The 57,671-nt window shown below is 37.6% G+C and carries 53 protein-coding genes and 1 pseudogene (2 of these 54 running past the window's edge); 11 read left to right on the top strand and 43 right to left on the bottom strand.

Going from position 1 to position 57,671, the window contains the following annotated elements:
• Together IGJ63_RS06410 and IGJ63_RS06405 are read left to right on the top strand one after the other, a co-directional pair.
• Positions 1-269, top strand: partial view of a beta-glucoside-specific PTS transporter subunit IIABC gene (locus tag IGJ63_RS06410; protein WP_438746116.1) — the 3' end only. The gene continues 1,612 nt to the left of window position 1, outside the view; 269 of the gene's 1,881 nt are visible here — the last part of the coding sequence; its start codon lies beyond the left edge, outside the window; the stop codon is at positions 267-269.
• Positions 269-1,679: pseudogene (locus IGJ63_RS06405) on the top strand (glycoside hydrolase family 1 protein). Before IGJ63_RS06410 ends, IGJ63_RS06405 begins: the two are co-directional and overlap by 1 nt.
• A gap of 330 nt (positions 1,680-2,009) precedes the next feature.
• On the opposite strand, the gene IGJ63_RS06400 reads toward IGJ63_RS06405, so the two are convergent.
• Both IGJ63_RS06400 and IGJ63_RS06395 read right to left on the bottom strand, forming a co-directional pair.
• A complete protein-coding gene (locus IGJ63_RS06400) occupies positions 2,010-2,990 on the bottom strand; it encodes a LacI family DNA-binding transcriptional regulator (protein WP_438746114.1) in 981 nt (326 codons plus the stop codon).
• Between the two features lie 18 nt (positions 2,991-3,008).
• Positions 3,009-4,469, bottom strand: a complete 1,461-nt coding sequence (locus IGJ63_RS06395; RefSeq protein ID WP_002390640.1) for a sucrose-6-phosphate hydrolase — start codon at positions 4,467-4,469, stop codon at positions 3,009-3,011.
• Between the two features lie 242 nt (positions 4,470-4,711).
• Between IGJ63_RS06395 and IGJ63_RS06390 the strand changes: the two genes are divergently transcribed.
• From IGJ63_RS06390 to IGJ63_RS06375, 4 genes are all read left to right on the top strand, one after another.
• The gene (locus IGJ63_RS06390; RefSeq protein WP_002404311.1) at positions 4,712-6,385 is read left to right on the top strand and encodes a glycoside hydrolase family 13 protein; all 1,674 of its coding nucleotides are present in this window, start codon (positions 4,712-4,714) and stop codon (positions 6,383-6,385) included.
• Between the two features lie 16 nt (positions 6,386-6,401).
• Complete coding sequence (locus IGJ63_RS06385; RefSeq protein ID WP_002360285.1) at positions 6,402-8,330, top strand: sucrose-specific PTS transporter subunit IIBC; 1,929 nt, start codon at positions 6,402-6,404, stop codon at positions 8,328-8,330.
• 272 nt (positions 8,331-8,602) lie between these two features.
• Complete coding sequence (locus IGJ63_RS06380; protein ID WP_002361841.1) at positions 8,603-9,484, top strand: helix-turn-helix domain-containing protein; 882 nt, start codon at positions 8,603-8,605, stop codon at positions 9,482-9,484.
• Positions 9,485-9,616: 132 nt separating this feature from the next.
• Positions 9,617-11,050, top strand: coding sequence for a cryptochrome/photolyase family protein (locus IGJ63_RS06375; RefSeq protein WP_002381905.1), 1,434 nt, complete (start codon positions 9,617-9,619; stop codon positions 11,048-11,050).
• A gap of 214 nt (positions 11,051-11,264) precedes the next feature.
• Here the strand turns inward: IGJ63_RS06375 and IGJ63_RS06370 are convergent, their stop codons facing one another.
• From IGJ63_RS06370 to IGJ63_RS06350, 5 genes are all read right to left on the bottom strand, one after another.
• Complete coding sequence (locus IGJ63_RS06370; RefSeq protein ID WP_010777647.1) at positions 11,265-12,701, bottom strand: catalase; 1,437 nt, start codon at positions 12,699-12,701, stop codon at positions 11,265-11,267.
• 301 nt (positions 12,702-13,002) lie between these two features.
• Positions 13,003-14,013: a hypothetical protein gene (locus IGJ63_RS06365; protein ID WP_142956411.1), complete on the bottom strand. Its 1,011-nt coding sequence runs from the start codon at positions 14,011-14,013 to the stop codon at positions 13,003-13,005.
• Positions 14,014-14,151: 138 nt separating this feature from the next.
• Positions 14,152-14,577, bottom strand: a complete 426-nt coding sequence (locus tag IGJ63_RS06360; protein WP_002410186.1) for an 8-oxo-dGTP diphosphatase — start codon at positions 14,575-14,577, stop codon at positions 14,152-14,154.
• Between the two features lie 88 nt (positions 14,578-14,665).
• The gene (locus IGJ63_RS06355) at positions 14,666-16,444 is read right to left on the bottom strand and encodes an ABC transporter ATP-binding protein (protein WP_002378276.1); all 1,779 of its coding nucleotides are present in this window, start codon (positions 16,442-16,444) and stop codon (positions 14,666-14,668) included.
• Positions 16,437-18,185: an ABC transporter ATP-binding protein gene (locus IGJ63_RS06350; RefSeq protein WP_438746110.1), complete on the bottom strand. Its 1,749-nt coding sequence runs from the start codon at positions 18,183-18,185 to the stop codon at positions 16,437-16,439. Before IGJ63_RS06350 ends, IGJ63_RS06355 begins: the two co-directional genes overlap by 8 nt.
• Positions 18,186-18,321: 136 nt before the next feature.
• Here IGJ63_RS06350 and IGJ63_RS06345 point away from each other — a divergent pair, with 136 nt between their 5' ends.
• A complete protein-coding gene (locus IGJ63_RS06345) occupies positions 18,322-19,140 on the top strand; it encodes a helix-turn-helix transcriptional regulator (protein WP_002357554.1) in 819 nt (272 codons plus the stop codon).
• Between the two features lie 54 nt (positions 19,141-19,194).
• Here IGJ63_RS06345 and IGJ63_RS06340 read toward each other — a convergent pair whose 3' ends face one another.
• Together IGJ63_RS06340 and IGJ63_RS06335 are read right to left on the bottom strand one after the other, a co-directional pair.
• On the bottom strand, positions 19,195-19,722 hold the full coding sequence (locus IGJ63_RS06340; protein ID WP_438746108.1) for a GNAT family N-acetyltransferase: 528 nt from the start codon (positions 19,720-19,722) through the stop codon (positions 19,195-19,197).
• A gap of 19 nt (positions 19,723-19,741) precedes the next feature.
• Positions 19,742-20,194, bottom strand: coding sequence for a GNAT family N-acetyltransferase (locus IGJ63_RS06335; RefSeq protein ID WP_438746626.1), 453 nt, complete (start codon positions 20,192-20,194; stop codon positions 19,742-19,744).
• A gap of 224 nt (positions 20,195-20,418) precedes the next feature.
• On the opposite strand from IGJ63_RS06335, the gene IGJ63_RS06330 reads away from it, so the two are divergent.
• Complete coding sequence (locus tag IGJ63_RS06330) at positions 20,419-21,027, top strand: NUDIX hydrolase N-terminal domain-containing protein (protein ID WP_002360295.1); 609 nt, start codon at positions 20,419-20,421, stop codon at positions 21,025-21,027.
• A gap of 47 nt (positions 21,028-21,074) precedes the next feature.
• On the opposite strand, the gene IGJ63_RS06325 is transcribed toward IGJ63_RS06330, so the two are convergent.
• The 4 genes from IGJ63_RS06325 to IGJ63_RS06310 all read right to left on the bottom strand — a co-directional run bounded on the left by IGJ63_RS06325 (position 21,075) and on the right by IGJ63_RS06310 (position 25,316).
• Positions 21,075-22,415: an NADH oxidase gene (locus IGJ63_RS06325; RefSeq protein WP_002361833.1), complete on the bottom strand. Its 1,341-nt coding sequence runs from the start codon at positions 22,413-22,415 to the stop codon at positions 21,075-21,077.
• A 297-nt stretch (positions 22,416-22,712) separates the two neighbouring features.
• A complete protein-coding gene (locus tag IGJ63_RS06320) occupies positions 22,713-23,156 on the bottom strand; it encodes a Fur family transcriptional regulator (RefSeq protein ID WP_002357560.1) in 444 nt (147 codons plus the stop codon).
• Between the two features lie 138 nt (positions 23,157-23,294).
• Entirely contained in the window at positions 23,295-24,227 is a 933-nt protein-coding gene (gene cysK, locus IGJ63_RS06315; protein WP_002360296.1) for a cysteine synthase A, read from the bottom strand.
• 228 nt (positions 24,228-24,455) lie between these two features.
• Complete coding sequence (locus IGJ63_RS06310) at positions 24,456-25,316, bottom strand: glucosaminidase domain-containing protein (protein WP_002357562.1); 861 nt, start codon at positions 25,314-25,316, stop codon at positions 24,456-24,458.
• 354 nt (positions 25,317-25,670) lie between these two features.
• On the opposite strand from IGJ63_RS06310, the gene IGJ63_RS06305 reads away from it, so the two are divergent.
• Entirely contained in the window at positions 25,671-26,861 is a 1,191-nt protein-coding gene (locus tag IGJ63_RS06305; RefSeq protein WP_104846084.1) for an MFS transporter, read from the top strand.
• A gap of 51 nt (positions 26,862-26,912) precedes the next feature.
• Here IGJ63_RS06305 and tkt read toward each other — a convergent pair whose 3' ends face one another.
• The gene (gene tkt / locus IGJ63_RS06300; protein WP_002360299.1) at positions 26,913-28,907 is read right to left on the bottom strand and encodes a transketolase; all 1,995 of its coding nucleotides are present in this window, start codon (positions 28,905-28,907) and stop codon (positions 26,913-26,915) included.
• A 71-nt stretch (positions 28,908-28,978) separates the two neighbouring features.
• Positions 28,979-29,221 (bottom strand): DUF896 family protein, encoded by a 243-nt coding sequence (locus IGJ63_RS06295; RefSeq protein ID WP_010820826.1) that lies wholly within the window; start codon positions 29,219-29,221, stop codon positions 28,979-28,981.
• A 150-nt stretch (positions 29,222-29,371) separates the two neighbouring features.
• Between IGJ63_RS06295 and lexA the strand changes: the two genes are divergently transcribed.
• Positions 29,372-29,992: a transcriptional repressor LexA gene (lexA, locus tag IGJ63_RS06290; protein ID WP_002357566.1), complete on the top strand. Its 621-nt coding sequence runs from the start codon at positions 29,372-29,374 to the stop codon at positions 29,990-29,992.
• Positions 29,993-30,005: 13 nt separating this feature from the next.
• Here lexA and queG read toward each other — a convergent pair whose 3' ends face one another.
• From queG to IGJ63_RS06175, 23 genes are all read right to left on the bottom strand, one after another.
• A complete protein-coding gene (queG, locus tag IGJ63_RS06285) occupies positions 30,006-31,175 on the bottom strand; it encodes a tRNA epoxyqueuosine(34) reductase QueG (RefSeq protein WP_002369389.1) in 1,170 nt (389 codons plus the stop codon).
• A gap of 23 nt (positions 31,176-31,198) precedes the next feature.
• Complete coding sequence (gene dfr, locus IGJ63_RS06280) at positions 31,199-31,693, bottom strand: trimethoprim-sensitive dihydrofolate reductase (protein WP_002360302.1); 495 nt, start codon at positions 31,691-31,693, stop codon at positions 31,199-31,201.
• A 17-nt stretch (positions 31,694-31,710) separates the two neighbouring features.
• Complete coding sequence (locus IGJ63_RS06275) at positions 31,711-32,658, bottom strand: thymidylate synthase (RefSeq protein WP_002357569.1); 948 nt, start codon at positions 32,656-32,658, stop codon at positions 31,711-31,713.
• A 17-nt stretch (positions 32,659-32,675) separates the two neighbouring features.
• Entirely contained in the window at positions 32,676-34,565 is a 1,890-nt protein-coding gene (locus IGJ63_RS06270; RefSeq protein ID WP_438746105.1) for an ABC-F family ATP-binding cassette domain-containing protein, read from the bottom strand.
• A 110-nt stretch (positions 34,566-34,675) separates the two neighbouring features.
• Entirely contained in the window at positions 34,676-36,730 is a 2,055-nt protein-coding gene (locus IGJ63_RS06265; protein ID WP_002357571.1) for a cation:proton antiporter, read from the bottom strand.
• A gap of 35 nt (positions 36,731-36,765) precedes the next feature.
• Positions 36,766-37,098, bottom strand: coding sequence for an ACP phosphodiesterase (locus IGJ63_RS06260; protein ID WP_002357572.1), 333 nt, complete (start codon positions 37,096-37,098; stop codon positions 36,766-36,768).
• A 77-nt stretch (positions 37,099-37,175) separates the two neighbouring features.
• Complete coding sequence (locus IGJ63_RS06255; RefSeq protein WP_002357573.1) at positions 37,176-37,652, bottom strand: hypothetical protein; 477 nt, start codon at positions 37,650-37,652, stop codon at positions 37,176-37,178.
• A gap of 11 nt (positions 37,653-37,663) precedes the next feature.
• On the bottom strand, positions 37,664-37,858 hold the full coding sequence (locus tag IGJ63_RS06250) for a hypothetical protein (protein ID WP_002357574.1): 195 nt from the start codon (positions 37,856-37,858) through the stop codon (positions 37,664-37,666).
• Positions 37,859-38,051: 193 nt separating this feature from the next.
• On the bottom strand, positions 38,052-38,900 hold the full coding sequence (locus IGJ63_RS06245) for a DegV family protein (protein ID WP_002382324.1): 849 nt from the start codon (positions 38,898-38,900) through the stop codon (positions 38,052-38,054).
• Between the two features lie 75 nt (positions 38,901-38,975).
• On the bottom strand, positions 38,976-40,148 hold the full coding sequence (locus IGJ63_RS06240) for an LCP family protein (RefSeq protein WP_081115664.1): 1,173 nt from the start codon (positions 40,146-40,148) through the stop codon (positions 38,976-38,978).
• A 143-nt stretch (positions 40,149-40,291) separates the two neighbouring features.
• Entirely contained in the window at positions 40,292-41,140 is an 849-nt protein-coding gene (pheA, locus tag IGJ63_RS06235) for a prephenate dehydratase (protein WP_081115663.1), read from the bottom strand.
• A 7-nt stretch (positions 41,141-41,147) separates the two neighbouring features.
• The gene (locus IGJ63_RS06230) at positions 41,148-41,654 is read right to left on the bottom strand and encodes a shikimate kinase (RefSeq protein ID WP_002360319.1); all 507 of its coding nucleotides are present in this window, start codon (positions 41,652-41,654) and stop codon (positions 41,148-41,150) included.
• 19 nt (positions 41,655-41,673) lie between these two features.
• The gene (gene aroA / locus IGJ63_RS06225) at positions 41,674-42,960 is read right to left on the bottom strand and encodes a 3-phosphoshikimate 1-carboxyvinyltransferase (protein ID WP_002374853.1); all 1,287 of its coding nucleotides are present in this window, start codon (positions 42,958-42,960) and stop codon (positions 41,674-41,676) included.
• Positions 42,961-42,966: 6 nt separating this feature from the next.
• Positions 42,967-44,061 carry a prephenate dehydrogenase gene (locus IGJ63_RS06220; protein WP_002366684.1) on the bottom strand — a complete coding sequence of 365 codons (1,095 nt, stop codon included), beginning with the start codon at positions 44,059-44,061 and terminating at the stop codon, positions 42,967-42,969.
• Positions 44,062-44,094: 33 nt separating this feature from the next.
• Positions 44,095-45,261, bottom strand: a complete 1,167-nt coding sequence (aroC, locus tag IGJ63_RS06215; protein WP_002357582.1) for a chorismate synthase — start codon at positions 45,259-45,261, stop codon at positions 44,095-44,097.
• A gap of 1 nt (position 45,262) precedes the next feature.
• Positions 45,263-46,339: a 3-dehydroquinate synthase gene (gene aroB, locus IGJ63_RS06210; RefSeq protein ID WP_438746102.1), complete on the bottom strand. Its 1,077-nt coding sequence runs from the start codon at positions 46,337-46,339 to the stop codon at positions 45,263-45,265.
• A gap of 22 nt (positions 46,340-46,361) precedes the next feature.
• Positions 46,362-47,387: a 3-deoxy-7-phosphoheptulonate synthase gene (gene aroF, locus IGJ63_RS06205; RefSeq protein ID WP_438746100.1), complete on the bottom strand. Its 1,026-nt coding sequence runs from the start codon at positions 47,385-47,387 to the stop codon at positions 46,362-46,364.
• Positions 47,388-47,423: 36 nt separating this feature from the next.
• Entirely contained in the window at positions 47,424-48,290 is an 867-nt protein-coding gene (gene aroE / locus IGJ63_RS06200; RefSeq protein ID WP_002363947.1) for a shikimate dehydrogenase, read from the bottom strand.
• A gap of 487 nt (positions 48,291-48,777) precedes the next feature.
• Complete coding sequence (locus IGJ63_RS06195; protein WP_002357586.1) at positions 48,778-49,233, bottom strand: hypothetical protein; 456 nt, start codon at positions 49,231-49,233, stop codon at positions 48,778-48,780.
• 89 nt (positions 49,234-49,322) lie between these two features.
• A complete protein-coding gene (locus tag IGJ63_RS06190) occupies positions 49,323-49,697 on the bottom strand; it encodes a thioesterase family protein (protein ID WP_081115661.1) in 375 nt (124 codons plus the stop codon).
• The gene (locus IGJ63_RS06185; protein ID WP_081115658.1) at positions 49,697-50,917 is read right to left on the bottom strand and encodes a CCA tRNA nucleotidyltransferase; all 1,221 of its coding nucleotides are present in this window, start codon (positions 50,915-50,917) and stop codon (positions 49,697-49,699) included. Before IGJ63_RS06185 ends, IGJ63_RS06190 begins: the two co-directional genes overlap by 1 nt.
• Entirely contained in the window at positions 50,914-51,693 is a 780-nt protein-coding gene (gene dapB / locus IGJ63_RS06180; protein ID WP_438746098.1) for a 4-hydroxy-tetrahydrodipicolinate reductase, read from the bottom strand. The genes IGJ63_RS06185 and dapB overlap by 4 nt, the downstream gene beginning before the upstream one ends.
• On the bottom strand, positions 51,686-52,036 hold the full coding sequence (locus IGJ63_RS06175; RefSeq protein ID WP_002363944.1) for a nucleotide pyrophosphohydrolase: 351 nt from the start codon (positions 52,034-52,036) through the stop codon (positions 51,686-51,688). The genes dapB and IGJ63_RS06175 overlap by 8 nt, the downstream gene beginning before the upstream one ends.
• Positions 52,037-52,159: 123 nt before the next feature.
• Between IGJ63_RS06175 and IGJ63_RS06170 the strand changes: the two genes are divergently transcribed.
• Complete coding sequence (locus IGJ63_RS06170) at positions 52,160-53,044, top strand: YitT family protein (protein WP_002357595.1); 885 nt, start codon at positions 52,160-52,162, stop codon at positions 53,042-53,044.
• 37 nt (positions 53,045-53,081) lie between these two features.
• On the opposite strand, the gene IGJ63_RS06165 is transcribed toward IGJ63_RS06170, so the two are convergent.
• The 5 genes from IGJ63_RS06165 to der form a co-directional block, all read right to left on the bottom strand.
• A complete protein-coding gene (locus IGJ63_RS06165; RefSeq protein ID WP_002360333.1) occupies positions 53,082-53,621 on the bottom strand; it encodes a ReoY family proteolytic degradation factor in 540 nt (179 codons plus the stop codon).
• A gap of 9 nt (positions 53,622-53,630) precedes the next feature.
• Positions 53,631-54,887, bottom strand: a complete 1,257-nt coding sequence (locus tag IGJ63_RS06160) for a tetratricopeptide repeat protein (RefSeq protein WP_002377424.1) — start codon at positions 54,885-54,887, stop codon at positions 53,631-53,633.
• Positions 54,888-54,896: 9 nt separating this feature from the next.
• The gene (locus IGJ63_RS06155) at positions 54,897-55,937 is read right to left on the bottom strand and encodes a hypothetical protein (protein WP_131750624.1); all 1,041 of its coding nucleotides are present in this window, start codon (positions 55,935-55,937) and stop codon (positions 54,897-54,899) included.
• A gap of 306 nt (positions 55,938-56,243) precedes the next feature.
• Positions 56,244-56,519 (bottom strand): HU family DNA-binding protein, encoded by a 276-nt coding sequence (locus IGJ63_RS06150; RefSeq protein ID WP_002357604.1) that lies wholly within the window; start codon positions 56,517-56,519, stop codon positions 56,244-56,246.
• A 247-nt stretch (positions 56,520-56,766) separates the two neighbouring features.
• Positions 56,767-57,671 carry the 3' portion of a ribosome biogenesis GTPase Der gene (gene der, locus IGJ63_RS06145; RefSeq protein WP_002357608.1) on the bottom strand. It continues 406 nt past the right edge of the window, so only the last 905 of its 1,311 coding nucleotides appear in the window; its start codon lies beyond the right edge, outside the window; it ends in the stop codon at positions 56,767-56,769.

Genomic DNA, 57,671 nt, shown 5'->3' with positions numbered 1-57,671 from the left:
GTGCTGAAATCCTCCTTCACATTGGAATCAATACCGTCGAATTAAAAGGGCGGGCATTTGAAACGTTCGTAAAAGTAGGAGAAAGAGTCAGGCTAGGACAAAAGCTGCTCTCTTTTGATAAACAAATCATCCAAGCTGCTGGTTATGATCCAACCGTCTTAGTCATCGTAACAAATACTGCGGAAATGGCTGTAATTGAGACAACCAAACAAACAGAGATTACACCACAAACAAATTTATTTTTCATGCAAGTAAAGGAGCAAAACTAATGGTTAAACAATTTAAGAACGATTTTTTATGGGGCGCTTCTTCCTCCGCTTTTCAAATTGAGGGCGCTTGGAATGAGGACGGCAAAGGCCTAACAGTCGCTTGATTACAATTCTTTTAAAAAGTCAGCTGTACAAGCAGATACGAAAGTCGCCAGCGATTTTTACCATCGTTTCAAAGAGGACATTGCGTTAATGAAAGAATTAGGCTTAAAAACCTATCGTTTTTCTCTTTCATGGGCACGAATCATTCCAACAGGTGATGGCGAAATCAATCAAGCCGGCATCGATTTTTATAATGCTGTCATTGATACACTTTTAGAAAACGATATTTTGCCGTTTGTCACACTTTATCATTTTGATTTACCTTTTGCGTTGGTGGAAAATTACAATGGTTGGGCGGATCGTCGCTGCGTTTCTGCATTTCAACGCTATGCGCAAGTCTGTTATCAAGCGTTTGGTGATCGAGTCAAAAATTGGCAAGTTACGAACGAACAAAACTTAATGATTCGTGTCGATGAACGAATGAATATGTACGATGTTGTACCAGAAAATACTGAAAAAATTCGTGCACAAATGGATTACCATATGTTTGTTGCCCATGCGCTAGCGACGAATGATTGTCACCAATTGGTCGCTGGGGGAAAAGTCGGTCCCTCTGTTTCCTCAACGATGACTTATCCTAGTTCCAATAAGCCTGAAGATGTTTGGGCAGCTCGTATGAATGATAACTTTAAAACGAATTACGCTCTAGAAATGTATTGTTTTGGCGAATACCCTGGTTACTATCAAGAGTATTTGACCAAATGCGACATTTATCCCGAAACACAGCCAGAAGATCAAGCAATTTTGAAAGCTGCTAAACCAGATTTTATCGCCCTTAATTATTATCGGACGTTAGTTGCTAGCTATTTACCGACAGATGAGCAACACCCATTGGGTACGAAAGAAAAGGACATTGATTTTGATCTATACGGTTATTTTAAAATCGAAAAAAATCAACATTTAAAAACCTCTAAGTATGGTGCCCAAATTGATCCAACTGGTCTACGTTTAGTTTTAAATGATTATTATCGTCAATACCGTTTGCCGTTAATCATTACAGAAAACGGCTTAGGCACACCAGATCACCTAACAGAGGACGGAAAAATTCATGATGATTATCGAATTGCGTATTTGCATGATCATATTGCTGCTTGTCATGCGGCTATTTCTGACGGTGTTGAGTTGTTTGGCTATTGCCCTTGGTCGGTCATGGATATTTTAAGTTCTCATCAAGGATTCAAAAAACGCTACGGTTTTATTTACGTCAATCGTGAAGACCATGAGTTAAAAGATTTACGACGCATTAAAAAAGATAGTTTTTATTGGTACCAATCAGTTATTAAAAATAATGGGTTATCAGGAGAATAGTGCCCAAAAAAGGATCATCCATTGCATAAGCGGGTGATCCTTTTGTTTTCAAGTTCTCTCATTCCGTGTTAGGCTTAAGTTAATAAACCCATTAAAGGTGGTGAGAGAGATGAATAATTACGATTTATGGAAATGGGCTGCCGGGAAACGAACCGAAAAAAATAAAAATGAAACCTATAGCGCCAAAAATTGATGGTATGTTTTACTAATGCTCGGTGTATTTGTAGGGATCATGTTGTTGTATTATTTAATCTCTGTGCTTTGGAATTAAGGGAAAATAGGCAAATGAGGAATTAAGAATAAAAAAAGACACCTGAAAAGGTGTCTTTTTTAACAGGATTCAGACAATGATAGCTGAATCGGAATAGGATAATTTTCCTCGAGTACAACATCAGGATCCTTCATTCTACGAAGCAGTAAGTCAATCATAACGTCACACATCTCGTCGATTGGCTGCACAATGGTTGATAGTTGTGGGGCAATTCTTTTGATTAATTTTGTCCCATCATAACCAATTACTTTTAATTCTTCAGGAATGGATATCTTCAATTTTTGAGCAATATTCATAACTGTAATTGCTGTCAAATCATCTGTACAAAAGATGCCGTCTACAGTTTTATTTTGAAGCAAACGTTCGATTTCTAGATTTTTTAATGTTGTAGAGGTTCCATTATCAATTTGTAGAATCGTTTTTTCTGCGCCATATTTTTCCATCGTTTGTTTATAACCAGCCAATCGATAATCGCTAGGTGCGCCTGTGTTATTAGCACCAGTAATAATTGCAATCTTTTGTGCACCACTTGCAAATAAGGCTTCAGTGGCTTTTTGGCCACCTTGAAAGTTTTGCGAAGAGACAATTGGAATGCCAGGTGCCAAGAAACGGTCAAAGGAAACAATAGGTAGTGAAACATTTTCATATTCGTTAATAGCTAAGTTATGGCTACCAGTGATTACACCGTCCACTTTATTTGCAGCGAGCATTCGTAAATAGGCGCGCTCTTTTTCTGGATCTTTTTCACTATCACATAAAATCACTTTATATCCTTGAACAAAGAGCTTTCTTTCCAGTGTTTCAATTAATTCACCAAAAAATGGATGACTAACAGAAGGGAAGACTAAACCAATCAGCTGCGTACTTTTTCCTTGGAGGCTTCTGGCTAATCCATTAGGTTGATAATTTAATTCTTCCATCGCTTGATGAACTTTATCAATTGTTTTTTGACTAAGATAACCATAATTATTAATCACGCGGCTCACCGTTGTCGGGCTCACCCCAGCAAGCTTTGCTACATCCGTTAATTTAACCACCATCAAAATTCACCATCATTCCTAATTATTCGTATTTTCCAGCTCATAAAAACAAGCTTTTGCCGTCTTGGATAGATGAAGATACCGTTGCGCTTTATCTGGAAAGAAGCGACCAGTCATCGTTTTTTCACCTTTATTTACATAGATTTCTGCAACAGAGCAATCAACAAAAATAGTTAACTGAACTGACTTATTTTTCCTAATTTTAGTTTCACGAATTGTGCCATACTTTTCAGCAAAAGATTGGCCAGCAAATGTTCGATCAAGGGTTATTTTACCATGAATCGTATCAATTGTAATTAAAAGTCCTTTTGAACCCGTTTCGTTCGCTAAAAGCCGAATAAAAGCAATCTCATTTTTGGGAATATCCACTTCTAATTCAAAAGAAGCAGTAGATAAGAAATGGCAGCCATTTGATAAAGTAGTAGCGGATTGACGAAGCATTTCTGTTTCAGAAACTGGATATTGAAATAGTTTCCCGTTGTGAATTGTGAGTTCTTTAACCAGACTTAAGCCATTTGCCCAACCCTCCACATCACTTGGGTAAGTGATTTCTGGCAACCCAATCCAACTGACCGCAAGTGCACGACCATCTGGCGCATTAAAGGCTTGAGTGGCGTAGACATCAAATCCTTCATCTAAATTTTCAAAAGGCCCAGCCTGAACTAAAGAAAGATTCTCCAAATCAAACGTTTCGGCCAATGTGTACATATTCGGATAGATATTCTGATAACTTTTTACAGATGGAGATAGACCTTGTGGGCAAAATAATAAGACAGGCTGGCCATCAATAAATACCAAATTGGGGCATTCAACCATGTAGCCTAATTCTTGGTCGGTGAACGTCAATTCGCCAAGTTGATGAAAATTGTGTACGTTTCGATCTTTAGAAAAATAGACCACAATTTTTCCTTGTCCATTTAAATCACTAGCACCAATTAATAAAACAAGTCCTTCTTGATAAGGAAATACCATCGGATCACGAAAATGGGAAGAATAATTGGGGTCAATAGGTAGGAATGGTGTTGATTCCTTTGTGATCGCACCTAAAGAATTCAGCCATGCAATATTTTGATATGCAAATCGTTGCCAAGCTTGATCACGAACATTTCCTGTATAAAATAAACATAGTTGGTTATCTATTGGTAAAGCTGAGCCTGAATAGACGCCATGAGAATCATATTCAGAGTCGGGATAAAGGGCAATTCCTTCATAATCCCAGTGAATTAAGTCGGAGGAAGTTAAGTGGGCCCAACTTTTTAGTCCGTGAACACTCCCGAAAGGAAACGCTTGATAAAATAAATGCCACTGGTTATTGAAATACGAAAAACCGTTGGGATCATTTAGTAGTCCTGTCTGTGGTTGAATATGATACTTAAAACGCCAACTAGATTGCGCGATAATAGAAGTTAGATTTTCGAGGTGAGCAGATGTCCAAGAAGAATAAGGCGCATAACGTAATTCATCCGTCCATTGGTTCATGATGCTTGACATAAGTAATGTCTCCTTTATTAGAAAATAGTAGTTAGTCTAATAGTATAAACAAATCAGAAAAAAGTCAAACGTATAACATATATAAATCTATTTAAATCAAAAGAATATTATAATTTACATTTATTTATGATAAACGTTTGACATATTACGCAAAAACGAGTATCATACAAAATGTAAAAACGGTTACAGAAAAAATTAACAGGACTAGTTTAAGAGTGAGGAGAACCAGAATGAACAGAAATTGGTGGCAAAAAGAAGTGGCCTATCAAATTTATCCACGTAGCTTTTCGGATAGTAATAATGACGGAATCGGTGATTTACAAGGCATTATTCAAAAACTGGATTACTTAGAAAATTTAGGAATTACGCTGATTTGGCTGAGTCCAATGTACCCGTCGCCAATGGCTGACAATGGATATGATATTTCAGACTATTATGGTATTTCTAGCGATTTTGGTACAATGGCAGACTTCGATGAACTCATTGAAGAAGCAAAAAAACGAAACATAAAAGTTATTTTAGATTTGGTGGTAAATCATACATCTGATGAACATGCTTGGTTTCAAGATGTTTTAAAAAATCCTCAAAGTCGTTTTCGAGACTTTTATATTATAAAAGAAGGACGAGAAGCACCTACAAATTGGCGGTCTAACTTCGGTGGTAGTGTTTGGGAAAAATTACCTGGGGAAGATGCCTACTACTTTCATGCCTTTCATAAAAAACAGCCGGATTTAAATTGGGAAAATCCTGAACTACGCAAAGAAATCTACCAAATGATTCGTTTTTGGTTAAACAAAGGAATTGCTGGTTTTCGTGTAGATGCGATTAATTTTATTAAGAAAGATTTGACTTGGACAAACTTACCTGCTGATGGGGCAGATCAATTAGCCAAAGTAACAAAAGCTAGTAGAAACATGCCAGGAATGAGTGACTTTCTGAACGAATTAAAAGAAAAAGCTTTTGCTGGCTTTGATATTGTCACAGTTGCCGAAGCGGCCGGCGTCAATTATCCAAATTTATCAGAATTTATTGGAGAAACAGGATATTTCGACATGATTTTTGACTTCAAATGGGCTGATTTGGATGTGAAATCAGGAAGCGAATGGTTTTATAGAATCGATTGGTCTTGGAATGATTTACGCACATTAATTTTCAAACAGCAAGAAGCCATGCAAGAGGCTGGTTGGAGTGCAAATTTTATTGAAAATCATGATCAACCTCGAGCGACAACGAAATATTTAAAAGAACAGGCTCAACAGCCAAATGCGGTTAAAACATTCGGCGCCATGTATTTCTTTTTAAGGGGCACGCCTTTTATTTACCAAGGACAAGAATTAGGAATGACCAATTTTGAAAGGGGTTCGATTGATGAATTCGATGATATTTCTAGCATTGATCAATACTATCGAGCAATAAAAGAAGGATTTACGCCCAAAGAAGCCTTGTCACTTGTCAATTTGCGTAGTCGAGACAATGCCCGCACGCCTTTTCCATGGAATGATTCTATGTATGGCGGTTTTTCAAGCGTCAAGCCTTGGTTAGGAATGGTGGATAATTATAAAGAAATCAATGCCGAAGCAGAAATAAAAAATAGTCAAAGTATTTTTCATTTCTATAAGCGGATGATTGCATTTCGTCAAAAGAGTCCCTATACAGACATCTTACTTTATGGAACATTTGAGGGTCTATCAAATCTTCCAGATAATGTTATTGCTTATAAACGCAAATTAAATGAAAAAACGATTTACGCCTTTTTTAATTTTGGTGAGGCGGTTCCAATCCCTCATTATTTAGTTAATGGCACAGTTATTTTTGATACACAGTCTGAAGAACGAGAGCAGTTAGTTCAGCAGGGAACATTATTAAAAAGCTATCAAGGACTATTGATTACTATAAATGAGTAGCTAGGAGGAGTATAACATGGCAGAAAATTATCAGCAGGCAGCCAAAGACATTATTCAATTAATCGGTATGGATAACATTATATCGGTCACCCATTGTCAAACGCGGTTACGTTTTATTTTGAAGGACCACGAACAAGTAGATGGTAAACAACTAGAAAAAATTGATTTAGTAAAAGGTGTCTTTTATAATGGCGGTCAATACCAAGTGATTTTAGGAACTGGTATTGTGACTAAAGTGTATGATGAAATAGAAAAACTTGGAATCAATGTTGTGTCAAAAGCAGAGCAAACAGCAATTTTAAAAAATAATGAAACGGGCATGCGCAAAACAATGCGCATTTTAAGTGAAATATTCATTCCAATTGTTCCAGTAATTGCAGCAACAGGATTGTTCCTAGGGTTAAAAGGTGTTATTTTTAACGATACTTTTTTACAATTATTCGGAGCAAGTGTAGCCAATATTCCTGAAAGCTTTCAACAAATTGTCTCTGTCATTACAGATACCGTCTTTGCCTTTTTGCCAGCTTTGATTGTTTGGTCTACCTTTAAAGCATTTAATGCGACACCTGTAATCGGGATTGTTATTGGTTTAATGATGGTATCACCCATTTTACCAAACGCTTATGCAGTTGCAACACCAGATTCTGGCGTGAAAGCTATTATGGCTTTTGGTTTTATCCCAGTTGTCGGTGCACAAGGATCCGTTTTAAGTGCAATTGCTGCTGGTATAATTGGCGCAAAGATTGAACTTTTTTTCCGAAAAAAGATGCCGAATATTCTCGATCAAATTTTTACACCTTTTATGACTATGTTAATTACTTTTTTAATCATGATTCTCGGAATTGGCCCAATTTTGCATACCGTTGAGTTAGGCATGGTAGATGTTGTCCAATGGTTGATTGGGTTGCCCTTAGGACTAGGTGGTTTCGTGATTGGTGCCTCATATCCTTTAATGGTTTTGATTGGTATTCATCATACACTAACTATGGTAGAAACATCATTATTAGCAAATACAGGATTTAATGCATTGATTACAATATGTGCCATGTATGGGTTTGCCAACGTTGGCAGTTGTTTAGCCTTTGCGAAAAAAGCGCAAGATAGCAAAGTGAAGTCGACAGCCATTGGTTCTATGTTGTCTCAATTATTTGGAGTTAGTGAGCCTGTGTTATTTGGATTACTTATTCGTTGGAACTTAAAACCGCTGCTATGTGTCTTGTTTACATCAGGTTTAGGCGGAGCAATTTTAGCTATTTTTCATATTCAATCAAATTCTTATGGATTAGCCGTTATTCCTTCTTTCTTAATGTATATCTATAGTGCACATCAATTAGTGATCTATTTATTAGTCGCACTTTTATCTGTCGGTGTATGTTATGCATTAACCAGTCTATTTGCAATTCCGCAAGAGGTTTTGATTTCAGATAAAGTAATCGAAGAGGAAGAACGCGAAGTCTTTGAAATGCAACACAATACCTTAGATGAACAACTTTTTTCTCCGGTAACTGGTTACGCCATGAATCTTACTGCTGTTAATGACCCGGTATTTTCAAGCGAGATGATGGGCAAAGGTTTAGCAATCATGCCAACAGCGAACAAGGTTTACGCGCCTGCAGATGGTTTATTAAACTTGGTTGCAGAAACTGGACACGCTTATGGTATCCAAACGGACGCAGGAGCTGAAGTATTAATTCATATAGGAATTGATACTGTCACATTGGGGCAGGAGGTCTTTCAGACACAAGTAACCCAAGGTCACCGTGTTAAAAAAGGAGATCTTTTAGGAACGTTCGATCGAAAAGCCATTAAAGAAGCTGGGCTTGACTCAACTGTCATGGTTATCATTACAAATACTTCAAGTTATTTAAGCGTAGAGCCAATGATGTCAGATCATAATGAAATTACGCCGGAACAAATCATTTTAAATCTAAATACACCTAACTAAACAAAAGAACAGCAAGAAGTAGTTATCACTTCTTGCTGTTCTTTTTCTTAAGAAAAAACCAATGATTTTCGGTTGTATTTGTCTATCCGTTTGTAGTATGATTGAGTCAGTTTTAAAGGAAACATGCCAAGTATGGAAGACCATACTTGACACGCATTGACTAATTAAACATGGGGAACGTTGCCATAAGTTGATGTTCCAGTCAATAATGCAAGTAAATCAAACATAGCATGTACCTCCTTTAATTGATAATCAAAGTATAACATTTTTTAATGAATTTACATAATAATACAAGTGGAGGTCTGTTCGTGAAGGTAGCAGGAGACAAAATAAAACAAGCGAGAAAACTTAAAAAAATCACACAATCAGAGCTGGCTAACGGCATCTGTACGCAAGCAACAATTAGTAATATTGAAAACCGTAATCTATGTGACAGTTTAGATATTTTCTCATCTATTTGCCTCCGATTAGATTTAGAAGTAGAAGAATGCATGATGATTTCTGAAGAAAAGAAAATTGAAAATCTACTAAACAAAGTCGAGGATTTATCTTTACGGTTATTTCACTTAGAGGCCTACAAATTATTACAAGAAGTGCCTGAAGGTCTTATCTTATCTAATAATGAACTAACGACTAAATTGTTATATTATAAGGGAATTACTTGTTTATTAGGAAAAAAAGATAAAGCAGAGGCCTTGTTTTACCTATATCGGGGCGCGGAAATTGACCGTAAAGTCAATATTTACAACATTTTAAGCCTGAATGCGCTAGGTACGCTATATGAACTGGAAAAAGATATGAGAAAAGCGCAAGTGTATTACGAAAAATCATTACAAGAATTGGAACAATTTAAATTAGAATGTTCCTTGGAGCGTTGTAGAATTTATTATAATTCTGCTAAATTCTACTCGGAAATGAAAGACTACCAAAAAAGTGTCACTTTAAGCGAAAAAGGGATTCAGATTTGTCGTGACAAACACTCCATTTATTTGCTAGATTATCTTTTATATGAAAAAGCCTTTAATAAACAAATGCTCGGGGAAGACACAGCCGATGACTATCGTCAAGCCTATTATTTTACACAATTTTTTGGTAATACAGAAGTCCTACAATATATTGAGAAAGATATGAAAGCTTTTAATATTTCCTATTAATTTAATCAAAAAGCCGATAAAAGCTGAAAATCCAGTTTTTATCGGCTTTTTGAAAAGTCTAGGCAAGTTGCTTTTAAAAATCAGCAGTCACGGTTACGATAAGCAAGACGAAGTATTTAGGAGGATTTAAAAATGAAAAGAGTGATGTGGTTTAGACGTGATTTACGATTACAGGATAATAAAGCATTAGCACACGCGTTACAAAATTCTGCAGCTGATGAATTGATTTTATTATTCCAAATGAATCCTCAACAATTTATTCAAGAAAGTGCTAATCATAACGCTTTTTTTGCAAGTTTAGCCTCGTTCAAAGAACGAATCGATCAAGAGGCACATTTACAAATCATGGTCGGCGAACCATTAGATTTATTTTCACGTTTGAAACGCAAATTACCCGATTGGCAGGCCATTTATTTTAATGAAGATACTTGTGGCTTTGGGGCAAAGCGGGACCAGCAAGCTATGCGCTTTTTTGAAGAAAATAATATTCAGTCTTTCTCTTTTCAAGATGCCTATTTGCATGGCTCTGAAGAAATTAAGAAGAACGATGGCAGCAAGTACCAAGTGTTTACGCCCTATTACAATAAATGGAAAGAGGCGCCTAAAGAAACACCGATTCCTGTTTCCTATACAGCTGAAAAAATTTTTAGTGCGTGTCTTTTTCCAGAAGAGGAAGCAGCTTATCGTGAACAGATTGCGAGGATTCCTTTAACACACTATAGTGTCGGCGAAGAAACAGCCAGAAGGCGCTTAAATACTTTTATTGATCAAAAACTTCAATCCTATGAAAATAAGCGTGATTTTCCTTATCAGGATCAAACGAGTCATCTGTCTACTTTTTTAAGAACGGGAGAACTTTCGATTCGCACCATTTGGCAAGAGCTTGCATCTGTGCCTTCTAGCTTAAGTAAAGAAACCTTCAAAAAAGAATTAGCTTGGCGCGACTTTTACAATATGATCTATAGTGCGTTTCCACAACAAAAAGAGGAAGCTATTCAAGAAAAATTTCGTTATATTCAATGGACAAATGACCCAGAAATGTTTGTCAAGTGGCAAAAAGGGGAGACGGGGTACCCTATAATTGATGCCGCAATGCGACAACTGAATCAAACTGGTTGGATGCACAATCGCTTAAGAATGATTACTGCCTCTTTTTTAGTTAAAAATTTACACATCGATTGGCGTTGGGGTGAAAAATACTTTCAAAAAATGTTGATTGATTATGATGCCGCCAATAATATCGGTGGCTGGCAATGGGCTGCTTCAACGGGAACGGACGCTGTCCCGTATTTTCGGATTTTTAATCCAATTATCCAGTCAAAAAAATTTGATAATGACGGCCAGTTCATCAAAAAATATGTTCCAGAACTTAAGCAAGTGCCACAAAAGTATATTCATCAACCAAATATAATGAACGAAGCTTTACAAACGCAATATCATGTACATTTAGGAGAAAATTATCCAAAACCCATTGTCGATTATGCATCAAGTAAAAAACAAACATTGTTTCTATATGAAGCGAGCAAAGAAATTCATCAAGAAATGAACAATCCAAGGTTTAAATAAACAGTAAACCCAACTAGCTTAGCAAATAACTTGTAAGGTTAGTTGGGTAATTAATTAGTCGAAAGAGAGGTGCAATTTATCAGCTAAAGTTTTTTATTCTATTCTAGTTAACATAATATACATTATACAAAGTAGAGTAAAAAGCATTGAAAAGCAAACAAAACCAGTCTTTAAGTTTATCTAGACTGGTTTTTTGTCACGTACGTTATATAAATTATGCTTGTTGCTTGATGGCTTGTGCGACACGTGCTCCATATTCTGGATTTACTCTAGTGAACAAATCAATTTGACGCGCGATGATTTCTTGATTTTTCACTTGACCTAAAGATGCCGCTATATTGTTAATTAAGTTTTCTTTTTCTTCGCTTGGCAGCAAATTATACAAAGCGTTTGCTTGTGTAAAGTGATCTTGATCATAGCTATAATTACCAACATTTCCTTCAACTTCAAAGGAACTAATTTTCGCCTTAGGATCTTCTTTTGGTGTTTCAGTATAACTATTTGGTTCGTAATTAATTTCGCTATTGCCATTGTCAAAACGCATATTGCCGTCTTTTTGGTAGTTATTTACAGGCGCTTTTGCTTGGTTGATTGGCAATTGGTGACTATTAGCGCCCACGCGATGACGATGTGCGTCCCCATAAGCGAACAAACGTCCTTGCAATAATTTATCTGGAGAAGCTTCAATACCAGGAACGAAATTCCCTGGTGAAAAGGTTACTTGTTCAACCTCTGCAAAATAATTCTCTGGATTTCTATTTAAAGTCATCGTGCCAACTTCAATCAGCGGATACTCTTTTTGAGAAACCGTTTTTGTTACATCAAAAAGTGTTTCTTTCATTGTTAACGCATCTGCATACGGGATAATTTGCACAGATAATGTCCAAGAAGGAAATTCTTGATTTTCAATCGCATTATGCAAATCTTCAATATGGAAATCTGGATTTTTCCCAGCAATTTCTTCTGCTAATTGACTCTCTAGATTTTTGATTCCTTGATTCGTCTTGAAGTGATATTTAACAAAAAATACTTCTCCAGCAGCATTGACCCATTTGAATGTATGGCTACCAAAACCATGCATATGACGGAACGATAGCGGAATGCCACGATCACTCATTAAAATTGTTACTTGATGAAGGCTTTCCGGTGAATGAGACCAAAAATCCCAAACAGCTTCTGGACTTTTCAAATGCGTCCGTGGATTTCTTTTTTGGCTATGAATAAAATCTGGAAACTTAATTGCATCACGAATGAAAAAAATGGGCGTATTATTGCCAACTAAGTCGTAATTTCCTTCGTCTGTATAGAATTTAAGCGCAAAACCGCGAGGATCACGCAATGTATCTGATGAACCTAACTCTCCAGCTACAGTTGAAAAACGAGCGAATAAAGGTGTTTCTTTGCCAACTTCAGATAAAAAATCGGCTTTAGTATATTGTGCCATTGATTGGCTCACCTTGAAAATCCCATGAGCACCAGCACCTTTGGCATGAACAACCCGTTCTGGTACGCGCTCACGATTAAAATGAGCTAATTTTTCTAATAAATGAACGTCTTGGATTAGGACAGGACCAAATTCTCCTGCAGTTAGCGAATTTTGATTATCGCCAACTGGACTTCCTTGTGACGTAGTTAAATGTTGATTTTTCACCTAAAACACTCCTTCATCTAAAATTATACTCATTGTATAAAAAAACCACTCTGCATAACAAAAATAATGCTTAAAAACACTCGAAAACATTTGTTATTTAATAGAATGATTAAAAATAGCAGTAGAATTTAAATCAAAAACAAATGTATTAACTTTAAACTGTTTACACCACCAAAAATAACAACCAATAATTCAAAGAAAACTAAAATGCTGTTTTTTTATTCAAAAAAGACCTAGCATCCCAATCATGCTAGGTCTTTCGTTACTTTTTTGAGCGACCGTTTTTATTGGTCATTCAGCGTTATTGATTGATCGCAACAGTCGTGTCTTCAGTCGATAGACCTGTCATAGAGGTGCTATCGGAAAATATTTTTTCAACTTCTTGTTCTGATAAAATATTTTCTTTCTTAGGCATTGAAATCGTCGCTTTTTTGGCTTTTTGTGTAATGCTAATTTTACTAGATAATGATTCAAGTCCCATGTCAACGTTCTTGTCTTGCTGCGGTTTCACATTAATCAACATATTTGTTTTATTTTCTTTTGTATTAACAGAAACTTTGGCAGAAACATCTTTGACTTTTTCGAAAGGATCTTGTTCTTTACCTTTTTCAGATGTTTCTGTCGTAATTTTGATTAACTTTTGTAATTCTTTTTTTGTAAACGTATGGGTAATGGTGTCCCCTTTTTTCTCGAACGTATCCTTGTCTAATCCTTCTAAAAACTCTTTGTATTCCTTAGCAGACTGTTTTCGTTCTTTTTCCGATTCTTGATACTCTTTGATTGTATCTTGCCATTCTTTCGTACTTTCCTCGTTCATGGCTAAAAGATCAATGTATTTTCCTTTTAGTTTTTCTGTATCTAACTGAGAACTGTCAATAGCACCGTCAGTCATTGAGTCTGCGACAGCGACAATATATTCCATCATATCTGTTGCTAAATAGAGTTTTGGCTCTTTGCCCTCGTTATCTAATGATCCAATCAATGAAATCGGTACATCCATGCCCATCGCTTTTAATTTCATCTCTAAGTTGAATGCTTTTTCTTTTTTGGCATCTACTTGAATCTTCCCAGAAAGCGATGCGTCTTTGATTTGCGTGATGAGCATCCCAATCATAGGATTCGTTTGTGCACTATCTTCTTGTGAAAATTTCATGTCACTAATTGACATAGAGAAATCCCAAACCCCAGATTCTTGTGCGTTTTGATTGCCAATCCCTTGAATGAACTCATCTTTCGCACTTTTGCCACAGCCTGTCAGCAACAAAGCTGAACAGAAAACGCCTGCAATAATCCCCACTTTTCTTTTTAACACACTTTTTCCCCCTCATTATATAAAAATTAATTCCCTTTTATTAAGAATAGCAAACATTGCTTATAAATAGCAATGTTTAATTTTAGATTTCCTCTCTTTTAATAAGTGGGATTGATTTAATCTTTTAGGTTTGAATCATTAAGCTGTATTATTTTTAAAATAAAATTGCTTTTCGCCAAAAAATACTGGGAAAAGTTCTGCTAAACTGCCAGCTAAAGGACCTTCTCGCAATTCTTTTTCAGTGACCCAAAACAAGGGTTGTTCCGTTTCTTCTGGTAGTTCAGCCGCTGTTTCTGCAATGAATAATGTGGCTAATTCCCGCGCACCCGAACAATCATTCAGCCATTCTGCAACACCTACTAATTGTGGCTTTAGCACTAAGCCTGTTTCTTCAAGGAGTTCGCGAACCATGGCTGTTTCCATGCCCTCGTTTTTTTCAACATGCCCGCCAGGGAACGTCCAACCAGGCCAATCCTTTTTTTGTCGTTCTTGCACAAGGATTTCATTTTTCTGATTTCTAATCATACATAATGTTGTTAATTCCACTTCAAAATTCCGATTCATTTGGCACCTCATCATTTTTTCCTTTGTTAAGGTTACGATACAGAAAAACAGAGAAAGATTCAACTAAGAATTTTCTCTGTTTTATCATCTAACTCTTTAATAAGTCGTATTGCGATTGATATAAATGATGATATAACGCATGTTTTGCCATTAGTTGATCATGAGATCCTTCTTCCACAATACGACCACCATCAATATAGAAAATTTTATCGCTATTTTTGATGGTAGAAAGTCGATGAGCAATAATAAACGATGTCCGTCCTTTTAGAAGTTGTTGTAGTCCTTCTTGTAACAATTCTTCTGTTTTTGTATCAATACTGGAGGTAGCTTCGTCTAAAATTAAAATTTTGGGATCTGCCAGTAAAGCACGAGCAAATGAAATTAATTGGCGTTGTCCTGCCGAGAGAGTACTCCCCCGCTCTTCCACAACTGTTTCATAGCCATCTTTTAAATCCTTGATAAAGTCGTGCGCACGAACAATTTTTGCGGCTTGGATGACTTCTTCCTCTGTGGCTGCTAAATTTCCGTACCGAATGTTTTCAATAATCGTTCCTGAAAAAATAAACGTATCTTGAAGCATTACCCCCATTTGTTTCCTTAACGAACGGAGTGTCACATCGCGAACATCATAACCATCAATTTTAACGGCCCCTTCATTCACATCATAAAAACGACTTAACAAATTGATGATTGTTGTTTTACCCGCACCTGTTGGCCCAACCAAGGCGATTGTTTGTCCTGGCTCAATATGAAAACTAACATCGGTCAAAATATTTTTTCCTTCTTCATAACGGAAATAAACATGCTGAAAGTCGACGGTTCCTTTAATTGGCGGCAACGCAATAGCGTGCGGCGCATCTTGAATTTCTGGAACAACATCCATCGTTTCAAAAATCCTTTCCAAATAGGCAGTTGCAGTAATCAGAGAATTGTAGAAGTTACCAATATTGATGACTGGATTCCAAAAGTTATTGATATAACCGATAAAAGCAATTAGCGTCCCAGTAGTAACGGACACACCTAATTGACGGATTCCTACGAAATAGATAAAACAAGTCGTAATGACGGATATATTTTGCACTGCTGGCCATAATAAATACTGGACACGCACAGCTTTCATAAAGGATTGACGATATTCTTCGCTTACCTCGTTAAAAATCTGGAAATTTTCATCTTCTCGTGCAAAAGATTGTGTAATTTTAATTCCTGAAATACTTTCATGAATATAGGCATTTAAGTTTGATTGTTTATTGCTAAGCTCTTGGTAAGCTTTCCGTTGTTTCCCTTGGATAAATAGAACCATCACGAACAACACAGGCAATAGCAGCAAACTGTATAAGGTTAATTTCACATCAATAAATAACATGAAGATTAAGGTGATAATCACATTAAATAAATCAGAAATTAAATTGATCAATCCGTTACTTAATAAATCACTTAACGTATTGATGTAATTGACCACCCGAATTAAGATTTTTCCATGCGGCCGACTGTCAAAGTAAGAAAATGGTAATTTTTGTAGATGCTCAAAAATTGAAAAACGCATATCTTTTAAAATATCTTGTCCAATTTCTGTGATGGCATATATCCGATAACGCATACACCAACCAATAATCACCAAGGAAAATAGGAAAATAGCCCCTAGTATCAAGAGTAACGAGAGATTCTTTTGTGGAATTACTTGGTCAATCGCAATTTTAGTAAAGTAAGGGCCTAACATACTTGCCAGATTAGCTAATATGATGACAAATAATGTTTTAAAAACAGCTTTTTTGTAAGGCTTAATATAGGCGCCTAATCGTTTATAGTGGGACCAATTAAATTCTTTTTCTAAAGTCTCATCTACATCAAACGTATTTCTAGCCACGCGACTCACCTTCCTTTGTCAGACCTAATTGTTTTTGATATACGTCAAAATATTTGCCTTTTTGTTCGACTAATTCGCTATGCGTACCGCTTTCCACCACACGGCCTTTTTCCATCATCAAAATTAAATTGGCCTCTCTCACAGAAGAAATTCGGTGGGCAATAATAAATGTCGTTTTCTTTTCCGTCAAACGACCTAGTTCTTTTTGAATTTTTGATTCTGTTTCCATATCAACAGCGGAAGTTGTGTCATCTAAAATTAAAATAGCTGGATCTTTGGTTAAGGCACGGGCCAGTGAAATCCGCTGTTTTTGGCCACCAGATAGGCCAACGCCGCGTTCACCAACAATTGTTGCATAACCTTCGGGCATTCTGGAAATAAAGCTATGAGCATCAGCAATTTCAGCCATCATTTGCACTTGTTCCAAGTTAGCCAATGTGTTACCAAAAGCAATGTTATCTTCTATTGTATTGGAAAAAAGAAAGACATCTTGCATAACCATGGAGATATTTTCTCGCAATTTACGAACAGAATAGCTTTTAGCATCTTTTCCATCAATATAAACAGTGCCTTTTGTTGGATCATAGAACCGAGCGATTAAGTTAACTAAAGTGGTTTTGCCTGAACCAGTTTCCCCTAAAATACCAATTGTTTCACCAGGTTTTGCTGAAAATGAAACATCCGATAAAATGGGGGTTTCTGGATCATCTGAAAAATGAAAGGACACGTGATCAAACGTCACATAACCTTGGATTGGTTCTGCTTCTTTTTCCCGAGCAATGGGAATCTTCGGTTTCGTTGCTAATAACTGACGAATTTTAATGGACGATGCCGTAAAGCGTTGCACATCATTGATCAACCAGCCACTCATTCGCATCGGCATGTTCAACATCCAGAGAAAACCGTTAAAGGCCACTAAATCACCAATTGTCATCCGACCTTGAATTACAAAGAGGCCACCAAGAACTAAGGCAATAACATTTAAACTACCTGCAAAACCGTCTAACCACGGTAAATATTTTTTTGAGACATCTGCAGAAGCCATATTCCATTTTTTATAGTCTTCATTGTGCTTGTTAAACTTTTCAATTTCATAAGGTTCTTGAGAAAAAGCTTTAATCACCCGATTTCCACCAATATTTTCTTCGACCATCGAATTTAGCCGAGAAAAACTTTCCCGGATCTCAAAAAATACCGGATGCGATTCCTTCGACATTTTTTGTGTTAACAGAAAAATCAAAGGTGTAATTAAAATTAATGCTAGCATCAATTGCCAATTGATCGTCCCCATCACAATCACGGCTGCGATGAACCATAAAATACATTCTAAGAGGTTATAAGTGACCCAAGAAACAAAATGGCGGATAGCGTCTGTATCCCCTGTCATTCGCGCCATAATGTCGCCAACACGTGTATGATTAAAGAAATCAAAATCTAATTCTTGAAGTTTGACATACATATCTTTTCTTAAGTCAAATAACGCAGATTGTCCAACCGATTCAAACAAGACTTGATAACTATAACGAACAACTGTCCGAATAACGGTCACTCCAATCATAATCCCAAGAATTGGGACAAGCTCTTCAGTTTTCCCCTGATTGATTACTTGGTCTACAATTCTGCCAGATAACAATGGAATAATAACAATTAAAATAGCGTTAATAACGACAAAAATAACAGCTAGCAGTAACTTATTCTTATTTTTTTTAGCATATTGCCAAATCCATTCAAAACTATTCATTTTCTCCCCTACTCTCTCTTGTTTTTATGGACGTGTATAAGATTACTGTTTTTTTATAGGAAAAGAAATGGGCATTCTTGTATATTTTGATGTACAATATAGTATAGAAAGCGGATACAAGTAGGAGTGATTTTTTATGAACTACACAAATAGTCGAACGTTTAATCCTGAAATTTTATATGCCTTTGATCCTTGGAACGAAGAGACCCACCCTTATAATTGTCATCATCATGAATTTCTGGAAATATCTATTCTTTTAGAAGGTGAATCTGAATATATTGTTCAAGGGCAACAGTACCATGCCACTGCTGGTACGGTGTTTCTTTTTAATCCGCGAACGGAACATGGTGAGCAACAAAAAGCAGGAACTTACTCACATCAACTACACATTGGCATTTCAAATCTCTATTTAGAAGGCTTAGCGCGAAACGTATTTCCAAATAAATCAGCTTTATTAGATTTAAGTCATTTACATGGTGCTTTTTTAGAAAAAGCTTGGCAAATTGTTCATGAATTAAACCATCAAGAAGTTGAATCAGCGTTACAAATTAAAGCTTTAGTTATTGAACTATTGGTTTATATTTTAAGAAGCTTAGCAGTTGATCAAGAAAATAAAATTGAAACTCGGCTATCGAAAACGGAAAAAAGAAAACGAAATTTAGTCAATCATACGATTTATTATCTGGAAACGCACCATGACGAAGAAATTACTTTGGAACAGTTAGCTGAAATGTTATATGTGACCCCGACTTATTTGTCGAAAACCTTTAAAGCGGCCACAGGCGTTGGGCCAATCAATTATTTAATTCAAATCCGCTTAAACCATGCGAAAGAATTGCTGAAAAATGATTCCTTAAGTGTCAAAGAAGTGGCAAAAACGGTTGGTTACGAAGATGCCTATCATTTTAGTAAATTATTCAAAAAATATTATGGAAAATCCCCTTCACAATTTTAAGATAAAAAAACAAGGAATCGTCGGCTTCATTGCGTCCGTTTCCTTGTTTTTGCTTTACGTTGACTCTTTTAACTGTTTCGTCATTGTATAATCGGTATGGCGTTCATTTCCCATATAAAAATCATGTTCATCTGTTTTGACGAAGCCCAATGATTGATAAAATTTTTGCGCTGGATGATTATGTTCCCAAACACCTAACCAAACCGTCTCTTTTTCTGCTTCTTCCACTAATTCAATTGCTTTCGTAATCAAATGTTTGCCTAAGCCTAAACGCTTAAAAGATTTACGAATATAAATGCGCTCAACTTGTAACGCTTGTGGATGTTGATAGGTAATCTGAGCATCACCGTGATTTAATTTCACATAACCTGCAAGTTCATTATTATAAAAAGCAAAGAAATATTGCGAATCTTTATGTAAGATTTCGCTTTCTAAAACTGCTGGACTAAATTTCCTCTCATAATGTGCCTGTAAATCCTCTTCGTTTTCGCCATCTCCATAAGTATCTGCAAAAGTCTCTTGGCAAATGGCCTCTAATTCTGGTACGTCTGCGACGGTACACTCTCTAATAAATACTGACATACTAAAACTCCTTTGTAGATTAAATCAAGTGTTTAATTAAAATTAAACAAGGATTCCAAGCGTCCCATAATGTCGTAAAAACCTCAAGGCGCTTAAAACCCAATGATTCGTAAAAACGAATAGTATGATCGTACACGGAATAATTTCCTTCGTCAACTGTTTTGACTTGAATAAAAAAATAGTTATTTTTAGAATACGTTTCCACGCTTTCTATCAATAACTTGCCGATACCTTTGCGATGATACCGCTTTTTAACTGCCATACAATGGATTTCTACTGTATCTTTACTTGTTTCTGAAAGTGTTATAAAACCGAGTATTTTATTCTCTACATCCTTTGCCACCCACATAGGTAAAGTGCTAGCTATATCGATATACTTGCGGGTCTCTTTTTCAAGGCCAAACCATTCTGGAAGATTAAACAATACCTCTTGTGCTATCTGAGTCTTTTTATCTGCATTTTTTTCCCTCATAATTGTGAATTCTTTCAAATTACAACCTCCTTTTTGTTTACATAATAAAATTATTGTATACCCAATCTTTTTTATTAAATAATAGCATAGGTAGTTTAAAAATGTAAGTTAGTCATTTATTCTTTATTATTTCCTTAAAACGACGCCTTTTCTCGCTAAATCTGCCCTTCCTTTATTTTTTTCTGTTAAACTAAACGTATTAAGTCTATGAGGAGCGTGCGTATATGGATTATCTGAACACCTATAAGCGGTTGCTAGCATTGGCAGATGCAGGTCTTTTTTACGGGAAAGATGCTTTTGATCAAGAACGTTACCAAGAACTACGGGAACTTACGTTACAACTTATTAGCGCAACCGGACACGAAGCGACTGTCTTGCCCGACTTAGAAAAAATCTTAACTAAAGAAGAAGGTTATCCAACACCGAAAGTAGATGTTCGCGGTTTGATAAAAAAAGAGAATCGTTTTTTATTAGTTGAAGATTTACGGACCAAAGAATGGTCATTACCTGGTGGCTATGCCGAAATTGGCTGCTCTCCTAAAGAAAATATTGAAAAAGAAGTATTGGAAGAAACTGGCTTAGTTGTTACAGCAAAAGAATTGCTTGCTGTTTATGATACAGATAAACGAAAAGACATTCCTCAACTATTTCAGTACTATAAAATGATCTTTTCTTGTGAGATTTTAGAAAATCATCCCTTTGAAAAAAACATTGAAACCTCGAATTGTGCTTATTTTTCTTTAGATAATCTCCCCCCTCTTTCTATCAAACGAACAACGAAAGAGCAATTAATGGCATTAATGAACCAAACAACTGGAGCGCTTAGTGACTAACAAAAAGGATGAAGAACTTCTGTTCTTCATCCTTTTTCTATTATTAATTACATATTTTCTAAAGCGGCTTGGGCTAATAAGTTTAAGTAGTTCCAAGGGCGATCAAAATGTGGTTGGAAGAAGAAATCAGAAATCGCTAAATCTTCGACAGTCATTTTATTTTGGACCGCTAATGATAAAGTATTGGCAGATTGTGTGATATCATATTTAGACATCAATTGACCACCAACAATGCGTTGTGTTCCTTTTTCATAGACTAATTCCATCAGAACTTTTTCAGTTGTTGGCATAAACTCTGGACGATAGTTATCTTCGAAAACAGTTGCTTCGACATCTAGTCCGTTTAATTTGGCACTTTCTTTTGTTACACCTGTTGAACCAATTTTCCAACCGAATAAATATAAACCAGAAGTTCCCTGTGTGCCACGATAAGCCAATTTTTGTTCAGTTAAATTACGACCTACTAGCATACCTTGACGAACAGCATTCGTTGCTAATGGGATATAATTTTTTGTTTGACTTGGGTTGTAGTGAACAACTGCACTATCACCCGCAGCAAAAATATCAGGATTGCTTGTTTGCATATACTCATTGACTTCAATTGCACCGTTTGGTAACATGTCAACTTTATCTTTTAATAATTCTGTATTTGGACGGAAACCAACACACATAATCACCATATCTGCTTCGAATTCTTGACTTGGTGTAATAACTTTTGCCACTTTTCCTTGCTCATCTGCTACGAATTGTTGGACATTTTCACCTAAAGCTAAATTAACGCCACGATCAACTAATTCTTTTTCTAGAACATCTGTGAATGGCTTATCTAAATATTTATTTAAAATGCGGTCTAACCCGTCAACTAAAGTAACTTGTTTACCTGATTCTACAAAAGCTTCTACTAATTCAATACCAATATAACCGCCACCAACGACAACGACACGTTTGGCATCTTTCGCTTTTTCGATGATCACGTTGGCTTGTGAATAGTTTTTACATAATAAAATATTTTCAGCATCAATTCCTGGAATTGGTGGAATAATTGGCCAAGAACCAGTTGTCATCACTAATTTATCATAAGAAACGGTCTCAGTTGCACCCGTTTGTAAGTTTTTCGCTGTAACAGTTTTGTCGTCCACGTTGATTTCTTCAACATTGTGTTCCATCTTCACTGTTGCTCCTAAAGAAGCCAGTTCTTCTGGGTTTGAATAAAATAAATCAGCAGCATTTTTAACTACGCCTCCAACGTACAAGGCAATTCCGCAAGATAGGAAGGAAATATTGTCATTTCTTTCATATACAGTGACTTCCGCCTCCGGGTGATTTGCTAAAATACTTTTAACTGCTGAAGTTCCAGCATGGGTACATCCTACGACTACGACTTTCATGTTGTAAATCCCTTCTTTCACAATCTTTGTTTTGCAGAGGTGACGTCTCCCTCTGTCTGTTTAAAATATATCAGAGGAATCAAGCTTATTCGAGTTCTATGCTTGTGAATCGCATATAAAAAAATTCACAAACTGTTGCTAATTCTTAATAATAGCTAGTTAATTTTTTGTTTTTAAGAATTTAAAAGTCAATAACCACACAAAAAAACAAGCATAAGAGTGAAAACTCTTACGCTTGTGAAATTTGCCTAGACAAGTGACTTATCTTTTGATAAATTTTTAACAGTATGTAATTTTTTACACATTCTCCTGTTGTGCTTGTTGGCAATCTGGACATAATCCATATAATTCTAAACGATGTTCATTAATTTCGAAGCCTGTTAATTTACTAGCGGCCATTTCAACGTCCTCTAACCCTGGATAATGAAAATCAACGATTTTACCACATTTTTGACAAATCACGTGATAATGTTTCTTCGAACTAAAATCAAAACGACTAGATGCATCGCCATAACTCATTTCTTGAACGAAACCGATTTCAGTAAATAAACGTAGATTGTTGTAAACCGTTGCTACACTCATATTTGGAAAATGATCTTCTAGTGCGCGATAAATTTCATCAGCTGTTGGGTGTGTATGATTTTCGATTAAATATTCCAAGATAGCATAACGTTGCGGAGTAATTCGGATATTGGCTTCTTTTAATTCAGCAAGTGCATTTTTAACCAATACGTTGTCCATCTTTGTATCCCTCCCCTGTCTATCTTTCTTAAATAATACTATTTCTTATTACGATTGACAAGAATTATTGTAGGATTCTCGTGGAAAAAACGAGCATTTTACTAAACTAAGAGAAATGCTCGTTTTTTGGCGTGTTTTTTATTCTGGAAATTCGTAAAGAGCTGTCGAAAGATAACGTTCGCCGTTATCCGGAACCAGCGCTAAGACACGTTTGCCTGCGCCTAATTCAACTGCCAAATCAATGGCAGCTTTAATTGCTGCCCCTGCTGAGATCCCCACAAGGATGCCTTCTTTTGGCCCCATTAAACGAGCAGTTTCTAATGCGTCTTCACTAGAAACAGCGGCAACTTTTTGATAAACGGTGGTGTCTAAAACTTCTGGGACAAAACCAGCGCCTATTCCTTGGATTTTATGTGGACCTGGTTCGCCACCTTCTAAAACAGGCGACTCCGTTGGTTCTACTGCAACAATTTCAATATCTGGAAAAATCCGTTTCAATTCATGGCCAACTCCTGTAACGGTTCCTCCAGTGCCAACACCAGAAACAAACGCATCTAAGCCACGTTTACCAAAGACATCAACAATTTCTTTTCCTGTTTTTTGTTCATGTACCATTGGATTAGCTGGATTATTAAATTGCAAAGGCATGAAGTACCCGTGTTCTTCTGCTAATGCTGTAGCTTTTGCAATTGCCCCTTTCATTCCTTCGGCACCAGGGGTTAATAATAGATCAGCCCCATATGCTTGCATTAATTTGCGGCGTTCAATACTCATAGTATCTGGCATCACAATCTTAACTGGATATTCCAACGCAGCACCTACCATTGCTAACCCAATGCCTGTATTACCACTAGTCGGCTCAATAATCGTTTGTCCAGGTTTTAGGCGACCATCTGCTTCGGCTTGTTGGATCATGCTTAAAGCAATTCGATCTTTCACACTGCCACCAGGATTAAAGAACTCTAGTTTAACAAAAACATCTGCAGCTCCTTCTGGTACCATCCGTTTTAATTTCACAACTGGGCTTTGACCAATTAACTCTGTTACTGATTTTACATAACCTTTAGTCATAATCCTACATCCTCCAATTTTACAAACAATATAATAATTCTTTCTCTAAGCATAGCTCAAAAAAACGATTTCTACCAGAAAAACGAATTTTAGTTTGTGAAAAATTAAATAAAAAAACGGATTATACTCATCCAATAATTGCTGCTGGCACTACCTATTTTCACGATAAAAGACCTTACAAAAACTGCCGCTTTTGTAAGGTCCTTCTTCAACTAAATAATTGCAAAATTAACCGATTTGGATGGTTTGACCCACCGATAAAACAGAATCCAATGTTAATCCATTTAGTGACATTAAATTATCAACTGTCGTTCCAAAACGTGCAGCAATGTCCCACAATGTGTCGCCGTTTGCGACAGTGTAACTTTGACTAGCTACAGTTTCTGCTGTTGCTGTTGCAGAAGCCGCTGTATCGATTGTTGTATCAACGGTTCCCGTTGTATCTGAATAACTAGTGGTTTGAGCGACTGGTGCTCCCCAATCATATTGAGTTAAATTATATGCTTCAATTAACCAATTCAATTTTTCGGCATAGCCTGGATCAGTTGCATAACTTCCAGCTAAAGCGGCTGTTGCATCGCGATAACTGCTAGTATTACTCTTCCAAACGCCTGAATAATGGTATGTATCCCCAAAAGCAGTGGAACGAATAACATTGGCATGATCTTGGAACGATTCCGCATAAGAATTATAACTTCTAAATGCTGCTGTGACGGTCACCCATTGTCCGTCTAAATATTCTTTTGTTGGCATATAAACAGATTGTCCATTATAACTTCCTTTTACACCAAACAAGTTATAGTTCGGTGCAGATGCTAACCCAGAACTACCATAACTACTTTCTAGCAACGCTTGAGCAATCATGACGGAAGCATACATATCATTGCTATTGGCAACGGCTGCTGCTGAATTTCCGATTTCATTAATAAATGCTTGCTGGCTTGATTCTGCTTGGGCAGGTACCGCAGCACCAACCACAGGTGCTAAAATCATTGAAGTCCCCGCAACGGCGGTAGCACGTTTATAAGCTTTTTGCTTTTTAAGAGCTTTTTGAATATGTTTACTACTTCTTGTTAACTGTTCGCTCATTCATTTTTCCTCCTCACTGTCTCACTTTTCTATTTTACCGTTAATTTCCTATTGAAACAAGAAATAAACGTATTAAATTTTGAGTTTTAAAATTTCTGTAATGTAATTGAAATCTTGTTTGTATTTAATTAACCCTCTTCACACTTGTGAAAACAACCACTTCTTCTTTTCAATTTGATGAGATTTTTGTTATTTATCCTCTTACTTTTCTTTATTTATTGTGATAAAATTTTTAATGGACTTGTCACTTTTTGAACAAACTTTATAAGAGAAGTCTGTTTTTGTAGTCAAAACAACTATTGCCGAGTAGTTGTTGTATTACAAAATGAATTACATAGAAATGTAGGTGGTTAGATGAAGAAACAACAATCGGGTTTAACAAATCAAGTGACGTTTTTATTAGCGTTAACTTGCGGGGTTGTGGTCGCCAATATGTATTATATTCAACCAATTGGCACCCAAATTGCTCAGGCCTTTCAAGTCAGTATTGGTTCTATTGGTTTTGTTACTATGCTGACCCAATTAGGCTATGCGCTAGGCTTACTTTTTCTTGTTCCATTAGGCGATGTCGTTGATCGCCGCAAATTAATCATTCGAGTAGCCGCGCTCTCCTCGCTGTCTCTAAGTGCTGCGTTTTTTGCACCAAGTTTTCTCCTTTTTGCACTCTCTTCTTTTTTTATCGGGCTGCTCTCTATTGTCGCCCAAATTATTATTCCTTATGCTGCGGTCATGGCGGGACCAGCGAACCGTGGTAAAGTAACAGGTCGAATGCTGGGCGGACTATTGACAGGAATTTTATTGTCTCGAACGATCTCGGGTTTCATTGCTAGTGCAGCTTCTTGGCGAACAGTCTACTTAATCGCCGTAATATTCGTGTTAGCATTGGTCGTTCTACTTCAATTAAAATTGCCCAAAACAGTGATACATACTCAAACTTCAAATCGATTAACTTATTTAGGTTCTTTGAAAAGTCTTCCTAAGCTAATCAAATCGCAACCTTTGTTAAGAGAAGCAACTGTCAATGGCTTTTTTATGTTTGCAACCTTTTCAATCTTTTGGTCTACATTAATTTTCTTTGTTAGTAGTCCAGCTTATTATTGGGGACCGAAAGAAGTCGGTATTCTAGCAATTTTTGGGTTATCAGGGGCTTTTGTAGCACCCATCATTGGTCGTCTATCCGATTATTATCCAGAACGGAAGATTGTTTTGATTGGCCTGTTGATGCAGTTCGGTAGTTTTATCTTACTTTTTCTAGGCGGAACACATGTGGTCTCACTAATCTTAGCAATTATTGTTTTAGATATCGGTACTCAATTTGGGCAAGTAGCCAATCAAACACGCGTCCAAAATTTGGGAGAAGAAGCCAGCAATCGTAACAATACCGTCTTTATGTTTTTCTATTTCATCGGTGGTTCACTAGGTTCATTGATTGGTACATTAATGTGGCAAAATTATGGTTGGTCCGGTGTTACTTTAACTGGTATTGGGTTCCAATTGTTCGCATTATTTTTCCACTTTATGCTCTTTGCTCCCAAAAAGAAATGAAGCAAAAAAACCTGAATGCTATCACAAGCATTCAGGTTTTTTAATCTTTATTTATAGTGATTTATAGGTATTAACCACATTTTCAGGAGTAAAGCCGAATTTTTCAAGAACTAGACCGCCAGGTGCAGAAGCGCCGAAGTGATCAATTGTGATTGTTTTGCCTTCTGTTCCTACATAGCGTTCCCAACCAAAGCTTGCTGCAGCTTCAATCGCCACACGTTTTGTCACAGCTTTAGGTAACACACTTTCTTTATATTCAGCAGATTGTTTTTCAAACAAATCAAAACTTGGCATTGACACGACAGATACATCGATGCCTTCTTCCGCTAATTTAGCTTGTGCTTCCACTGCTAGATTTACTTCAGAACCAGTCGCAATTAAAATCCCTGCTGGTTGTTCACCTTTTTGTGGTGACAATACATAAGCACCTTTTTGAACAGAATCAGAAGCGTGTTCTAACGTTCCTTCTAAAACAGGTAAGTTTTGACGACTTAGAACTAAAATAGTTGGTGTTTCCGTAGAAGTCATAGCAATTTTCCAAGCAGCAACAGTTTCATTACCGTCTGCTGGACGAATCACATGAACATTTGGAATGCAACGAACACTTGCTAATTGCTCAATTGGTTCGTGTGTTGGTCCATCTTCACCCACCGCAACAGAGTCATGCGTTAAGACGTAAGTTACAGGAACTTTTTGTAAAGCGGCTAAACGGATTGCTGGACGTAAGTAGTCAGTAAAGACGAAGAATGTCCCGCCATAAACATGGCTACCACCGTGTAATTGAATCCCGTTCATTGCTGCAGCCATTGCAAATTCGCGAACACCAAACCAAATATTACGGCCTTCGTATTGACCAGGTTCGAAATCTTTTTCTGCAGCAACCATTGTATTATTTGAGGCTGATAAATCAGCTGAACCGCCCCAGAAACTTGGAACAACTTTTGAAATAGCTTGAATCGTTTCTTTACTTGTTACACGACTTGCGGCACTTGTTCCTAGTTCATATTTAGGTAATTCTTGTTCCCAACCTTCAGGTAATTGATTGGCAAAAGCTTCTTTAAATTGTTTGGCTAATTCTGGATGCGCATGTTCATAGTTCTTAAACATCTCATTCCAAGCCTCTTCAGCTTTTTGGCCTTCGTCAATCATCGTTTCTTTAAAACGAGCAGCGACTTCCTCTGGCACAGTAAAGTCAGGGTATTCCCAACCATAAACAGCTTTAGCCGCTGTAATGCCCTCTTCACCAATTGGCGCGCCGTGAACGGAAGATGTTCCTTCTTTTGGTGCTCCGTAACCGATGACTGTTTTAACTTCAATCAGTGTTGGTTTATCTGTTTCAGCTTTAGCCGCTTCAATCGCAGCCTCTATTTCATCTAAATCATTGCCGTCTTTAACTAAAATATGTTGCCATCCGTATGCTTCATAACGAGCCCCAACATTTTCAGTAAAGGCTTTAGAAGTTGGTCCATCTAATGAGATGTCATTTGAATCGTACAAGACAATTAATTTACCTAATTTCATATGACCAGCCATTGAACTTGCTTCTTGAGAAACACCTTCCATTAAATCGCCGTCACCACAAATTGCGTACGTGTAATGATCCATAATAGGGAAACTATCACGATTATAAGTTGCAGCTAAATGCGCTTCAGCCATTGCCATACCAACAGCCATAGCAATCCCTTGTCCTAGAGGTCCTGTTGTTGCTTCAACACCATCTGTGTGGTGCACTTCTGGATGCCCTGGTGTTTTACTATCCCATTGACGGAAATTTTTCAAATCGTCAATTGTTACGTTGTATCCTGATAGATGTAATAAGCTGTACAACATTGCCGAGCCGTGGCCTGCTGAAAGTACAAAACGATCACGATCAACCCAGTTTCTAGAAGTTGTTGGGTTCACCTTTAAATGTTTTGTCCAAAGTGCATACGCCATTGGGGCAGCACCCATTGGTAAACCAGGATGTCCTGAGTTCGCTTTTTGTACGGCTTCAATACTTAATGTCCGGATTGTATTAACGCCCAATTGATCTGTCTTGTCAAACAAAAAAATCATCTCCTAATTTAGGTTTTTTTTACCTTTATTCATAGTGTAGCTTATTTCGACAATGAAAGCAATTACTTTCTGTTGTGAAGTCCTTTTTCACGCTGAATTTTTTTTAGTTTTTCAGGAGTCACATCGGTCCCTTCTTGATCCACGACCTTCATTCCTTCGATATGGTGACGCATCCCTCCACGAAATGCTTCTAAATACTCTTTACGTAATTCTTGTTGTTCGACTTTTTCTTTCGCACTAAGTTCTTCCATTTTTGCTTTATTCGCTAATTCATTTATACGGGCAATTTTTTCTTTCGATAACATCAAAATCCCTCCTTACTCTCACTGTCTATATTATAAGAACTGCCTTAAAAAAACAACTATATTCTGATATTTATAAAACACGAACGCTTGTTTGATTTCGTTCGCATTTTATGGTACACTAATTTTATCAATTGAAAGAAGGTGCGGGTTTTGGCGAAACGTACAGAAACAAGACAATTAGAAGTACTTAAATATATATACGAACAAGTCGAATTAAAGGGCTATCCGCCAACCGTTCGCGAAATTGGGAAGGCTGTTGATTTATCCTCAACTTCTACCGTTCACGGACATTTAGCTCGTCTTGAAAAAAAGGGTCTAATCTTACGTGACCCAACAAAACCGCGAGCAATCGAATTAACACCAGAAGGCTTGGAAAAGATTGGGATTCAACCGACAACTATTCCGATGTTAGGTGTCGTAACTGCTGGTGAACCAATTTTAGCGGTGGAAGAAGCATCAGATTTCTTCCCGTTACCTCCTGATTTACGTACAGAAGAAAATGCTTTATTTATGTTGACGATTCGAGGAGAAAGTATGATTAACGCAGGTATTCTAGATGGCGACCAAGTGATTGTTCGTAAGCAATCGAATGCCAATAATGGCGACATCGTAATCGCAATGACCGATGAAGATGAAGCAACCTGTAAACGATTCTTCCGAGAAGTAGATCATATCCGCTTGCAGCCTGAAAATGATGCATTAGCTCCTATTCTTTTAGATAACGTTACAATTTTAGGTAAAGTTGTTGGTTTATATCGCAATCATATTTAATAAAAAAAGGAAGTCACTCCGTTGAGCGGCTTCCTTTTTTGCTTGTTAACAAGTAAATAGCCTTTTGAGCTTCCTCGATAACCTCTGCTTCAGTTTCTACAGAAAGTAGATAATTTAAAGCTTCTAAACTTTGCTCGGGTTCTCTTTTTGCGAGCTGACCTAACGACCAAGCAGCTGTTCCGCGAATGACAGGACGCTGATCATTTAAACAGAGAATAATTTGTGGGATAGCTTCACGGCCGCCCAAATTCGCTAACGCAATTAAAGCATTCCGTTGCAATGGTTTTTTACCACGCCAAGAGCCTGCTAAGTGTCCGAATTGCTGTTTAAATTCTTTATTGGAAATAGTTAATAACGGTGCCAATTTGGGATAGACTTCTTCAATCTTTGGTTCCATCTCTTCATGAAAATGAAAATCTTTTCCTTTATTATAAGGGCAAACCAGCTGACAAATGTCGCAACCATAAATAACGTTACGCATTTTTTTCCGATACTCTTCAGGCATCATGCCTTTTGTTTGCGTTTGATAAGACAAACATTTTTGAGCATTCATTCGACCGTCCCCTAACAAAGCCCCTGTAGGACACCCTGTGATACAACGAGTACAATCACCGCAACCATTTGGAACAGGTTCATCTGGTTCAAATTGAATATTGGTGGTCACCTCACCTAAATATACAAAGGAACCAAATTCTTCGGTAATCAGTAGACCATTTTTACCAATGAATCCTAAACCCGCCCGCTGAGCAACAGCGGTGTCAACATATTCGCCAGTATCTACTTGCGGCCGAAAGCGCCAGTGTTCTTTTTCTGCTTCAGTGGCAGCTTGCTCTTCAATAAAAGCAATTAATTTTTGCAACCGATCCTGCAAAATGTGATGATAATCAATTCCCCAAGAGGCTCGCGCAAATTGTCCACGCTTTTCATCTCTAGGCATTTTTTCCTGAGCTTTGGTGGGATAAGCTAAAGCAATGGAGATAATACTTTTAGGATGCTCAAACGTTTTTTCTGGGTAAATTCGTTCTTCCACATTTTGATGTTCAAATCCCGAGTTATATCCTCGCTCTCGTTGTTCATGTAGAGAATCTTCTAATTCAATAAATGGTTCAGCATGAGTAAAGCCGATTTTATCGATGCCTAAACGTTGACTCTCTTGAATAATTTTTTCTTTCAATGTCGGCATTGCTCATGCCTCCCTTCATTTTATTATTTATCGTTTCGATGATACGTTTCATAGTCATGTGCATAGAGATTTTTCTCGTCCACGACGCCGGGAACAGTGGCAACTTTTTCCCAAACAGACCAGTCGATTTCTGGAAAGAAGGTGTCGCCTTCAAACGTTTCATGAATCATCGTCCGATATAAGACATCGCATGCGGGAATCAATTCTTTAAAAACGACAGAACCTCCACCAATAACGGTCACGCCTTCATACTTGTCAGCATACGCAAGAATTTCCTCTACGGAATGCATAACCAAAACGCCTTCAGCTTGGTAATCCGGATTACTGGTAAGAACAATCGTTGTTCGATTTGGTAACGGACGACATCCCATACCTTCGAAAGTTGCACGTCCTAAAACCAATGTATTATGAATTGTTTTTTCCTTGAAAAATTTCAAGTCGTTGGGTAAATGCCAAGGCAATTTGCCTTCTTTACCAATCACTCCTTGTTCATCTTGGGCCCAAATGGCTGCTAACATAGCTTCTCTCTCCTTTTTTATACAGCAATCGGCGCTTTAATCGTTGGATGTGGGTCATAGCCTTCTACTTTAATATCTTCCATATCAAAATCAAAAACAGAAGCCTTGTCTGGATTCAAAACGAGCGTTGGGAAAGAACGAACTTCTCGTGATAATTGTTCTTGCATTTGTTCCACATGATTTTGATATAAGTGGGCATCTCCTAGCGTGTGTACAAACTCCCCCACTTCTAAACCTGTTTCATGCGCAATCAGATGTGTCAATAAAGCATAGCTTGCAATGTTAAAAGGAACACCTAAAAAAACATCGGCACTGCGCTGATAAAGTTGACAGCTTAATTTTCCTTCATTTACATAAAATTGAAACATAGTGTGACAAGGCGGCAACGCCATTGAAGGCACATCTTCTGGATTCCAAGCGGAAACAATTAAACGGCGAGAATCAGGATTGGTTTTAATCATTTCAATCACATTAGCTAATTGATCGATAAAGCTACCATCTTTGGTTTCCCAGTGACGCCATTGCGCACCATAAATATTCCCTAATTCACCATATTTTTCTGCAAACTCTGCATCATTTAAAATGGCGTCACAGAATTTTTGATGTTCTTCTTTGTATTGTTCTGCAAACGCTGGATCTTGTAAGACACGATGCCCAAAATCCGTCATGTCTGGTCCTTGATAATCTGCGCTTTTTACGTAACGTTCAAACGCCCATTCATCCCAAATATGATTATTTCGCTCTAACAAATAACGAATATTCGTGTCGCCTTTTAAAAACCACAATAACTCACTTTTAATCAAGCCAAACGGTACTCGTTTGGTTGTTAGTAAGGGAAATCCTTTGGCCAAATCAAAACGCATTTGATAGCCAAATAAACTATACGTACCAGTTCCTGTACGGTCTTCTTTAAAATGACCTTCTTCTAAAATCTTTTTTCCTAGCGCTAAGTATGCTTCTTCCATCTTATTCCCTCCGTCTCTTAATCCGCGTATTCACTCAAGTATTCCCAACGATTCATTTTTTCTTCTAACAATTGTTCCGTTGCTGTTACTGCTTCTTGCAATTCTTGTAAACGAACAAAATCATCACCCTGATGATTCATTTCTTCAGTTAATGTTTCTAATTTCGTTTCTAATTGTGTGATGTCTTCTTCAATTGTTGCCCACTCTTTTTGTTCCATATAAGTCAGCTTTGTTTTTTCTTTCTTTTCTGTCGATGCTTCTTTTACTGGTTTATTGAGCGGTTTTTCTTTGACCTTTTCTTGTTCTTTTTGGTTCGCCAAATATTCACTCATTGTGCCATAAAATGATAGGATCTGAGCATTTCCTTGAAAAACTAACAATTTATCCATTGTTTTATCCAAGAAATAACGGTCATGAGAAACCGCAATTACCGCTCCTTTAAACGTTTGGATATAATCTTCTAAAATGGTCAACGTATCAATGTCTAAATCGTTGGTTGGCTCATCCAATAATAACACGTTAGGCTGACTAATTAATAATTTTAAGAGATATAACCGGCGTTTTTCTCCACCAGACAGTTTGCCAATCAGTGTGCCATGCATAAAACGAGGAAATAAAAAGCGCTCTAACATTTCAGCGACCCCAACGCTGCTTCCATCACTGCGTTTCACTTTTTCTGCTGCTTCTTGCAAATAAGCAATCATCCGTTGATTAGGATCCATTTCTTCGTTTTGCTGGGTATAATAGCCAATTCGGACGGTTTCACCGATACTATATAGGCCATTCTCTAAAGGAATGCGTCCAGCTAAAATATTTAATAATGTGGATTTTCCTGCACCATTTTTACCAGTAATGCCAATTCGATCGTTTGCTTGAATGAGTAAATTAAAGTCTTTCAAAAGCTGTTTATGATCAATGGCATAATTTCCTTCCTTGATTTCCAGAACTTTTTTCCCTAAACGCTGCGTGGCAAAGTCTGCTTCTAAGGTGCCATTGGTTTGTACCTGATGCAAGTTTTCTTTTAAATCCTGAAACCGATCAATTCTTGCTTGCTGTTTCGTTCCTCGTGCTTGAACGCCTGCTCGCATCCACGCAAGTTCTTGTTTGAAGAGGCGTTTTCTTTTTTCTTCTTGTTCTACAGCGACACGTTCACGTTCGGCTTTTTCCATCACATACGTTTCATAGTTTCCTTTGTATTCATACAGTTTTCCAAAAGAAAGTTCGAAAATCCGATTGGTTACTCGATCTAAAAAGTAGCGGTCATGGGTCACCATTAAAACCGCGCCACGATAGTTATTTAAAAAGTTTTCCAACCATTCAATCGTTTCATAATCCAGATGGTTCGTTGGTTCATCCAATAACAGTAAATCAGGCGCTTCAATTAAGACTTGCGCCAAGCTTACTCGTTTTAACTGCCCACCAGAAAGCTCACCTATTTTCTTTTCCAATGTGGGAATACCTAATTTTTGTAAAATAATTTTTGCATTGGTATCTGCTGTCCAAGCATCTTGTTTATTCATGGCTTCTTCTGCTTGCGTGTAACGTCTTTGAACCCCTTCGTCTAAACCATTCTCACTTAAAGCAGCTAACGCTAATTCATAATTTTTGACTGTTTTTATGATCGGGCTGTCTCCCTGAAACACGGCTTCTGCAATCGTAATATTCTCGTCAAATGTTTGATTCTGGGAAAGGTACCCAATTTGATAATCACTTGGCTGCTGAATCGCAGCAAGATCACCATCACCGCTATCTACGCCAGCAATAATATTTAATAAACTGGTTTTCCCTGTGCCGTTAATCCCAATTAAACCAATGCGATCTTTTTCATGAATCAAAAAAGAAAGATGATCAAATAGTGTTTTTTCCCCATATGTTTTGGTTAAATCTGTTACTTTTAATTCTTTCACCGACACTACCAACTCCTTCTATTTTGGTCTTGCTTATTGTATCAAAAATTGGATTATAAAAAAAGTGCATGAGATAAAAATCGTCTTGGTTTCATCTCATACACTATTACTTATTCTTTATTAAAATTTTTAACAAATCGTTTCAGCGGAACGTTATTCACTTCGCCGCTAATCGAATAACTCTCTAATAAATTGACATTTTTTCGTAACTCGTTCGCTTCGATAATTGAAATGCGTTCAGATTGTTCGTAATGATCAATCATCCGTCGTTCTTCTTGGAAGCCTAATAATAGGTCTTTGACATAGTCTGTCTCCGTATGAACAATATACGAATCAATAAATTCGCCTTTTTCAAACTTATGGGCTAAATCCAAGCGTCCGTCAATGAAGAAATCAATTAAATCATCATCATAGACACCGCGCAAATTATCTAAACTCTTCAGAATAACTTGAGAATTTCTTAGAAAAACTTGGCGAATATTTTCTAGTTCTTCATTTCGTAATTCTTTTTCTTCTTCAGAAGCTTCACCACGATTGAAAAATAGCTTAGGATGTAAAAGAATCGAAATGATTTGTCGAGCAAATAATAACCAAAAGCCTACAATCGATAATAATTGTTTGGCAATCGACCGTTGCATCCGTGTAATCAAGCGTTGATACATACGATAACTTCTGACACTAATTTCTCCTTGTTTCAGACTTTCTTCTAAGCCGTCTCGTTCAATGGACACAATTAACGTCCGCAACTCTTGCACTTCTTGTTTTCGTTCTGCACTTAGCTGCTCGGTATACAATTCTTTTAAACGATCTTGATAATTTTCAATGACCGCATTCATTTCACCACGAGGATTCTCTTCATTTTGCTGTTTTAAGACATCAATGACATCACGTAATAAATCAATTTCGACTGACTCTTCATTTTCCACTTCCGTCTCTGAATCAGTTAAAAATGGTAAAACTAGAATCCCGCCAATCAGAGTCACCAAAATAACACAAGCCGTAATGAATAGCAATAACGGTCGTTCTTTAAAATGCTCGCCGTTAATCGCTGTTGGCAAAATAAAGATGGTGGCTAAACTTACCGTCCCCTTAACACCGCCAAATGTTAAAATCAACATTTCATTCATTGCAGTTTTAACTTTTTTAAAACCATGTTGTAGCGTGTAAACACTGAAAATGGCTAAGAAACGAATTAAAAAGACGACACCACTAATAATTAAAACAACCATTAGTAGGAACCAGTTTGAATATTGTTGGTCAATCCAAATTGGCGAAAACACTTGAGAAAGTTCAATTCCTAAGAATAAGAAAACTAAGGCATTTAAAGTGAACTCAATCATACTCCAAATACTTTCGCCAACATTTGACAGCTCTGCTTCAAAAAGCGAAACTTTTTTCAAACTAGACGCTTGCATAATTCCAGCAATCACAGCGGCAATAATTCCAGAAACGCCAATCAACTCTGAAATTAAATAAGCAATAAATGGCAAGAGTAATTCAATCAACAAGTAGCCTGTAACATCTTTTGCCACCGCAGTTTCAAGTAAATGAACAATTTGCTGTTTTAATAGAACTAACACGATTCCGACTACCGCTCCACCAATACTGGAAATAACCAAGGTCCCTGCCGCTTCCACCGGCGAAAATGACCCCGTTAATAAAGCCGCTAATGCAAATTGAAAGGCTGTAACGCCTGATGCATCATTAATGAGTCCTTCACCAGATAAAATGTTCATCGAACGTTCAGGAATGTCAATTCGACCTGATAACGAACCTACCGCCACCGCATCCGTTGGCCCTAGAGCCGCTCCAAAAGCGAAGCAAGCGGCTAATGGTAAAGTAGGCAAAATCATATGCAGGGTCCAGCCGACTCCGACTAAGGTAATTAACACACCAAAAAAGGCCAAGAAAAGAATCATCCCGAAATTTTTCATCATTGCTTTCAGATTGATTAGCTCCCCTTCTCTAAATAAAAGCGGTGCAATAATCATTACTAAAAACACTTCAGGCTCAAATTCAATTTCCTGCCCCATTTTAGTTAAACCAATTAGAACGCCTACAATAATTTGCACAATTGGCAGCGGAATGACGGGAACAATCCGGTTGAATATGTTTGAGAAGGTAATAGACAGTGCAAAAACAATGATTAGAAAGGTAAATTCCATCCTATCATTCCCTTCTATATTAAATTTTTATTGACTTACCGATCAAAACATTTAAGTAATTTTTTCTTTTTAAGAATAATTTTCTTTTCAACTTCTTCTAACTCAGAACTGCGTTCGCAAAGTTCCAATTGAGCGCGTCGTGCTTCTAAACGAAGAAGTTCTCCTTTAATTAATTCAATTTTTTTGTAGCGTAAGAAATTTTTCTTTTGCATACGTTCTGCAAAGTGTTGTCGTTTTTCTTCAGGGATTGCTTGATATTTCTTTTTCAAGTCAGCGACACACTTTTCAAATTCTTCACTCACCGAAACAACTTCCTTCCAAAATTTAATCTGACTAATTATAACAAATTTTACCAAAAGTACAAGCAAAATTGCTTTCTTTTTTTTAAAAGAAATTCAGACAAAACTTAACGCGGGAAAAGCTGATTTCTAGGAGCTGAACATGGTTAATCTTCATTAACAATAATATCAATTTCTGCCTCTTCATTCATCCGTGTTGAAAGAAAAAGAACCATTTCTTCTAGTGGCGCAGAAAAGCGTAAAACCACCCCTCTTCTGCCTTTTTTTAAATACCCTAAACGAATACCGTTCGACTTTTGAACAAGGACAATCTTTTCGATATCTTTAAAGGCCGTGCCCCGATTGTCAAAAGGATGCGTAATAATACAGTCCTCCGCAAAACCTCTTGCATCGTAAAGAAAACTGAAGATAATCAAAATATATAACACACTTCGAATCATTTCAATTTTATCTCCTGCCGAAAATGCATTGGCCAGAATCATTAAACTAAAAAAAGCAACTAAATATTTTGTTGTAGGATGTTTTGCAGCCGGAATTACAATACTTTTACGTACGAAGTAAAAGTAACCATACATAACGACGACAAATAAAAATAGCAATAACGTAAATCCATCGATAATCACAAACGACTCCTTTATTTCTTTTTCTTTTGAATATCTGTTAATATATCATTTATTTCTTTAATTTCTTTTTTTGATTCGTTAATCTTTTTGATAACCGCCTCACGGTTTTTTCCAGGCGGTAAGTCAATTGATTCTTGGTAGTAGTTTGCTAAAGCTTGAACTTTTTTCATTTTTTCGCTTTGCAACAAGGCTATATTTCTTTTCATTTAACCGCCTCCTCTTCCTTAGTATACATTACTTTGTAAGGAATTGCTTAATTTGCAAGATATTTTCTAATAAAAAGGAGTAATTTTACATTTTCTTATAAACAAAAAGTATTCGGCTGAGTAACAGCAGCGAACGATAAAATAATAGAATAAAAAATGAGACAGAAGTAGTTTACTTTTGTCTCATCTTTTATTATTGAGCTGAAATCGCTAAACCAATTGCTTTTTCCCCTAGGTGGGTCCCGATAACTGGACCAAAATGACCGATTTCAATTTCTGCATTTGGGTATAGCTTTTGTAATTTTGCTTGTTCTTTTTCAGCAACGATGCGGTTATTGGCATGAATCACGTACAGTTTAACTGGTGCTTCAATCCCTGCGTTTCGTTCACCAATAATCTTTTCTGCACGAGCAAAAGCTTTCTTTGTTGAACGGATTTTTTCAAATAATACAATCTTTCCATCTTCAAAAGTCAAGATAGGTTTAATCTTCAATAGTCCAGCAATCAAGGCTGCGCCATTCGTTAAGCGACCGCCACGAACTAAGTTGTTCAGATCTTCTACAATTAGATATGCATACGTATTGTCACGAATTAAATCTAATTTGGCAAAAATTTCTTCTAAGCTGGCTTTTTCTTCTGTTAAATCTAAAGCAGCTTCTACCATGTGTCCCATTGGCATACTTGTAATTTTTGAGTCATATGGATACAAAGCAACGCCTGGGATTTCATCAGTAAGTCCGTGCAATGTATGAACAAAACCAGAGATTCCTGAAGAAAGATGAATGCTGATGATGGTGTCGTACCCTTGTTCAGCGATTGATTTGTAAAGCTCTAACACTTCTCCTAAAGCAGGTTGTGAAGTCGTCGGAAATTCTTTACTATTATTTAGCAATGCATAATATTCATCTGCTTCAATGTCAATGCCTTCGTTGTATATTTTTCCATCTAAAATGACTGGGATGGGAATTACAAAAAGATTCGGATGATCTTTAATGCGCTCGGGTAAATAAGCTGTACTATCTGTCACAATAGCAATTTTCATTTTGTAACCTCGTTTCACTAATTTTCCACGTTGTTTCTAATATAGCATAAAAAAGGATATTTTAAAATGCTTTCCTTATTCGTTCAGGAATTTTTCGATGGCGTCAGCATTTTTTTGTTCATCTACTTCTAAAATACTGCCTGCATAAGAGGATTCACCAAAATTCCAAGAATCTGGTACCGGAACCGATAATGACTCAACCCCTGCTTTTCCTCTAATCAGCAATGATGGTCCGTTCGTTAACATGAAACTGACAGGCACATCTGTCGACATATAGCCGACTAATTTCCCAAGTGATTCTGGGGTTCTTAATAAAGTCATTGGATTTTTCATTTGGCTCATTACAGCTGACATAACTTGTTGTTGGCGACGAACCCGACCAAAGTCGCCTTCTTCATCCATCCTAAAGCGAGCGTATTGAAGTAAGACATGTCCATCCATGACCTGTTGCCCTTTTTCAATATCAACGCCATCTAAATTCAGTGATTTTTCTGCATCGATTTTGACACCTTTTGGAAACATAGAGTCAACAATTTTTTCAAATGATTGGAAATCTACCTTAGCATAATATTTCGTATCTAAATTAAAGTTTTGTTTTAACGTTTCACGAACCAATTCAGCACCGCCATAAGCGTATGCGGCATTAATTTTATTCGGCCCGACACCAGGAATGTCCACGAATGTATCACGCATAAATGAAATTAATTTCGGTTTTTTTGATGGTCCATTTAGTTGGAGAACCATTATTGTGTCGGCTCGTCCAGCATCTTCCCCACGTGTATCGCTGCCAAGAATTAAAATATTCTTAGCTCCATTGCTACTTTTGACACCATTAAATGTTTCTACTTTTTCTTGAGGCAACGAGTCATCATGTTCTGCTGCAGATTTTCCTTTTAAAAACATGACTGTACTATAGGCAAATAACAGAATCAATAGGATCACTAGCCATTTGAAAAAGCGTTTTGTTTTTGATTTTTTACGTTTCTTTTTTGGTTTCTTGTCTTTTTTTCCGCGGGGTGGTTGGTCAGAACCGTTGCCACCACCTGAATCTGTTTGATGTCGCCTCTCACTTCTGCGACTGTCCTCAGTATAGCTGTCTTCGTAAACTGGCTCTTGAAGGCTTTCAGCTAGCTCTTCTGGTTCTTCTTCTCTATGTTCACCCATTGATTTTCGGGGATTAAAGGTCTTTTTATGCTCTGCTGGTCTCGATTTTTCATGAATATGTTTATAACGATCTACACGACTCATCGTGTCACTCCTTTACCTCTGTGTTTTATCACCTTTCTTAGGATACCTCATTTCGCAGGAAATTCCTATTACAAATATGTAATTTAATAAAAAATGAAACTCACTTTATCTAATAAGTAAGCTTCATTTTCATTTTTAACTCTTTAAAGTGTGGACAAAACATAGATCGGGTAATCCCCTAAAATTTTTATTTCTGCGCCAATCAGTTCCAGTTCTGTTAAAGCTGCTTCAATTAATTTTTCTGGTTGATCTTTCACTAAGTCCATTAAAAAGAAGTACTCTCCTAGCTTTGTTTTCAACGGCCGCGATTCTATTTTGCTAAGATTAATCCCTCGCCAACTGAATACGCTTAATGCTTTGTGTAAAGAGCCAGGAACATTACTTGGCATCGTAATCGCCAGCGTTATTTTTTTCTCAGATAGCGGGAAAGAAATCGCTAAATTTTCAGAACCAAGAACCCAAAATCGGGTTTGATTTACCGATAAATCTTGTATATTTTTTTCAACAATGGTCAAATCATACATTTCCGCAGAAAGTTTTGGTGCAATAGCTGCAAAAGGTAATTCTGGATGTTCTGCAATGTATTTGGCGGCGTAAGCTGTTGAAGGCGTTGCTTCTAAAATCGCTTCTGGAAAGTTTTTCGCTAGAAACATCTGCGATTGAGCTAATGCTTGCGGATGTGATAAAATTTTCTGACTTTGTTGCCAGATCGATTGATTCTCTTTTGCCACCATTAATTGTTGTTGAATCGGTAAAACTAACTCTGCTTGGACAGGTAACTGCGCTTGATGATACAAATAATCTATCGATGCGTTAACAGTTCCTTCAATCGTGTTTTCTATTGGAATAATGCTGCATGCCACTTCTTGCTGTTCAATTGCTTTCAAGCAAGCTGGAATCGATGCGTACGGCATCAATGTAGCATCAGGAAAAGCAGCCAACGTTGCACTGTACGTAAAGGAACCAATCGGACCTAAATAACCAACTTTCATCGTTTCTCTACTCCTTTAATTGTTGCAGAATTTCATTGATAATTTCTTCTGGTGAGCGATTGGTCGTATCAATTGTCATCTTCGCACATTCTTCATAAAAATTTTTACGAGACTCAAATAAAGTAATGATTTCTTTTGAAGAACGTTCTATAGCTAAGGGGCGTTGGTTTTCAGTATCTTCTGCGATTCTTTTTAACAGCTCTTCTGGTGTCGCATGTAAATAAATCACTTGCTGAAAAGATTTTAATAAGCTACGATTTTCTGGTCCGACAACAATCCCGCCCCCAGTTGAAAGGACGGCTGTATTTTTTGACAGCTCCTTTAAAAGTTGGGTTTCCTGTTCTCGGAAAGCTGCTTCACCATATTTTTCGAAATAGTCAGGAATTGAGCGTCCTATTTTTTCAATTAACGCTGTATCTAAATCAAGATGAGGCATCTTTAGTTTATTGGCCAAACTTTGGCCGATAGTTGTTTTACCCGCACCCATGAAACCAATTAAAACAATGCTTTCCATGGTTCGTTATCCTCCTTCGTTAACAACTTAAACGTTCTAAGTCGTCAAAAAATGCTGGATAAGAAACTGAAACTGCTTCAGCCTTATCTAATTCAACAGTGCCTTCTTTTACAAGTAATGCAGCAATTTGTAACATCATCCCGATACGATGATCCCCATAACTGGTAACTCTTCCACCATGTAAAGAAGTTGGTCCATGTATAATTAAGCCATCATCAGTAGGCGTGATGTCGGCGCCTAAAATTGTTAATTCTTTCGCTACTGCATCAATCCGATTGGTTTCTTTGACTTTCAATTCTTCTGCATCTCGAATGATTGTCGTGCCAGTAGCCTGAGTAGCTAACAAAGCAATAATCGGTAACTCATCAATTAAACGTGGGATAATAGCGCCACCAATCTCTGTAGCTGTTAATTGACTCGTTTTTACAAGTAAATCGCCAGAGTGATTGGCCTCATCTTCATTTAAAATAGTGACGGAACCACCCATGTTTTTAATCACATCTAAAATACCTGTCCGCGTTTGATTTAAGCCAACATTTTTCAGAAGTATCTCGCTATCTGGGACTACTAAACCCGCAACTAAAAAGAAAGCTGCAGAAGAGATATCACCAGGAACTACCACATTTTGACCTGTTAATTGTTGCGGTCCAGTTAACATAATTTTTTTACCGTCTACTTCAAGCGTCCCACCAAATTGTCGAATCATCTCTTCTGTATGATCACGTGTCTTTTCTTTCTCAACTACTACAGAAGTGCCCTTGGCTTGCAAAGCAGCGAATAAAATAGCCGATTTAACTTGAGCACTTGCAACAGGCATTGTGTAGTCAATCGGTTGCAAATTTTGAGTCCCGCGAATAGAAATTGGCGGAAACTCCGTTTGCTGAACCCCTTGACATTCCGCTCCCATTTGGTTTAAAGGAAGCATTACACGATTCATTGGTCGTTTGGCAATAGACGCATCACCAGCTAGGCGCGTTTCAAAGGGACAGCCAGCTAAAATGCCCAGCATCAGACGAATTGTTGTCCCTGAATTTCCAACATCAATTGTATTCTTCGCCTTTTTTAAGCCTGCAAATCCTTGCCCCTCAACGGTGATTGTCGTCCCGTCATCTTCAATGTTCACACCTAAAGAACGAAACGCCGCTAAGGTACTTAAACAATCTTCGCCTCTTAGAAAATTTGTAATCGTCGTTTTTCCAGAAGAAATCGCTCCAAACATAATACTTCTATGGGAAATCGATTTGTCGCTAGGAACCATCAGAGTCCCTTGTAAATGTTTCACATTTGTACGTAGTTGCACCCTCATCACCTCTTATTTTTCGTAACACGTATAGTTCGTTTTTTTAGATAAAATTTGTTTTGCAGCTTGGCAGTCTGATTGATTTTTAAAAGACAATTGAAGAATCCCATAGATTTCTTCTCTCGTTTCTAAAATTTTAATATTTGTAAGAGAAAGGTCCGCTTCGCCTAAAATTTGCGTAATTTCAGCAATGATTCCTGGTTGATCTGGTACATCAACAAACAGATCATAGAAAGCTGGGATTGCGCCTTCTTTATGAATGGGCAACTGAGCACGTGTTTCTTTGGCCTTATCAAAAAAATTACGAATAGCTGGGGCATTTTTTTCTGTTAACCATTGGCAAACAGTAGTCATCTCTTTTTGCCAATTTTCTAGTAAGTCCAATAATACTAAGCGATTGCTTAATAAAATATCCGTCCACATCGTTGCATCAGAGGAAGCAATTCGAGTAATATCTCTGAATCCTCCAGCCGCTAGCTGCTGTGCTCTAGGGTAAGTGGTATTCAGTTGCTGACTTTCGTTCACTAAAGCTGCGGCAACAATATGTGGCAAGTGACTTAGAGCACCAGTAATTTCATCATGTTCCTGTGCAGGCATCGTAATAAACTTCGCATGCGTTCCTTTTAGTAACGTTTGTAACTCCTGAATCTGTTTGCTTTTTTCGCCATGGTCATCGGTAAAAATATAGTAGGCATTTTCAAACAAACGTTCATCAGCGGCTGTTACGCCGGATTTATGTGAACCAGCCATTGGATGACCACCAATAAAATTTTTCATGTTAAGCTTTGTTGCTAACTGATTAATTTCCACCTTGGTACTACCCACATCTGTGATCAGAGCAGTTTCTGGTGATAATTGGTTTAATTCTTCTAGTTGTACTAAAGTTGCTTTAACTGGGGAACAAAGAAAAATAATCTCTGCTCGTCTTGCCCCACTTGTTAAAGATTCAGCTATCTCATCAATTAGACCCGTTTTCTTAGCAAATTCAGTTGACTCCGCTTGATTATCAAAACCGATAATCTCACTGTTTGGATGCCCTTTTTTGATACACAAAGCCAGTGAACTCCCGATTAGCCCTAATCCTACGATTAAAATACGTTTCTTCATTTTTTCCCTCCATATACTTGCGACTTTCTTCCATTAAAAGTTTTGAGTATATAGACGATAACGTTTCACTGCTTCTTTCATTTGTTCAAATGAGTCACTATCAAATTTTTCGAGCATAGCCTTCGCTACTTCCGTTGCAACAACGGCTTCACAAACAACGCTAGCGGCCGGTACCGCCGTGCTATCAGAGCGCTCAACGCTGGCCTTATAAGGCTCTTTTGTATCAATATTCACGCTTTGTAATGGTTTATAAAGGGTTGGAATAGGTTTCATGACACCACGAACGATGATTGGCATTCCGTTGGTCATTCCTCCTTCAAAACCGCCTAAATTGTTGGAAGTTCTGGTATAACCTGTACTTTCGTCCCAAACAATCTCGTCCATCACTTGACTACCAGGGCGTTGCGCCATTTCAAATCCAATGCCAAACTCAGCACCTTTAAAAGCATTGATGCTTACAACAGCTTGCGCAATTTTGGCATCTAGTTTACGATCCCATTGAACATAGCTACCTAAGCCAGCTGGAACGCCACCCACAAGTACTTCTACTACCCCACCAATTGTATCGCCATTTTTCTTGGTTTGGTCAATTAGTTCTTTCATTTTTTCTTCTACGGAAGGATCTAATACGCGAACGGCAGATTGTTCAGATCGTTCTTGAATTTCACGAATCGTTAAATTTTCAGGAATCGTAGCTTCAATCCCGCCTAATACCGCGACATGCCCAGCGACTTGGATATCCAGTTCAGCTAAGAGTTTTTTAGCAACCGCACCAATCGCCACACGCATCGTTGTTTCTCGTGCCGAAGAACGTTCTAAAACATTCCGTAAATCATCATGTTGATATTTCATGCCACCAACTAAATCAGCATGTCCTGGACGTGGTTTACTGACGCGGCGGATTTTCTTTTGTTTTTCAGGAACTGGCTCTACTGACATCACGGAGGTCCAATTTTTCCAGTCTTTGTTTTCGACAATCAACGTTACTGGTGAGCCAAGTGTTTTACCATGCCGAATGCCCGAAGTAATACGTACTTGGTCTTTTTCAATTTTCATCCGTCCCCCACGACCGTAACCGCCTTGACGTCTTGCTAATTCTCGGTTAATCTCTTCGCTACTTAAAGGCAAGCCGGCTGGTAAGCCTTCAATAATAGCAGTTAATTCAGGTCCATGTGATTCGCCTGCTGTAATAAAGCGCATCTTAAATTCCTCCTTCTCTGTTTAAAAATGCTCGAATTTCTTCCGTTGGTAAAGAGACAATTTTCGCTTGACCAATTTTTTCTAAGACAATGATTTTCATCTGTCCCCCACGTGTTTTTTTATCATGTGTAATTGCTTGATAGAGACGTTCTTCTGGCCAACGATCTGTCGTTACTGGTAAATCGAACTTTTCTAGCATGGTGACCAACTCTTGGGTAGTCCCAAGTGGGGAAAGCCCTCGTTGTTCTGCGACTTGAGTTATTTGAATCATTCCTAAAGAAACGCCTTCACCGTGAGCAATCACCCCGTAACCAGCTGTATTTTCTAATGCGTGGCCAATCGTATGCCCAAAATTCAGAATCAAACGTAAGCCCAAATCTAATTCATCTTCTTCGACGACATCACGTTTAATCTTGCAACAGGCCGTGATAATTTCTTCTGCATGTGCCACTAAATCTTGTTCATTTTCCAAAGAGGATAAACGGTGCCACAATTCAACATCAGCGATAGCTGCTGATTTTACAATTTCTGCAATTCCTTCACGCACACGTCTAGGTTCTAATGTTTTAAGTGTATTAGGATCAATTAAAACCCCATCTGGTTGGGCAAAAGTACCGACAAGATTTTTGGCTTTTTTAGTGTTAACCGCTGTTTTACCTCCAATGCTACTATCTACTTGTGCCAGTAAGGTTGTTGGTACTTGCAAAAAGTGAATACCGCGCATATAGGTTGAAGCGACAAATCCAGCTAGATCTCCCACAACGCCTCCACCTAGAGCAATTAGACCATCACTTCGAGTCAATTGCTGTTCCGCTAAAAAATCATAAAGCAGCTGAGCTGTTTCGAGGCTCTTACTTTGTTCACCTGCCGCTACAGCAATCAATGATGTTTCAAAACCAGCAGCTTGCAGTTCTTTCTCAACAGCTACGCCATATAATTTATTCACCGTTTCATCGGTAATAATCGCTACCCGTTGTGGCTGCCACAGGCTACGTACCCAGGTGCCAATTTTATCTAAGGCACCTGTTTCGATGGTTAAATCATATGAATGTGTAGGTAACGTTACGGTTAATTTCATGTCCTCTACTCCTCTGTCTTTACTAATCTTCTAAAGCATTAATTTCTTTCATTGCTTTTTCGATGATATGAACTTCTTTCATCATACGTAGGTAAGTTTTTTCATTCAAGGATTGTGGCCCATCTGACCACGCATTCGCTGGATCTGGGTGAATTTCTACAATCAAGCCGTCCGCACCTGAAGCAACACCTGCTCGGGCCATTGGCGGTACTAAATCCCAGATACCAACACCATGACTCGGATCAACAATAATTGGAAAATGACTTAATTTTTTAATTAAAGGCACCGCACTTAAATCAAGTGTATTGCGCGTAGCGGTTTCGTACGTACGAATCCCACGTTCAATGAAGATCACATTGAAATTTCCTTGCGCAGCAATGTATTCAGCTGCGTTTAGCCATTCATCAATCGTACCAGCAATCCCGCGTTTTAAGCCGATAGGTTTTCCAGTTTTACCAACCGCTTGTAATAACTTGAAATTTTGCATGTTGCGCGCACCGATTTGTAAAATGTCACTGTATTTTGCGACAAGTTCTAAATTCGCTTCATCCATCACTTCTGTAATGACTTGCATATCTAATTCATCAGCCGCTTGGCGAATGTATTTCAGTCCTTCTTCTTCTAGTCCTTGGAAATCGTATGGCGACGTTCTAGGTTTGAATGCACCACCTCGTAAAATTGTTGCACCTCCAGCTTTAGCAATTCGCGCACATTCACGAATCTGATCTAAGCTTTCGATTGAACAAGGGCCCGCCATCATGGTCATACTGCCGTCACCGATTTTAACACCGTTCACATCAACCACTGTATTCTCTGGATGAAATAAACGACTCGTTAGTTTGTAAGACAACGAAATGCGAACACTTTTTTCCACGCCTTCTAATGCTGTTAACTCTGCTTCAACTAATTTTTCTGTATCACCAATCAAGCCTATCACTGTTTTTCCATTATCTTGACTTGTTTGAGTAGTTAAGCCTGCACCTGTTACTAAATCAATGACTTGTTTCATTTGCTTTTCGGTTGCATTTTCTTTCATAATTACGATCATTATATTCTCTCCTCATGCCTTTAAACGGCGCTCTTTTTATCTATTTTCAATTTTACGTTTTACGACTGATACAGGCATTTTTTGTCCTGTCCATTGTTCAAAAGCAGCAGCTCCTTGATAAAGTAGCATGTCCAAGCCGTTGCTTGTTTCTGCACCACGTAAACGGGCTTCTTTTAATAACTGTGTTTCTCTGGGATTATAAATAGCATCATACACAAATAACTTCGGTTGAATCATTGCATAATTTTCTATAGGACTACTATGCGCATGTGGATGCATACCCACACTCGTTGCATTAACTAACAAGACGCTTTCAGCAACATCTTTTGCTAGTTTTTCAGTATCCGCTAAATCGTTTAAATGAATTACACAGTTGGTTCGTTCAGTGAAATTTGCCAGTTTTTTTTGACTGTCGTTAAAGCCCGCGCTTTTCCTGTTGTAAACGGCGATTTCTTTCACGCCATCTAAAGCAGCTTGGGCAATGATTGATAAGGCTGCACCACCTGTTCCTAAGATGGTCATTTTATTCTGAAAAACGTCAACCTTTTTCTCTTTCAAACTCCACATAAAACCAGTACCATCCGTGCTGTCTCCGTAAAGTTTTCCATCTTTGTTGACAATCGTATTAATTGCGCCAACCAGTTGAGCGGTAGGACTTAGTTCATCCATATAACTTACAGCCGCCACTTTATTGGGCATTGATAAGTTGGCCCCTAACATGTGAAACGTTCGAATCGCTTCAATTGCTTGTGGCAATGTCTCTTGTCCAACGTCAAACGCCAGATACCGAGCATCAACTCCTAAATTTTGAAATGCTGTATTATGAATCAACGGTGAAATACTGTGTCGGCTGGGTTTCGCGAATAGCCCAGCTAAACGAGTGGCTCCAGTTATTTCTTTCATCCTGTGTGCTCCTTTACGAAATTTTTTTAGTAAGTTTCTGAAATCCTAATTTTTGGCCAAACAAAAAGGATATTCACAGTAAATTTTAAGAAAAATCTACAGTGAATACCCTACAAAAAAGCAATATAAAAGCCACTATAGATTTTCTTAAATCTACATGGCTGAAAGTCATCTTAAATTTCCCTAGCCATTATAGATACAAACGTTTGTTGTCTGTACCCATAATGTTATGAATACAAACCTATCTAAAATAGCTAAAGTAAAAGTTATTCAGTTGTGTATGGTTTTTCTTCGTTGTTGTCATAAGAATCACTCCAAAACTGATTTAATTAAGAATTGTTAACAGTATACCGCTAGAAAAAACATGTGTCAACACTTATTCCCTTATTTTTTTGACTATTTCATTAAAACCAATGTTATTTTATTCGCCAAAAGACTAAAAAAGCCACAGGAACCAGTCATTTCACTGATTCCTGTGGGGCAAAAATTATTTTAATTCTTCAGCGTATACATCGTCAACTGTTTGTGTTGGGTCGATAACAATGTATAAGTTTTTAGTTTTTTCGCTGACTTTTGTAGATTGATAGATGTTATCCAAGCCCTCATCTGTTTTATCTTTGTAAGGGAAATAAACTAAATCTGGTGTGCCATTTTTGTAAAGAATTTCCATACGTTCGATATCTTCATATTTTAAAGCACGAGAGAACATCCCTAATTCTAAGCCACCTAAGTTAATATCGTGGGTTTGAACATGATCTCCTTCTTGGAAAATTTCAATTTTGAACCCTTCACATGGATGAATTTCAACAAATTCACTACCATGGATACGGCCAAAACTTGTTGTAATATGTTTGATCCATAAATCACCAATAAAACGACGATCAATCGTCCAAGTTTCACCATTTCTGAAATAAAATTTAAGTCCTGTCATTTCTCTAGCCATAGCACAAATCTCCTTACTTAAAAATAATTTCTTACATTATTAGTTTACCATACTTTTGATAAACGGTCACAAACTTTCGCTGTAGATTCTTAATCTTTTGTTATTCTTTTTAAAAAAGAATCAATATCAACTACTGCACGTTGGTGAGAACCTTTGGCAATTTGTCGTTCTCCTTCATAAGCAACAAATTCATAGCGTATTTTGTGTGCAGTCTGTTCAATGCTGGTCATCGTAACAACGATTGTCGCCCCTACCGCAGATGGATATAAGTGGTGTAATTCTAACACCGTTCCGACAGTTGTTTCCCCAACTGATAATTGGTCCTTCACAGCTTCTTTGGCTGTTTGTTCAATCATGGCAGCTAAAGCAGGAGTTCCTAAAACTTCTAAGTCACCAGAACCGAGCATTTTAGCCGTTTGTGATTCTTTCACCAAGAATTCTTTTGTAAACATTTCTGTTGGCATTATGCTTTCTCTCCTTTTGAACGTTGTTTTTTGGCAAACGAAAGCAGAACTTCTTGTTTATTCTCTAAGCTACCTTCAACAACGTGTTGCTCGATTTCAGCAATCAGTTCCCCTAACCATTTGCCTGGTGTTTCTTCTAAGACGGCTAAAAGGTCTTTTCCTGTTATGGCCAATTCATGTCTTTGATGGATGGGTAATGCCTTAACTAACTCTTTTGTTACTTGTACTTGACTCTCTTGTTGGTAATAATATAAAAGCCTTTCAACAAGTACTGCTGATTCTTCGCCTAATTCATAAAGCACCATTGGCTGCCAGTCGTTACTCAAGCGAAAACGCAAACCGCGTACTAATTGTGAAACGTTTTGAATTAATTGATTTGAAAGTTTCCAAGCCTTTAAGAAGGAGCGAATTTCTGCTTCTGGTAAATTCAACGATTGGATAAGTAACGTCCACGCTTCTGCTTCTGTTTCAATTTGACGAGCAGGCAAGTCCATTAAACGAAAAAGTCCAGCCCCTTGTTCTCGTAATTTGGGACAATATTGATAGCATTCTGTTTCAATAAACGGAGCTAAGCCACCTTGTCGATTAACCCCTAAAAGCATTTTTACAAATTCAATTGTAATGCGTTCTACTGAAATTTTTTCCAATAAAGGATGAAATTCAGCGATAGCGGCTAAGGTTTTTTCTTCAATTTTAAAATCTAATTGGCTAGCAAAGCGTAAGCCCCGCATCATTCGCAGAGCATCTTCATGAAACCGCTCATGGGGATTGCCGACTGCACGAATGGTTTGATTAGTTAAATCTTCGATACCATCAAATAAATCAATGATTTCACCTGTGCTGTCGAGCGCCAAGGCATTAATCGTAAAATCTCGTCGTTTTAAATCTTCTTTCAAGGAGCGAACAAAGGTGACTTCATCCGGTCGGCGAAAGTCTTGATAAGTTGACTCGGTACGAAAGGTTGTTACTTCATACTGTTGGTCTTCCATCAATACAAGGACTGTGCCATGTTCGATGCCCACATCAACGGTTCGTTTAAAAATTTGCTTAATTTCTTCTGGGTAGGCACTTGTCGCAATATCGACATCATGGATTGGTTTATTTAATAAAGCATCACGGACGCTGCCCCCGACAAAATACGCTTCAAAGCCCTGTGCATTGATTTCACGAATAACGGGAGCAGCTTCTTTAAATTCGTTTGGAATAGTTGTCAATTTCATAGCATCTGTTCCAATCCGTAAAGTAGTTCTGTTCTCTGTACCACTTGCCGACAAGCTAACGCCACTCCTGTCATGAATGAACGCCGATCATAAGAATCATGCCGAATAGTGAGCCCTTCACCTACACTGCCAAATTGGACTTGTTGGTGTGCCACTAAACCAGGTAAGCGGACACTATGGATTCGCAGACCCTCGAAATCAGCCCCGCGTGCCCCTGATATTGATTCTACCTCTTGCGGATTCCCTTGTTTTTTTGCTGGCCGAACTTCTTGAATCATTTCTGCAGTTTTTATAGCCGTTCCACTTGGTGCATCTAATTTGTTATCATGATGTAATTCAATGATTTCCACATCCGGAAAATACTGTGCCGCTTTTTGGGCAAATTGCATCATTAAAACTGCCCCAATTGCAAAATTTGGTGCAATTAAGCCGCCGATGGCTTTTTCTCGAGATAGGTTTGTCAATTCGTCGATTTGTTCCTCCGTAAAGCCTGTCGTCCCAACAACTGGCGCCATACCGTGTTCCAACGCAAAACGCGTATTTGGATAGGCAGCTTCAGGAACCGTAAAATCAATCCAAACATCTGGTTTGACAGCTAGGACTTCTTCTAAGCGCTGAAAAACGGGAATTGCTGTTTCATCATTGAAAGAAACAGTTTCTTGTGCTTCATGAGGATCATACACACCTACTAATTCAAAGTCTGCGGTTTCTAAGACCATTTGTGTAGCAGTACTGCCCATCCGTCCTTTAAACCCAGCGACAATTATTTTAATCATGTGTTTTCCCATCCTTTCTTTCAAAGCGATAACGATCCCGCTTGTTAAATTTGGCCATATTTTCTTCAAAAACTTCGGTTAAATCAATCTCTAAAGAATTTGCCATGCTAATCAATACAAAAAAGACATCTCCAAGTTCCTCTGATACTGTCTTTGGTTTTTCGTCTGCTTTTTTCTGTTTTTCACCATAATAATGATTGACTTCACGGGCTAATTCTCCGACCTCTTCCGTCAAACGAGCCATTTGTCCTAATGGTGAAAAATAGCCTGTTTTAAACTGTTGAATATAATCATCAACTTCTGTTTGCATCGATTGCAAACTACGTTGTTCTGATTCTGACATTTTACCCCAACCTTTCTTACTCTACCTCCTACATCTTATCAAAAACTTGGCTATCTGGAAAGGTTCTACTTGTTGTTTTATATAGAGAATGATACAGTTTATACTGTAAAAGGACGTGATTAAATGGAAGAACAAAGATTTTATTTTAAAGATGTGTTATTTATTGTATTAGGAAGCTGTATCTATGCCTTTGGTTTGGTTACTTTCAATATTGCCAATGACCTGGCCGAAGGTGGTGTCACGGGGATTACTTTGATTTTAAGAGCCTTATTTCATTTTAACCCAGCATATACGACATTATTAATCAATATTCCGCTCTTATTAATTGGTGGTAAAATTTTAGGCAAACGTTCCCTCTATTATACGCTAATTGGTACCGTGTCGTTATCGGTATTTTTGTGGTTTTGGCAAAAATTTCCTGTTGAAATTAATTTAGATCATGATTTATTGATTGCTGCTCTCTTAGCTGGTTTGGCCGCAGGATTCGGGAGTGGCCTTGTTTACCGCGTAGGCGGAACCACTGGTGGGACCGACGTCATTGCCCGCATTTTCGAAAAATACTTTGGGATTAGCATGGGCCGCTCGTTGTTACTTTTTGATGTTGCAGTCTTACTCCTCTCGTTAACCTATATTGATGTCAAACGAATGATGTATACTTTAATTGTGTCCTTTGTTTTCAGTCGTGTTGTTGATTCTGTACTCGATGGAGCCTATGCTGCGAAAGGAATTTTAATTGTTTCCAATCATTCCGAAGAAATCGGTCAAAGTTTAATGGCTTCTTTAGAACGCGGAGTAACATATTTAAATGGTGAAGGTGCTTATTCACAAGTGGAAAAACGGGTTCTCTACACGGTAGTCAGTCCTCGAGAAATAATGGAAGTCAAACGGATTGCTAATGAAATAGATGAAAAAGCCTTTGTGTCCATCATTAACGTACATGAAGCAATTGGCGAAGGCTTTACTTATGCAAAACCCAGCAAACAACGGCGCTTTAAATTAAAACAATAAATAAAACCCAGCATTTATTGAAAATGCTGGGTTTTATTTATTGTTGTTTCAAACGATTTAATTCATCGGATAATTCTAAAAACGCTTCTTTGTTGCCTGTTTCTAAAGCATCATCAATTTGAGCTTTAAGTAATGCCATTCGTTGCGTTTGTTCTTCTTGCTTAAAATATTGATCAATCGCTCTGGCAACTTCTTGATCCACTTGTTCATTCCATGGCGCAAACGGATTATCTTCTAAAACAGATAAATACTGGCTCGTTTGCCAAGCCTCTGGAAATACACATTCTAAATAAAGAGCTTTCCGCCAATTCATTCGAATCTCATGAAAAATTTGTTCCGGATCTGTAAATTCTTGTGCTTGGATAAAAAGCAATAACGGCTCCTTACCTAAACCATCCGCTACCACACGGATCCCCCGATCGGTTTTCTCTACGTTCTCAACAAAATGAACATTATTTAAAATCGCATCGTGCGTTAATAAGTAATTTAAAATCCACAGTACTTCTCTTCTTCCAAAAGGCACGGTATTCACTAACCAAGTTAAAAATTTTTTCTTTTCTGATAAACTAACAAACATCGTCGTTTCCTATCTTTCTTCCATATCTGCTAGCACAGATTGCATGTCGACATCACCAGGTTCATGTTCCAAATAATGGTGCAACAAGTGTTTTGCTTTTTCAAGTTCGCCTTCTTCTCGTAAGAACAATGCGTATTCTTTTAGAAACTCTGGTTCGTGAGACAATTCTTGCGCTGCTTGTTCGTAATGAACTTTAGCGACGGCAAAGTCTTCTAATTCGTTGTACGCTTTTGCTAAGTTCCATTCAGCATAAGGATGATCCGTTTCCTCTAAATCATTTAAAATAGTAATTACTTCCTCAAAACGCTCTTCCGTGATGTAGAGATTACTTAAGGTCAAACGACTTTCATCTGTTTTCTCACCTAATTCCAAAGCTTTTAACAACCAGTTTTCAGCACCAGCAATATCGTGTAAGCGATAGGCATTTTCAGAGGCAAATTGGTATAACTCTACTTGGAAGGGATTTTCCGCAATTCCTTCTTCGATCACCGCTTTTGCTTCCTCTAATTGCTCTTCTTCTTGGAGCGCTTCCGCTAAATATAGATAAAGTGATTGATAATGTGGGTTTAATGTTTTTAATTGCTGGAACAACGCAATGGCTTTTTGATTCTCATGTAACTGTAAATAAGTGAAAGCTAACTGGAATAAACGATCGTCTGTTTGTTCTTCTTTGACCGCGGCTTCCAAATAAGGAACTGCTTCTTCAAAATCACCTAACATGCTGTAACTACTTCCTAAGCGTTCATTCAAGGAAATAGCAGAGATTTGCGCTGTCCCACTTTCTACAATGCTTTGATAACGAGTAATAGCCTCGACAAATTGACCATTTGTAAAATATAGTTCTCCCAAAGCAAATTGAATTAACGGCTCTTCTGGCATAAGATTGGCTGCTTCTTTTAATTTCGCTTCACTGACTTCTGGAATCCCTAAAACTTGGTACAAATCCGCAGTGACTAAGAGACTTTGGACATAACTGTCACTAGTTTCTGGAATTTTTTCTAAATAGATGAATGCGTCATCTATTTCATTATTTTCAATGGCGATTTCTGCTAATGGAATGTTTAAGCCATCTGCATCGGGAAATTGTTCCAACAATTGTTGGAAAATTTGTTTGGCTTCTTCTAGAAAACCTAAAGATAATAACGTTTCCCCTAAATCAGCTAAGGTATTTTCATCATCTTTCTTTAATGCTTCTTCAAACATTAACTGTGCTTCTGCTAAATTTTCAGCTTGTAATGCTTGAACCATTTTTTCACTATATGACATAATTTCCCCTCAAATCTCTTTTAAAATTTCTTGGTATCTTTCAATCGTTGTTAACAGTTGATCGGGCGTTGGCTTTAAAGCTGCTCCTAGTTGACCGATTTTTTCCAACACCATAGGAGGACCTAGTGTTTCTGTGTGAGCCAAGACTTGTTCTGCGTAATCAGCACTTAAAATTTCTTTTGGAAACGCCACCGGAAAACCTAAGCGAATAAACCAAACGATAAAATTTTTAAATTGAAAGTCAAAGTGATTGACTTGCTGGCTCCATAAAACTTGTAACAATAATCCCAATAATCGTTTCATGGGGCCTGATAACAAATGGCCATTTTCGGTTGTAGCAAAGGCCGCTTCAAAAACTCGGCCAAATTGATCCACTTTTTCCCCTGCTTGTTCATAAAAGGATAACAACTCGTCTAAAATACCATTAAATGACGTTTGATTCAACCGTTTTTTATCTGGATACGTTTGGTATAGCATTTGTAAATAAGCATAATCACAGACAAGACCCGCTCGAATAAAAACGAGCAAATCAATTAAAGGGGCGGCACCTTTTTTATTGGTCAAGGTACTATCAAACAAAATTTTTTCTGAATGATTTTCTATATGCATGGTTGCATGCTGTACTTGCTGAATTGTGACACTTGGTAAAAGTCCTTGCCGTAACGCTTGAACAGACACAGGCATCAGCCAACATTTGGAGGAACACTTACTTACTTGGTGCAAAAATGCGGTTAATTGTAGTACCCCTTCATTACCTAAACCAATCAATAAAACATCCTGATTTTCTGGCCAATCAGCTAAGAAACGTAACACACTTTCTAATTCTGATAAGTCATTGCAATGAACATCATTGCGACAAATATACCAGTTTAATCCCAACTGTTCCCCAAAGGCATAATTAATCTTCTCCGAAAAAAGATCATAGTAACGCTGATTCGCCAAAACAACGATTGACTCCGTCGTTACTGGTCGTTTTTTTAGGACGGAAGCAAATGTTTCTCCATAAATAATAGCGACCTTGTTTTCCCCTCTAGAATAGTTGTATTTCATTGATTCACCACCTTAAGACTGTTTCCTCTTCCTTCACCCCAAGTCTAGCATAACCACTAAAAAACAGCTACTGGCAACAACTTATTTTTGTCCTTCATTCATAAATATTTCTCTTTTTATCAAAAAAGCAAGGAGCGAGTGTCGAACCGTTCCCGCTTGATTCTCGGAGCGAAGCACGTTTTTCTCACCCAAGGTTCGTTACAATTTAGCCTTTTAGCGTACTGTTTCGACCACCTCTTAAAATAACATTTTTTATGTATGATTCAAAAAAGAACCCTTGGAAACCAAGGGTTCTAATTGTCTGTCTTATTTCACTGCATCTTTCAATGCTTTACCTGGTTTGAATGCAGGTACTTTGCTTGCAGCGATTTGAATTTCTTGTCCAGTTTGTGGGTTACGTCCTTTACGAGCTGCGCGTTCGCGAACTTCAAAGTTACCAAAACCGATTAATTGAACTTTTTCACCTTTAGCAAGAGTTTCTTGAATTGTTGAAAAGACAGCGTCTACTGCTGCAGTAGCATCTTTTTTAGTTAAACCAGTTGAAGATGCAACGTTTTCGATTAATTCTGCTTTATTTGCCATGGATCATTTCACCTCCTCTATAAGAGATACGATGTTTTTACACACCTAAAGTTCCGTCTATTTTTGAGTGGTCCAAAAACAGACAGCAAATATTGATCTGGTTCAATATTCTGTTAACAAGATAGCATAAGAAAGTTGTAATAGCAAGGTTTTTAGTGTATTTTAACCAGTTTTTTCAAAAAATAATCATTTTTTCTCAAAGTTGATAAATTTATTTGAATATCTAAAAAAAGTATGGTAGAATGCACTATTTCCGGCGTCGCGGAATGATTTTAATCGGTGTACCCTCAAACGTAAATGCTTTTCTGATTTGATTTTCTAAAAACCGGGCATAAGAAAAGTGCATTAGTTCTTCTTCGTTGACAAAAATAACAAATGTAGGTGGTTTGACTGCCACTTGTGTTGCATAAAAAATCTTCAAACGTTTTCCTTTATCGGTTGGTGTCGGATTAATTGCTACAGCATCCATTACAACGTCATTTAACAACGCTGAAGGAATCCGTAAGTTTTGATTCATACTTACTGTTTCAATTAGTTCAGGCAGTTTGTTTAAACGTTGTTTGGTTAATGCAGACACAAAAATAATGGGTGCATAATCTAAATATTGGAATTCATCACGAATTTCCGCTTCAAAATCACGCATTGTATTTGTATCTTTTTTGACTGTATCCCATTTGTTGACCACGATAATAATACCGCGACCTGCTTCATGGGCATAGCCCGCCACACGCTTGTCTTGCTCACGAATACCTTCTTCTGCATTCAAGACCATTAAAACAATGTCTGAGCGTTCAATCGCCCGCATTGCGCGCATGACGCTATATTTTTCAGTTGATTCGTATACTTTCCCACGTTTACGCATACCAGCTGTATCAATCATTAAGAACTTTTGACCTTCTTCAGATTCAAAATACGTATCGATTGCATCTCGCGTTGTTCCTTCAATATCTGAAACAATCACACGATCTTCACCAAGAATAGCATTAATCAATGATGATTTACCGACATTTGGACGCCCGATTAAACTAAATTTAATTGTATCTTCGTCCTCTTCTTCTGAAGTGTTAGGAAAATGTTTAACTGCTTCGTCTAACACATCGCCAATGCCTAAACCATGACTACCAGAAACTGGGAAAGGATCCCCTAGTCCTA

It is taken from the genome of Enterococcus sp. DIV1375a, from assembly GCF_051712205.1.
GTDB lineage: Bacteria > Bacillota > Bacilli > Lactobacillales > Enterococcaceae > Enterococcus > Enterococcus faecalis.
This window is presented reverse-complemented; position numbering and strand designations above follow the sequence as displayed.

What these genes read in the sequence shown, in the direction of transcription:
- IGJ63_RS06400 (WP_438746114.1), bottom strand. Translation starts at nt 2,990, where the DNA reads ATGGTGGTTAAATTAACGGATGTAGCAAAGCTTGCTGGGGTGAGCCCG.
- IGJ63_RS06395 (WP_002390640.1), bottom strand. Translation starts at nt 4,469, where the DNA reads ATGAACCAATGGACGGATGAATTACGTTATGCGCCTTATTCTTCTTGG.
- IGJ63_RS06390 (WP_002404311.1), top strand. Translation starts at nt 4,712, where the DNA reads ATGAACAGAAATTGGTGGCAAAAAGAAGTGGCCTATCAAATTTATCCA.
- IGJ63_RS06385 (WP_002360285.1), top strand. Translation starts at nt 6,402, where the DNA reads ATGGCAGAAAATTATCAGCAGGCAGCCAAAGACATTATTCAATTAATC.
- IGJ63_RS06380 (WP_002361841.1), top strand. Translation starts at nt 8,603, where the DNA reads ATGAATTTACATAATAATACAAGTGGAGGTCTGTTCGTGAAGGTAGCA.
- IGJ63_RS06375 (WP_002381905.1), top strand. Translation starts at nt 9,617, where the DNA reads ATGAAAAGAGTGATGTGGTTTAGACGTGATTTACGATTACAGGATAAT.
- IGJ63_RS06360 (WP_002410186.1), bottom strand. Translation starts at nt 14,577, where the DNA reads ATGAATCGGAATTTTGAAGTGGAATTAACAACATTATGTATGATTAGA.
- IGJ63_RS06350 (WP_438746110.1), bottom strand. Translation starts at nt 18,185, where the DNA reads ATGAATAGTTTTGAATGGATTTGGCAATATGCTAAAAAAAATAAGAAT.
- IGJ63_RS06345 (WP_002357554.1), top strand. Translation starts at nt 18,322, where the DNA reads ATGAACTACACAAATAGTCGAACGTTTAATCCTGAAATTTTATATGCC.
- IGJ63_RS06340 (WP_438746108.1), bottom strand. Translation starts at nt 19,722, where the DNA reads ATGTCAGTATTTATTAGAGAGTGTACCGTCGCAGACGTACCAGAATTA.
- IGJ63_RS06335 (WP_438746626.1), bottom strand. Translation starts at nt 20,194, where the DNA reads ATGAGGGAAAAAAATGCAGATAAAAAGACTCAGATAGCACAAGAGGTA.
- IGJ63_RS06330 (WP_002360295.1), top strand. Translation starts at nt 20,419, where the DNA reads ATGGATTATCTGAACACCTATAAGCGGTTGCTAGCATTGGCAGATGCA.
- IGJ63_RS06325 (WP_002361833.1), bottom strand. Translation starts at nt 22,415, where the DNA reads ATGAAAGTCGTAGTCGTAGGATGTACCCATGCTGGAACTTCAGCAGTT.
- IGJ63_RS06320 (WP_002357560.1), bottom strand. Translation starts at nt 23,156, where the DNA reads ATGGACAACGTATTGGTTAAAAATGCACTTGCTGAATTAAAAGAAGCC.
- cysK (WP_002360296.1), bottom strand. Translation starts at nt 24,227, where the DNA reads ATGACTAAAGGTTATGTAAAATCAGTAACAGAGTTAATTGGTCAAAGC.
- IGJ63_RS06310 (WP_002357562.1), bottom strand. Translation starts at nt 25,316, where the DNA reads ATGAGCGAACAGTTAACAAGAAGTAGTAAACATATTCAAAAAGCTCTT.
- IGJ63_RS06305 (WP_104846084.1), top strand. Translation starts at nt 25,671, where the DNA reads ATGAAGAAACAACAATCGGGTTTAACAAATCAAGTGACGTTTTTATTA.
- IGJ63_RS06295 (WP_010820826.1), bottom strand. Translation starts at nt 29,221, where the DNA reads ATGTTATCGAAAGAAAAAATTGCCCGTATAAATGAATTAGCGAATAAA.
- queG (WP_002369389.1), bottom strand. Translation starts at nt 31,175, where the DNA reads ATGCCGACATTGAAAGAAAAAATTATTCAAGAGAGTCAACGTTTAGGC.
- dfr (WP_002360302.1), bottom strand. Translation starts at nt 31,693, where the DNA reads ATGTTAGCAGCCATTTGGGCCCAAGATGAACAAGGAGTGATTGGTAAA.
- IGJ63_RS06275 (WP_002357569.1), bottom strand. Translation starts at nt 32,658, where the DNA reads ATGGAAGAAGCATACTTAGCGCTAGGAAAAAAGATTTTAGAAGAAGGT.
- IGJ63_RS06265 (WP_002357571.1), bottom strand. Translation starts at nt 36,730, where the DNA reads ATGGAATTTACCTTTCTAATCATTGTTTTTGCACTGTCTATTACCTTC.
- IGJ63_RS06250 (WP_002357574.1), bottom strand. Translation starts at nt 37,858, where the DNA reads ATGAAAAGAAATATAGCCTTGTTGCAAAGCGAAAAAATGAAAAAAGTT.
- IGJ63_RS06245 (WP_002382324.1), bottom strand. Translation starts at nt 38,900, where the DNA reads ATGAAAATTGCTATTGTGACAGATAGTACAGCTTATTTACCCGAGCGC.
- IGJ63_RS06240 (WP_081115664.1), bottom strand. Translation starts at nt 40,148, where the DNA reads ATGAGTCGTGTAGATCGTTATAAACATATTCATGAAAAATCGAGACCA.
- pheA (WP_081115663.1), bottom strand. Translation starts at nt 41,140, where the DNA reads ATGAAAGTTGGTTATTTAGGTCCGATTGGTTCCTTTACGTACAGTGCA.
- IGJ63_RS06230 (WP_002360319.1), bottom strand. Translation starts at nt 41,654, where the DNA reads ATGGAAAGCATTGTTTTAATTGGTTTCATGGGTGCGGGTAAAACAACT.
- aroA (WP_002374853.1), bottom strand. Translation starts at nt 42,960, where the DNA reads ATGAGGGTGCAACTACGTACAAATGTGAAACATTTACAAGGGACTCTG.
- IGJ63_RS06220 (WP_002366684.1), bottom strand. Translation starts at nt 44,061, where the DNA reads ATGAAGAAACGTATTTTAATCGTAGGATTAGGGCTAATCGGGAGTTCA.
- aroC (WP_002357582.1), bottom strand. Translation starts at nt 45,261, where the DNA reads ATGCGCTTTATTACAGCAGGCGAATCACATGGACCTGAATTAACTGCT.
- aroB (WP_438746102.1), bottom strand. Translation starts at nt 46,339, where the DNA reads ATGAAATTAACCGTAACGTTACCTACACATTCATATGATTTAACCATC.
- aroF (WP_438746100.1), bottom strand. Translation starts at nt 47,387, where the DNA reads ATGATCGTAATTATGAAAGAAAATGCAACCGAAAAGCAAATGAAACAA.
- aroE (WP_002363947.1), bottom strand. Translation starts at nt 48,290, where the DNA reads ATGAAAGAAATAACTGGAGCCACTCGTTTAGCTGGGCTATTCGCGAAA.
- IGJ63_RS06195 (WP_002357586.1), bottom strand. Translation starts at nt 49,233, where the DNA reads ATGGCTAGAGAAATGACAGGACTTAAATTTTATTTCAGAAATGGTGAA.
- IGJ63_RS06190 (WP_081115661.1), bottom strand. Translation starts at nt 49,697, where the DNA reads ATGCCAACAGAAATGTTTACAAAAGAATTCTTGGTGAAAGAATCACAA.
- IGJ63_RS06185 (WP_081115658.1), bottom strand. Translation starts at nt 50,917, where the DNA reads ATGAAATTGACAACTATTCCAAACGAATTTAAAGAAGCTGCTCCCGTT.
- dapB (WP_438746098.1), bottom strand. Translation starts at nt 51,693, where the DNA reads ATGATTAAAATAATTGTCGCTGGGTTTAAAGGACGGATGGGCAGTACT.
- IGJ63_RS06175 (WP_002363944.1), bottom strand. Translation starts at nt 52,036, where the DNA reads ATGTCAGAATCAGAACAACGTAGTTTGCAATCGATGCAAACAGAAGTT.
- IGJ63_RS06170 (WP_002357595.1), top strand. Translation starts at nt 52,160, where the DNA reads ATGGAAGAACAAAGATTTTATTTTAAAGATGTGTTATTTATTGTATTA.
- IGJ63_RS06165 (WP_002360333.1), bottom strand. Translation starts at nt 53,621, where the DNA reads ATGTTTGTTAGTTTATCAGAAAAGAAAAAATTTTTAACTTGGTTAGTG.
- IGJ63_RS06160 (WP_002377424.1), bottom strand. Translation starts at nt 54,887, where the DNA reads ATGTCATATAGTGAAAAAATGGTTCAAGCATTACAAGCTGAAAATTTA.
- IGJ63_RS06155 (WP_131750624.1), bottom strand. Translation starts at nt 55,937, where the DNA reads ATGAAATACAACTATTCTAGAGGGGAAAACAAGGTCGCTATTATTTAT.
- IGJ63_RS06150 (WP_002357604.1), bottom strand. Translation starts at nt 56,519, where the DNA reads ATGGCAAATAAAGCAGAATTAATCGAAAACGTTGCATCTTCAACTGGT.